The organism is Micromonospora sp. CNZ296, assembly GCF_007827635.1.
This window is the reverse complement of the sequence record NZ_VISW01000015.1, coordinates 111,650-167,461: the sequence shown is the minus strand read 5'-3', so window position 1 is coordinate 167,461 and position 55,812 is coordinate 111,650. Positions and strand designations below refer to the sequence as shown.

General features: G+C 73.1%; 56 protein-coding genes (2 of these 56 only partly in view). 33 read left to right on the top strand and 23 right to left on the bottom strand.

What is annotated here, in order from left to right; translation table 11 throughout:
- On the top strand, positions 1-99 hold the 3' end of the coding sequence (locus tag FB455_RS24235) for a DUF6458 family protein (RefSeq protein WP_013283345.1). Its footprint begins 171 nt before the window's first position; only the last 99 of its 270 coding nucleotides appear in the window; the start codon falls outside the window, past its left edge; the stop codon is at positions 97-99.
- Positions 100-108: 9 nt separating this feature from the next.
- Here FB455_RS24235 and FB455_RS24230 read toward each other — a convergent pair whose 3' ends face one another.
- A complete protein-coding gene (locus FB455_RS24230; protein WP_145755018.1) occupies positions 109-975 on the bottom strand; it encodes an aldo/keto reductase family oxidoreductase in 867 nt (288 codons plus the stop codon).
- 150 nt (positions 976-1,125) lie between these two features.
- Between FB455_RS24230 and FB455_RS24225 the strand changes: the two genes are divergently transcribed.
- Positions 1,126-1,533, top strand: a complete 408-nt coding sequence (locus tag FB455_RS24225) for a winged helix-turn-helix transcriptional regulator (protein WP_071097260.1) — start codon at positions 1,126-1,128, stop codon at positions 1,531-1,533.
- 10 nt (positions 1,534-1,543) lie between these two features.
- Here FB455_RS24225 and FB455_RS24220 read toward each other — a convergent pair whose 3' ends face one another.
- On the bottom strand, positions 1,544-2,080 hold the full coding sequence (locus FB455_RS24220; protein ID WP_071097258.1) for a SixA phosphatase family protein: 537 nt from the start codon (positions 2,078-2,080) through the stop codon (positions 1,544-1,546).
- A gap of 117 nt (positions 2,081-2,197) precedes the next feature.
- Between FB455_RS24220 and FB455_RS24215 the strand changes: the two genes are divergently transcribed.
- Positions 2,198-2,488 (top strand): DUF6458 family protein, encoded by a 291-nt coding sequence (locus FB455_RS24215; protein ID WP_013283349.1) that lies wholly within the window; start codon positions 2,198-2,200, stop codon positions 2,486-2,488.
- 64 nt (positions 2,489-2,552) lie between these two features.
- On the opposite strand, the gene trhA is transcribed toward FB455_RS24215, so the two are convergent.
- Positions 2,553-3,230, bottom strand: coding sequence for a PAQR family membrane homeostasis protein TrhA (gene trhA, locus FB455_RS24210; protein WP_013283350.1), 678 nt, complete (start codon positions 3,228-3,230; stop codon positions 2,553-2,555).
- Positions 3,231-3,305: 75 nt separating this feature from the next.
- Between trhA and FB455_RS24205 the strand changes: the two genes are divergently transcribed.
- Genes FB455_RS24205 through FB455_RS24195 form a run of 3 tightly spaced genes read left to right on the top strand, consistent with a single transcriptional unit; the run spans position 3,306 to position 5,519 of the window.
- Positions 3,306-3,920 carry a 5-oxoprolinase subunit B family protein gene (locus FB455_RS24205; protein WP_071097256.1) on the top strand — a complete coding sequence of 205 codons (615 nt, stop codon included), beginning with the start codon at positions 3,306-3,308 and terminating at the stop codon, positions 3,918-3,920.
- The gene (locus tag FB455_RS24200) at positions 3,917-4,786 is read left to right on the top strand and encodes a 5-oxoprolinase subunit C family protein (protein ID WP_145755017.1); all 870 of its coding nucleotides are present in this window, start codon (positions 3,917-3,919) and stop codon (positions 4,784-4,786) included. The genes FB455_RS24205 and FB455_RS24200 overlap by 4 nt, the downstream gene beginning before the upstream one ends.
- Positions 4,770-5,519, top strand: a complete 750-nt coding sequence (locus FB455_RS24195; protein WP_013473395.1) for a LamB/YcsF family protein — start codon at positions 4,770-4,772, stop codon at positions 5,517-5,519. The genes FB455_RS24200 and FB455_RS24195 overlap by 17 nt, the downstream gene beginning before the upstream one ends.
- 60 nt (positions 5,520-5,579) lie before the next feature.
- Here FB455_RS24195 and FB455_RS24190 read toward each other — a convergent pair whose 3' ends face one another.
- The 6 genes from FB455_RS24190 to pdhA form a co-directional block, all read right to left on the bottom strand.
- A complete protein-coding gene (locus FB455_RS24190; RefSeq protein ID WP_145755016.1) occupies positions 5,580-7,415 on the bottom strand; it encodes an NHL domain-containing thioredoxin family protein in 1,836 nt (611 codons plus the stop codon).
- A gap of 119 nt (positions 7,416-7,534) precedes the next feature.
- Complete coding sequence (locus FB455_RS24185; RefSeq protein ID WP_145755015.1) at positions 7,535-10,312, bottom strand: LppU/SCO3897 family protein; 2,778 nt, start codon at positions 10,310-10,312, stop codon at positions 7,535-7,537.
- A 348-nt stretch (positions 10,313-10,660) separates the two neighbouring features.
- Positions 10,661-10,798, bottom strand: coding sequence for a hypothetical protein (locus FB455_RS34380; RefSeq protein ID WP_013283356.1), 138 nt, complete (start codon positions 10,796-10,798; stop codon positions 10,661-10,663).
- A gap of 224 nt (positions 10,799-11,022) precedes the next feature.
- Positions 11,023-12,492: a dihydrolipoamide acetyltransferase family protein gene (locus FB455_RS24180; protein ID WP_071098930.1), complete on the bottom strand. Its 1,470-nt coding sequence runs from the start codon at positions 12,490-12,492 to the stop codon at positions 11,023-11,025.
- Positions 12,493-12,497: 5 nt separating this feature from the next.
- Positions 12,498-13,487, bottom strand: coding sequence for an alpha-ketoacid dehydrogenase subunit beta (locus FB455_RS24175; RefSeq protein ID WP_030269708.1), 990 nt, complete (start codon positions 13,485-13,487; stop codon positions 12,498-12,500).
- Positions 13,487-14,665, bottom strand: a complete 1,179-nt coding sequence (gene pdhA, locus FB455_RS24170; protein ID WP_013473399.1) for a pyruvate dehydrogenase (acetyl-transferring) E1 component subunit alpha — start codon at positions 14,663-14,665, stop codon at positions 13,487-13,489. Before pdhA ends, FB455_RS24175 begins: the two co-directional genes overlap by 1 nt.
- A 485-nt stretch (positions 14,666-15,150) precedes the next feature.
- Here pdhA and FB455_RS34575 point away from each other — a divergent pair, with 485 nt between their 5' ends.
- A complete protein-coding gene (locus FB455_RS34575; protein WP_222434144.1) occupies positions 15,151-15,954 on the top strand; it encodes a hypothetical protein in 804 nt (267 codons plus the stop codon).
- Between the two features lie 616 nt (positions 15,955-16,570).
- Here FB455_RS34575 and FB455_RS24160 read toward each other — a convergent pair.
- The 3 genes from FB455_RS24160 to FB455_RS24150 all read right to left on the bottom strand — a co-directional run bounded on the left by FB455_RS24160 (position 16,571) and on the right by FB455_RS24150 (position 21,462).
- On the bottom strand, positions 16,571-17,797 hold the full coding sequence (locus tag FB455_RS24160) for a hypothetical protein (protein ID WP_013283361.1): 1,227 nt from the start codon (positions 17,795-17,797) through the stop codon (positions 16,571-16,573).
- A 52-nt stretch (positions 17,798-17,849) separates the two neighbouring features.
- Positions 17,850-19,508, bottom strand: coding sequence for a GTPase (locus FB455_RS24155; RefSeq protein ID WP_145755028.1), 1,659 nt, complete (start codon positions 19,506-19,508; stop codon positions 17,850-17,852).
- A 136-nt stretch (positions 19,509-19,644) separates the two neighbouring features.
- Positions 19,645-21,462: a GTPase family protein gene (locus tag FB455_RS24150; RefSeq protein WP_145755014.1), complete on the bottom strand. Its 1,818-nt coding sequence runs from the start codon at positions 21,460-21,462 to the stop codon at positions 19,645-19,647.
- A 210-nt stretch (positions 21,463-21,672) separates the two neighbouring features.
- Here FB455_RS24150 and dnaK point away from each other — a divergent pair, with 210 nt between their 5' ends.
- The 5 genes from dnaK (at position 21,673) to FB455_RS24125 (ending at position 26,436) form a co-directional block, all read left to right on the top strand.
- Positions 21,673-23,535, top strand: coding sequence for a molecular chaperone DnaK (dnaK, locus tag FB455_RS24145; protein WP_013473404.1), 1,863 nt, complete (start codon positions 21,673-21,675; stop codon positions 23,533-23,535).
- A 48-nt stretch (positions 23,536-23,583) separates the two neighbouring features.
- Positions 23,584-24,321 (top strand): nucleotide exchange factor GrpE, encoded by a 738-nt coding sequence (gene grpE / locus FB455_RS24140; RefSeq protein WP_013473405.1) that lies wholly within the window; start codon positions 23,584-23,586, stop codon positions 24,319-24,321.
- A 79-nt stretch (positions 24,322-24,400) separates the two neighbouring features.
- Positions 24,401-25,588, top strand: a complete 1,188-nt coding sequence (gene dnaJ / locus FB455_RS24135; RefSeq protein WP_013473406.1) for a molecular chaperone DnaJ — start codon at positions 24,401-24,403, stop codon at positions 25,586-25,588.
- A gap of 24 nt (positions 25,589-25,612) precedes the next feature.
- A complete protein-coding gene (locus FB455_RS24130; RefSeq protein ID WP_013283367.1) occupies positions 25,613-26,053 on the top strand; it encodes a heat shock protein transcriptional repressor HspR in 441 nt (146 codons plus the stop codon).
- 176 nt (positions 26,054-26,229) lie between these two features.
- Positions 26,230-26,436, top strand: coding sequence for a hypothetical protein (locus tag FB455_RS24125; RefSeq protein ID WP_013283368.1), 207 nt, complete (start codon positions 26,230-26,232; stop codon positions 26,434-26,436).
- Positions 26,437-26,664: 228 nt separating this feature from the next.
- On the opposite strand, the gene FB455_RS24120 is transcribed toward FB455_RS24125, so the two are convergent.
- The 4 genes from FB455_RS24120 to FB455_RS24105 form a co-directional block, all read right to left on the bottom strand.
- Positions 26,665-27,093, bottom strand: coding sequence for a hypothetical protein (locus FB455_RS24120; RefSeq protein ID WP_013473407.1), 429 nt, complete (start codon positions 27,091-27,093; stop codon positions 26,665-26,667).
- Positions 27,094-27,257: 164 nt separating this feature from the next.
- Positions 27,258-28,475 (bottom strand): cation:proton antiporter, encoded by a 1,218-nt coding sequence (locus tag FB455_RS24115; RefSeq protein ID WP_013283370.1) that lies wholly within the window; start codon positions 28,473-28,475, stop codon positions 27,258-27,260.
- 5 nt (positions 28,476-28,480) lie between these two features.
- On the bottom strand, positions 28,481-28,981 hold the full coding sequence (locus FB455_RS24110; RefSeq protein WP_013283371.1) for a cation:proton antiporter regulatory subunit: 501 nt from the start codon (positions 28,979-28,981) through the stop codon (positions 28,481-28,483).
- A gap of 68 nt (positions 28,982-29,049) precedes the next feature.
- Positions 29,050-29,280: a winged helix-turn-helix domain-containing protein gene (locus tag FB455_RS24105; protein ID WP_091330473.1), complete on the bottom strand. Its 231-nt coding sequence runs from the start codon at positions 29,278-29,280 to the stop codon at positions 29,050-29,052.
- A 252-nt stretch (positions 29,281-29,532) separates the two neighbouring features.
- On the opposite strand from FB455_RS24105, the gene FB455_RS24100 reads away from it, so the two are divergent.
- From FB455_RS24100 to FB455_RS24020, 16 genes are all read left to right on the top strand, one after another.
- Complete coding sequence (locus tag FB455_RS24100) at positions 29,533-29,850, top strand: DivIVA domain-containing protein (protein ID WP_091330472.1); 318 nt, start codon at positions 29,533-29,535, stop codon at positions 29,848-29,850.
- Positions 29,847-30,101, top strand: a complete 255-nt coding sequence (locus FB455_RS24095; protein ID WP_030500546.1) for a hypothetical protein — start codon at positions 29,847-29,849, stop codon at positions 30,099-30,101. The genes FB455_RS24100 and FB455_RS24095 overlap by 4 nt, the downstream gene beginning before the upstream one ends.
- A gap of 159 nt (positions 30,102-30,260) precedes the next feature.
- A complete protein-coding gene (clpB, locus tag FB455_RS24090; RefSeq protein WP_013283375.1) occupies positions 30,261-32,852 on the top strand; it encodes an ATP-dependent chaperone ClpB in 2,592 nt (863 codons plus the stop codon).
- A gap of 200 nt (positions 32,853-33,052) precedes the next feature.
- Positions 33,053-33,433 (top strand): hypothetical protein, encoded by a 381-nt coding sequence (locus FB455_RS24080; RefSeq protein ID WP_145755013.1) that lies wholly within the window; start codon positions 33,053-33,055, stop codon positions 33,431-33,433.
- 81 nt (positions 33,434-33,514) lie between these two features.
- Positions 33,515-34,153, top strand: coding sequence for a DUF4178 domain-containing protein (locus FB455_RS24075; RefSeq protein WP_030269724.1), 639 nt, complete (start codon positions 33,515-33,517; stop codon positions 34,151-34,153).
- 1 nt (position 34,154) lies between these two features.
- Entirely contained in the window at positions 34,155-34,649 is a 495-nt protein-coding gene (locus FB455_RS24070; RefSeq protein ID WP_013283378.1) for a DUF2617 family protein, read from the top strand.
- Positions 34,646-35,071, top strand: a complete 426-nt coding sequence (locus FB455_RS24065; RefSeq protein WP_145755012.1) for a DUF4247 domain-containing protein — start codon at positions 34,646-34,648, stop codon at positions 35,069-35,071. Before FB455_RS24070 ends, FB455_RS24065 begins: the two co-directional genes overlap by 4 nt.
- A gap of 31 nt (positions 35,072-35,102) precedes the next feature.
- Positions 35,103-35,525 carry a DUF350 domain-containing protein gene (locus FB455_RS24060; RefSeq protein WP_030269725.1) on the top strand — a complete coding sequence of 141 codons (423 nt, stop codon included), beginning with the start codon at positions 35,103-35,105 and terminating at the stop codon, positions 35,523-35,525.
- Positions 35,525-36,298, top strand: coding sequence for a hypothetical protein (locus FB455_RS24055; RefSeq protein WP_145755011.1), 774 nt, complete (start codon positions 35,525-35,527; stop codon positions 36,296-36,298). Before FB455_RS24060 ends, FB455_RS24055 begins: the two co-directional genes overlap by 1 nt.
- The gene (locus FB455_RS24050; RefSeq protein WP_123110248.1) at positions 36,295-37,863 is read left to right on the top strand and encodes a polyamine aminopropyltransferase; all 1,569 of its coding nucleotides are present in this window, start codon (positions 36,295-36,297) and stop codon (positions 37,861-37,863) included. Before FB455_RS24055 ends, FB455_RS24050 begins: the two co-directional genes overlap by 4 nt.
- A gap of 67 nt (positions 37,864-37,930) precedes the next feature.
- Complete coding sequence (locus FB455_RS24045; RefSeq protein WP_041784385.1) at positions 37,931-38,929, top strand: hypothetical protein; 999 nt, start codon at positions 37,931-37,933, stop codon at positions 38,927-38,929.
- Positions 38,930-38,998: 69 nt separating this feature from the next.
- Positions 38,999-39,778, top strand: coding sequence for a hypothetical protein (locus FB455_RS24040; protein ID WP_013283384.1), 780 nt, complete (start codon positions 38,999-39,001; stop codon positions 39,776-39,778).
- Between the two features lie 72 nt (positions 39,779-39,850).
- Complete coding sequence (locus FB455_RS24035) at positions 39,851-40,579, top strand: hypothetical protein (protein WP_145755010.1); 729 nt, start codon at positions 39,851-39,853, stop codon at positions 40,577-40,579.
- A complete protein-coding gene (locus FB455_RS24030; RefSeq protein ID WP_145755009.1) occupies positions 40,576-41,385 on the top strand; it encodes an SDR family NAD(P)-dependent oxidoreductase in 810 nt (269 codons plus the stop codon). The genes FB455_RS24035 and FB455_RS24030 overlap by 4 nt, the downstream gene beginning before the upstream one ends.
- 154 nt (positions 41,386-41,539) lie before the next feature.
- The gene (gene pyrE, locus FB455_RS24025) at positions 41,540-42,079 is read left to right on the top strand and encodes an orotate phosphoribosyltransferase (RefSeq protein ID WP_013283387.1); all 540 of its coding nucleotides are present in this window, start codon (positions 41,540-41,542) and stop codon (positions 42,077-42,079) included.
- 57 nt (positions 42,080-42,136) lie between these two features.
- The gene (locus FB455_RS24020) at positions 42,137-42,514 is read left to right on the top strand and encodes an ArsR/SmtB family transcription factor (protein WP_007454255.1); all 378 of its coding nucleotides are present in this window, start codon (positions 42,137-42,139) and stop codon (positions 42,512-42,514) included.
- A gap of 172 nt (positions 42,515-42,686) precedes the next feature.
- On the opposite strand, the gene FB455_RS24015 is transcribed toward FB455_RS24020, so the two are convergent.
- The 3 genes from FB455_RS24015 to FB455_RS24005 are packed head-to-tail and all read right to left on the bottom strand — an operon-like array spanning position 42,687 to position 47,559.
- Positions 42,687-43,532, bottom strand: a complete 846-nt coding sequence (locus tag FB455_RS24015; protein WP_030269737.1) for a DedA family protein — start codon at positions 43,530-43,532, stop codon at positions 42,687-42,689.
- A 23-nt stretch (positions 43,533-43,555) separates the two neighbouring features.
- Positions 43,556-46,072, bottom strand: coding sequence for a polynucleotide kinase-phosphatase (locus tag FB455_RS24010; protein ID WP_145755008.1), 2,517 nt, complete (start codon positions 46,070-46,072; stop codon positions 43,556-43,558).
- Entirely contained in the window at positions 46,069-47,559 is a 1,491-nt protein-coding gene (locus tag FB455_RS24005) for a 3' terminal RNA ribose 2'-O-methyltransferase Hen1 (RefSeq protein ID WP_071097231.1), read from the bottom strand. Before FB455_RS24005 ends, FB455_RS24010 begins: the two co-directional genes overlap by 4 nt.
- A 118-nt stretch (positions 47,560-47,677) precedes the next feature.
- Here FB455_RS24005 and FB455_RS24000 point away from each other — a divergent pair, with 118 nt between their 5' ends.
- Together FB455_RS24000 and FB455_RS23995 are read left to right on the top strand one after the other, a co-directional pair.
- Positions 47,678-48,160 carry a SigE family RNA polymerase sigma factor gene (locus FB455_RS24000; protein ID WP_145755007.1) on the top strand — a complete coding sequence of 161 codons (483 nt, stop codon included), beginning with the start codon at positions 47,678-47,680 and terminating at the stop codon, positions 48,158-48,160.
- Positions 48,160-49,212 carry an LCP family glycopolymer transferase gene (locus tag FB455_RS23995; protein WP_145755006.1) on the top strand — a complete coding sequence of 351 codons (1,053 nt, stop codon included), beginning with the start codon at positions 48,160-48,162 and terminating at the stop codon, positions 49,210-49,212. Before FB455_RS24000 ends, FB455_RS23995 begins: the two co-directional genes overlap by 1 nt.
- Before the next feature lie 12 nt (positions 49,213-49,224).
- Here the strand turns inward: FB455_RS23995 and FB455_RS23990 are convergent, their stop codons facing one another.
- The gene (locus FB455_RS23990; protein ID WP_013283392.1) at positions 49,225-49,434 is read right to left on the bottom strand and encodes a hypothetical protein; all 210 of its coding nucleotides are present in this window, start codon (positions 49,432-49,434) and stop codon (positions 49,225-49,227) included.
- Positions 49,435-49,572: 138 nt separating this feature from the next.
- Between FB455_RS23990 and FB455_RS23985 the strand changes: the two genes are divergently transcribed.
- Both FB455_RS23985 and fbaA read left to right on the top strand, forming a co-directional pair.
- Positions 49,573-49,956 (top strand): phage holin family protein, encoded by a 384-nt coding sequence (locus tag FB455_RS23985; RefSeq protein ID WP_013283393.1) that lies wholly within the window; start codon positions 49,573-49,575, stop codon positions 49,954-49,956.
- Between the two features lie 195 nt (positions 49,957-50,151).
- On the top strand, positions 50,152-51,174 hold the full coding sequence (gene fbaA, locus FB455_RS23980) for a class II fructose-bisphosphate aldolase (RefSeq protein ID WP_145755005.1): 1,023 nt from the start codon (positions 50,152-50,154) through the stop codon (positions 51,172-51,174).
- 92 nt (positions 51,175-51,266) lie between these two features.
- Here the strand turns inward: fbaA and FB455_RS23975 are convergent, their stop codons facing one another.
- On the bottom strand, positions 51,267-52,478 hold the full coding sequence (locus tag FB455_RS23975; RefSeq protein WP_186466433.1) for an LOG family protein: 1,212 nt from the start codon (positions 52,476-52,478) through the stop codon (positions 51,267-51,269).
- A 262-nt stretch (positions 52,479-52,740) separates the two neighbouring features.
- Between FB455_RS23975 and FB455_RS23970 the strand changes: the two genes are divergently transcribed.
- Positions 52,741-53,169: a DUF3151 domain-containing protein gene (locus tag FB455_RS23970; RefSeq protein ID WP_013283396.1), complete on the top strand. Its 429-nt coding sequence runs from the start codon at positions 52,741-52,743 to the stop codon at positions 53,167-53,169.
- Positions 53,170-53,220: 51 nt separating this feature from the next.
- Here FB455_RS23970 and FB455_RS23965 read toward each other — a convergent pair whose 3' ends face one another.
- Complete coding sequence (locus tag FB455_RS23965) at positions 53,221-55,191, bottom strand: chromosome partitioning protein (protein WP_145755003.1); 1,971 nt, start codon at positions 55,189-55,191, stop codon at positions 53,221-53,223.
- 74 nt (positions 55,192-55,265) lie between these two features.
- Positions 55,266-55,812, bottom strand: the 3' portion of a protein-coding gene (locus FB455_RS23960; protein WP_013283398.1) for a diacylglycerol kinase family protein. The gene runs 452 nt beyond the window's last position; the window shows 547 of its 999 coding nt (coding positions 453-999); its start codon lies off the right edge, out of view — the gene reads right to left on this strand; its stop codon occupies positions 55,266-55,268.

Here is a 55,812-nt window from a genome sequence, read left to right as displayed (position 1 = left end):
GCCCGCACGCTCATCGTGGAGGAGAACCGGCTCTCGCATCCGACAGCGATGATGCCGCCGCCGCCCGACCCGCCGCCGCCGACCGCGCCGCCGTCCTGACGCCGCGTCTCAGCGGCCGATCCGGTCCAGTTCGGCGAGGTCGTCGCCGGAGAGGGCCAGCCCGGCACCGGCGACGTTCTCGCGCAGGTGCGCGACGGACTTGGTGCCGGGGATCAGCAGGATGTTCGGCGAGCGCCGCAGCAGCCAGGCCAGGGCGACGCCCATCGGCGTCGCCCCCAGGCGTTCCGCCACCGCCGACAACGCCGAGGACTGCAACGGCGTGAACCCGCCGAGCGGGAAGAACGGCACGTAGGCGACGCCCTGCCGGGCCAACTCGTCGATCAGGTCGTCGTCGCCGCGGTGGGCCAGGTTGTACCGGTTCTGCACGCAGACGATCGGCGCGATCGTCTGCGCCTCGGCCACCTGCTCGGGCGTCACGTTGCTCAGGCCGAGGTGGCGGATCAGGCCCTCCTGCCGGAGCGCGACGAGCGTCTCCAGCGCCTCGGCGAGAGACCCGGGCTGCGGCCCCGTGGCGTCGCCGAGCCGCAGGTTGACCAGGCCGAGCGCGTCCACGCCTAGCGTCTCCAGGTTCTCCCGGACCTGCCGGCGCAGGCTCTGCGGATCCCGGGCCGTGGGCCAGCCGCCCTGCTCGTCCCGGTCCGCGCCGACCTTCGTGACGACGTGCAGCGACTCCGGGTACGGGTGCAGCGCCTCCCGGATCAGCCGGTTGGTGACGTACGGCCCGTACGCCGCGCTGGTGTCGATGTGGGTGATGCCGAGTGCGACCGCCTCGCGCAGCACCGCCAGGGCGCCGTCACGGTCGGCCGGTGGTCCCATGACCCAGGGGCCGGCGAGTTGCATCGCGCCGTAGCCGAACCGGGTGACGGTCAGGTCGCCCAGCGTCCAGGTGCCGCCGGGAAGGGTGGTGCGGGCCATGCGTGTACCTCTTGGCTCTCGTCGTCCGTTACGCGACGCCGCCGGGTCGCGGCGCCGACCTCCACTATCGGGGTGTAACTTTCTGCTGGGAAGTAGGCACCTGAAAGTGCGTAGCTCACCGGACGGCAGGAGAGGGCGGCAGGAGCAGAGATGAGCAAGGCGGAGTACGACGCGTTCCTGGCCCAGTGCCCCAGCCGGCAACTACTGGACCGGATCGCCGACAAGTGGGTCACGCTGGTGCTGGCAGCGCTGCGCAGCGACGGCTCGCACCGGTTCGGTGCCGACTGCGCAGGTGTCCCGCGCCCGATGCGCTACTCGGAGCTGTCCCGCACGCTCGTCGGCGTCAGCCAGAAGATGCTCACCCAGACGCTGCGCGCCCTGGAACGCGACGGCCTGGTCACCCGCACCGTGGAGCCCACGGTGCCGGTCACAGTCACCTACGAGCTGACAGCGCTCGGGCTCTCGCTGCTCAAGACGATCCAGGGCCTGAAGGTCTGGGCGGAGGCGCACATGGACGACGTGTTCGCCAACCGGGAGGCCTACGACAGCCGGGTCTGAGTCGTACCGGTCAGGCGCGGGCGGTGTGGCGGGCGGTGAGCGGCGCGCCGCCGGGGGCCAGCTCGGCCCACCGGGTCGTCGGCCGGTGCACCACGAGATCGGTGGTACGCAGCCCGTCCGGGTCGGCCCGCTGCGGGTCGAGCAGCGCCGAGAGCAGCGAGACACCAGGGTTGTGCGCCACGAGCAGCACCGTGCCGGCCGTCGGCTCGACCGTCCGGACGAGGTCCAGCAACTGGTCCGGGTGCGCGTCGTACGCGGCCGCCTCGTACCGCACCGCCGGGCGCGAACCCGCCGGGCCGCCCTCCGGTGGTGAACCGGTCATGCCCATCGCCACGTCGTGCCAGGTCTGCCGGGTGCGCCGCGCGGGCGAGCAGAGCACCACGTCGGGAAGCAGCCCTTGCCGGGCCAGCCAGGCGCCGGCCGCCGCCGCGTCGGCGTGGCCCCGCGCGGTGAGCGACCGCTCCGCGTCCGGGCCGTCCGCGGACTGCTCGGCCTTGGCGTGCCGCAGCAGAACCAGCGTCCGCTGCCCGTTCCTGCCGTCCGTCATACCGCCCAGCTTGCCTGATTGACGATCGAAGCGCCTGGGTATGTCGATGTGTGCCGCTACCTCATCCATGGCCGCGGCGGGCAGGAAACGCCAGCAGGACGCCAAGGAGGCGACGTCATGGGCATCGGTGCCAGCATCTTCCTCATCGCGCTCGGCGCGATCTTCGCGTTCGCCATCGACGCCGATCTGGGATGGCTGAACCTCAACGTGGTGGGCTGGGTGCTCATGCTCGCCGGCGTCGCCGGCCTGCTCACCACGCTCTACTTCTGGAACAGCCGCCGCCGGGTCGTGGCCGCCCCGGTCCGCGAGCAGGTGGTCGCCGAGCCGGTGGTGCCGGTGCGCGACGACCGCGTGGTGCGCGAGGAGTACCGCGAGGTGCGCCGCCCGGGCTCGGGCTACCCGGCCTGACCCCCGAGAACCCGAGGGCCCCGCAACGGTGCGGGGCCCTCGCGCATGTCCGGGGTCCGCTCGGTCAGGCGAACAGTGCGAAGTAGATCGCGATGTGGTGGCAGATCGCCGCGACGAGCGTGCAGGCGTGGAAGAACTCGTGGTGCCCGAAGACTGTGGGCCACGGATTCGGCCGACGCAGCGCGTAGAACACCGCGCCCACGCTGTAGATCGCGCCGCCCACGCTCAGCAGCACCAGCGCGGTGACGCCACCGGAGTGCAGGATCTGCGGCAGCATGGCCACCGCGACCCAGCCGAGCGCCAGGTAGAGCGGGGCGGAGACCCAGCGCGGCGCGTGCGGCCAGATCAGCTTCACCGCCACGCCCGCGATCGCGCCGCCCCAGACCAGGCTCAGCATGATCGTGGCCTGCCGGTTGTCCAGCAGCAGGGCGCAGAACGGTGTGTAGGTGCCGGCGATGAACACGAAGATCATCGAGTGGTCCATCCGGCGCATGATCTGGTAGCCGCGTTCGGTCCAGACCCGCCGGTGGTAGAGCGCGCTGGTGCCGAACAGCCCGCACACGGTGAAGCTGTAGATCAGGCAGCTCACCAGCGGCGCCCAGCCGGGACGGCCGGCGGCGATCGAACACAGCACGATGCCGCAGACGAGAGCGGCGAAGAACGCGTACGCGTGCAGCCAGCCGCGCATACGCGGCTTCCCGATGTCGGCCGGCCGGAGCCGGAACGGTGCGGAGGTCGTCACAGCAATAGGTTACGACGGCGTAGGTTACTTGCAAGTAGTGTGGACCGTCACCTCACTCGACGGGAGGATGACCGGATGCGGATCCGGCCGGTCGGGGCGTACGCCCTGCTCCTCGACTGTGACGACGCGGAGCAGGCGCAGGCGTGGCGGGCCGAACTGTGGCACCGGCGTGAAGCGGGCGAGCTGACCGCCACCGAGATCGTCCCCGGCGCGGTCACCGTGCTGCTCGACGGCGTACCGGACCCGCAGGCAGCCGCCGCGCGGATCGCCGCCTGGCACCCCCGCACCGCCGCCTCCGGCGCGGCCACCACAGAGGTCCGGGTACCGGTCGTGTACGACGGCGAGGACATTCCGCTCGTCGCGGGCCACTGGAACGTCGACGTGCCCGCAGTCGTCGACCGGCTGCGGCGTACCGAGTTCCGGGTCGCGTTCTGCGGGTTCGCACCCGGGTTCGCGTACCTGACCGGGCTGCCGCCCGAGCTGGCGGTGCCCCGGCTCGCCACGCCGCGTACCCGGGTACCGGCCGGCTCGGTCGCGCTGGCCGGCCCGTACGCGGGCATCTACCCCGCCGCGTCACCCGGTGGCTGGCTGCTCGTCGGCCGCACCGATCTGCCGCTGTTCGACGTGCACGCCGACCCACCGGCCCGGCTCACTCCCGGCACCCGCGTCCGCCTGGTCGACGCGTCGTGATCGAGGTGCTGCGGGCCGGGGCGCTCACCACGGTCCAGGACCAGGGCCGAGCCGGCTGGGCGCACCTCGGCGTACCCCGCTCCGGCGCGCTCGACCCGGCCGCCCTGCGCCTGGCCAACCGGCTCGTCGGCAACGACGAGCATGCGGCCGGGCTGGAGATCACCGTGACCGGCTGCACGCTGCGCTTCACCCGGGCCGTGGCGGTCGCCCTCACCGGCGCCCCGGCCGACGTGGTCGTCGAGTGGCGGGCCGGATCCGCACAGCGGCGCCCGGGGGACGTCGGACGGCCGCTCGCGCTGCCCGCCGGTGCGGTGCTGCGCGTCGGACCGGCCCGCGCCGGGGTGCGGACCTGGCTCGCGGTCAGCGGCGGGATCGCTGTCGAACCGGTGCTCGGCAGCCGCGCCACCGACACGCTCTCCGGCCTCGGACCGCCGCCGCTGCGCGACGGGGACCGGCTGCCGGTCGGCACCCCGGCCGGCCCACCCGCACCGGTCGACCTCGCCGTCACCCGGCCGGTCCCGGACGAGCTGCGGCTCACAGTGCGCCCCGGCCCCCGGCAGGACTGGTTCACCCCGGAGGCGCTGGACGTGCTGTGCCGCACCGCGTACACGGTGAGCCCGGACAGCAACCGGGTCGGCGCGCGGCTGGCCGGCGCGGCAGTGACCCGCGCGGTCGCCGGCGAACTGCTCAGCGAGGGCCTGGTGCTCGGCGCGGTGCAGGTGCCGCCGGACGGCCGGCCGCTCGTCTTCCTTGCCGACCACCCCACCACCGGCGGGTACCCCGTCATCGGGGTGGTGGACGACGTGACCCCACTCGCCCAGGCCCGGCCAGGCACTACGGTGACGTTCCATGGACCTCAACGCTGACCTGGGCGAGGGATTCGGAAGCTGGCGGCTGGGCGACGACCACGCGCTCCTCGACCTGATCAGCTCCGCGAACGTCGCCTGCGGCTTCCACGCCGGCGACGCGGCCACCATGCACCGGGTCTGCGCCGGCGCCGCCGAACGCGGCGTCGCGGTGGGCGCGCAGGTCGGCTACCGGGACCTCGCCGGCTTCGGCCGGCGGCACATCGCGTACGACTTCGCCGAGCTGCGCGACGAGACGATCTACCAGCTCGGGGCGCTCGACGCGTTCTGCCGCCTGTACCGCACCCGGGTCCGCTACCTCAAACCGCACGGCGCGCTCTACCACGCGGCCGCCCGCGACGAGGGCCAGGCCGCCGCGCTGGTGGCGGCGATCAGCGGGTACGACCACGAGCTGCCGGTGCTCTGCCAGCCCGGCACCGTGCTGGCCCAGCTCGCTGCGGGTGCCGGGCTGCGGGTGGTGGCCGAGGGCTTCGCCGACCGCAACTACCTCCCGAACGGCACGCTGGTGCCGCGCAGCTCACCGGACGCGCTGGTGACCGACCCGGAGCAGGTGGCCGTCCGGGCGGTACGGATGGCCGTCGAGCGCACGCTGGTCGCCGTGGACGGGACTGTCATCCCGGCCCCGGTCGAGTCGATCTGCCTGCACGGGGACACGCCGGGCGCGGTGCGGTGCACGGAGCTGGTACGGGCCGCGCTCATCGACGCGGGGGTCACGCTCACTCCGTTCGCGTGAAAGGAAGGGCCCCCTCTTAACGCCTCCGGTAGAGGAAGGGGCCCTTCTTAACACGCACCGTCAGGACTCGTCCATGCCCCGCAGGACCAGCGGCACGCGGGTCGCGCCACCGGTGACCACCCGGATCGGCACGCCCCAGTCCTGCCGGGTCAGGTGGCAGGCCGCGTGCTCGACGTCGGCGTCGCAGGTCGCCGCCTGGGCGGTCACCTGGAGCACGCCCTGCGCCACGTCGCCGCTGACCATCAGCTTGCGGGACAGGTCGGTGGTCGTGCCGGCACCCTCGACCAGCAGCTCCGGCGGGGACGCCGAGACCACGAGCCGGGTGGACGGCCCGTACGTCTCGTCGAGCTTCTGTCCCGGCGCCGGCGTGAAGATCACGTCCAGGGTCAGCTCCCCGGCCGCCACGTCGGTCGGCTTGCGTTCCAGCCGGTGCCGGGGGCCGTCCACCGTGTTCGCCCCGGCCGAGGTCAGCGCGCCCGGCGCCAGCCGGGTCAGCCGGTGCGCGGCCGACTCGACCACGAGCACGTCGCCCTCGCCGGTGAGCACCAGGTCGCTCGGCTCGGCCAGCCCGTCCGCCACGGTGCCCACCTGGCCGGTCTCCGGGTCGAAGCGGCGAACCGCCCCGTTGTACGTGTCCGCGATCAGCACCGAGCCGTCGGGCAGCGCGCACACGCCCAGCGGGTGCTGGAGCAACGCCTGGTCGGCCGGGCCGTCGACGTGCCCGAAGTCGAACAGGCCCTGACCGACGGCGGTGTGCATCTCGCCGTCGGAGACCCACCGGATCGCGCTGGTCTCGCTGTCGGCCACCCAGAGGCGGGAGCCGTCGGCCGAGACCGACAACCCGGACGGCTGGGCCATCCACACGTCCGGCAGCGGGCCGTCGCGCAGCGCCTCGACAGTGGTCCCGGCGTACATGCCGGCGGTCCGCTTGATCGGGTCGAACCACCAGAGCTGGTGGATACCGGCCATCGCCACGACCACCCGGTCGTCGTACCAGGCCACGTCCCAGGGGGAGGAGAGGTCGACCGCGCGGGCGTCGTGCGCGTGGTCGTCGACAGTCGAGCGCCACTGCCGTCCGGTGCCGGCCACCGTGACCACCTCGCCGGAGGACAGCCGTACGCCGCGCAGCAGGTGGTTGACCGTGTCCGCGACGACCACGTCGTAGCCGGCCACCTCTGCGACGTGCGGCGGCAGCAGGCAGAGCCCTTGCGGCTCGGCGAACGTGGCGGCGGAGGCCGGGCCGTCGGTGCGGCCCCGGGAGCCGGCGCCGATGCGGCGGACCACCGTCTCGCCGTCGGCGGCCAGCTCGACCAGGGAGTGCCGGGCCGAGTCGCTGACCAGCAGGTTCCCGCCGTCGAGCGGCAGCGCCTTGCCGGGGAACCGCAGGACGGTGTCCGGCTCGGCCGGCGGCACGTACGGGCCCTCGCCCCGGTGCAGGGTGCCCTTCGCCTCGTGGCCGGCGATCAGTTCGTCGATCAGCCGGGCCAGCCCTTCGGCATGCCCCTCGCCGGCCATGGTGGCGACCACGTACCCCTCGGGGTCGACCACGGCGAGCGTCGGCCACGCCTTGGCCGCGTACTGCTGCCACATGTCCATCTCGGCGTCGTCGAGCACCGGATGGTGCACGCCGTAGCGCTCGACGGCCGCGGCCAGCGCCGCCGGGTCCTTCTCGTGCTCGAACTTCGGCGAGTGCACGCCGATCACGACCAGGACGTCGCCGTACTTGTCTTCGAGCGGACGCAGCTCGTCGAGCACGTGCAGGCAGTTGATGCAGCAGAACGTCCAGAAATCGAGCAGGACGATCTTGCCGCGCAGGTCGGCCAGCGTGACGGCCTTGCCGCCGGTGTTCAGCCAGGCCCGACCCCGCAGTTCCGGTGCCCGTACGCGTGCGCTCATGCCCCCATCGTGCCGCACCGGCCGGGCCCGCTCCCGGCGATCCCGGGGTGAACAGACGCACACCGGAACGACGCGGAGCGCCCACCCCGGTGAGGGATGGACGCTCCGCGTACGTGCGGTTACTGGCCGGCGGGCTTCAGGCAGAGCACCCGGGTGGTCCCGCCGCTCTCGACCGAGACCGAGGGCTGCGCCAGATCGGCGCACTTGTCCTTGTTGTCCACCTTCGACACCACGCTGAACGCTCCGGGCTCACCGCAGTCGGCGGCCACGGCGCTCGTGCCGGACTGCTTCACGCAGGAGCCGACCGCCGGGTCGAAGCCGGCCGACTTGTCGTCGCCGACCTTGCCGAGCAGCGTGAGCAGACCCAGCGGTACGGCGAGGATGAGTACCGCCGCGATCAGCACGGCGGCGAGCACCCGGCCGTTGCGCACCTTCGGCGGGGGCGCCTCGGTCTGCGGCTCGGCGGCGTCCGGCTTGAACGCGTCGAAGCGGCCCTGCTCCGGCTCGGTGCCGGGCCCGTCCTGCGACCAGGCCGGCGGGGCCTGCTGGGGCGGCGGCGGGAAGGCGTTGCCGCCACCAGCCGGGCCCTGGCCGGGCACCGCGACCGAGGCGCGTCCCCCGGCCGACGGGCCGAACCGGTCCTGCTCGCCGAACGGCTCGGGTCGGCCGGCCGGGCTGCCGAACGGCGCCTGCTGGCCGCCCGGGGCGCCGAACGGGTCCTGCTGGCCGGGGCCACCGAACGCATCCTGCTGGCCGCCCGGGGCGCCGAACGGGTCCGGCCGCCCACCCGGGCCGCCGAACGCGTCCTGGCCGCCGGGAGCGCCGTACGGGCTCTGCGGGCCGCCGAACGGGTCACGGGCGGCGTCGGGCTGCTCGCCGCCCGGGTGTACGCCGTTGGCGGGACGGGTGTTGCCGGGGGTGTCCACGAAGGACGGCACGCCGACCGGGAACGACGGCGGCGCGGCGGGCGAGGAGGGCGCGCCCGCATACCCGTGCGGGCCGTCGGCGTCCTCGGACCGGGACTGCGGGCCGGGGAAGCCGTTGCCGTGCGGCCCGTCCTGGCCGGGGAACCCGGACTCGTCCTGCTCGGGAGCCTCGTCGGGCTCCGGGCGGGCGGGCCGCCCGTACACCCGGGGTTGCGGCGCCGGGCCACTGGTCGGCAGCGGCTGGTCGGACGGCGGGGTGACCCGGCTGGCCACCGGGACCGACGCGCTCGCCGAGACCGGGCCGCCCTCCGGGGAGGTACGCGGTCCGGGAACGGCTGGCGACTGCGGCTCGTTCCAGCCGCCGTCGCCGCGCTCCGGCTCGTACCCCTGGGGTTCGGGGCCCGGGTGGTCGGCGGGCGACGACGCGGCCAGCGCGGCGCCCGGCACCCGCTGCTGCTGTGCCGGCAGCGGCACCGCGTTGCCGGGGGAGATGCCCGGCGCGGGCGCGGGCTGGTAGGCCGGGGCGGAGTCCTCGGACCGGCCCCACGCCTCGGCCGGCGACCACGGCTCGGGCGACGGTGCGGCCGGACGCTCGTCCTGGTTGCCGCCCCAGCCGGCGGGCGCGTCGGGCGACGGCACGGACACGCTCGCGCGGGCCTCGGCCTGCGCGGCGGCGCCCCAGCCGGGCTGCGCGGGCTCGTCCGACGGCCGCGCGGGCTCGTGCTGCTGCGGTACGGAGGCCGCGCCGCTCCAGGCACCGGCCTGCTCACCGGAGTCACGCTGCTGCGGTACGGCGGTGCCGTCACCCCAGCCGCCGGCCTGCCGGCTCTGGTTCGGCTCCCAGCCGCCCGGCTGTGCCGCCTCGGCGGGGCTCGCGGCGCGTCCGGCGGCCCAGCCGCCGGAGCGGTCCGGGTCCTCGGTGCGGGCCGGCTCGTCCCAGCCGCCGGACCGGTTCTCGGCCTGCGGGGCGGGCCAGCCGCCGGAACGCTGTCCCTCGTCGTGCTGCGGCCCACCGGTCGCCCGCCAGCCGCCGCTGTCCTCGACGGAGCGGTTGTCCTGATCGGACTGCTCCGGAGTGGACCAGGCGTTGTCCGGCCGGGCGGCGCCCGGCACGGAGACCGCGGCGGCGGCACGGGCGGGCGGGTCGGCCGGCGGCCAGGTGGCACCGGTCTGCTGACCCGGCGCCCAGGCCGGCTGGCTCTCCCGCGGGTTCCAGCCGCCCGAGCGGTTCGGGTCGTCGGACGCGGCGGGCTGCTCGTCGCGCGGGTTCCAGCCGCCGGAGCGGTTCGGGTCGTCCTGCTGCTGTGCGGCGGCCCAGCCACCGGCGCGACCGGAGGCGTCCTCGTGCTGCCCGCCGGTGGGCGCGAAGCCGCCGGAGCGGTGCGGGTCGTCAGCGGGGGCGGGCGTGACCCAGGTCTCGTTCGGCACGGTGGCCGGGGCGGGCACGTAACCGGTGCCGCGGGCGGCCGGGTCACCGGACGGCGACCAGCCCGGCTGCTCGCCGGAGCCCCACCCGGGTCGGTTCTGCTCGGCGGCCCAGGGGGCCTGCGACGGCTCGGCCGGGCTGCCCGGCGGCGTGGCGGCCCAGGCGGGCGGCGCCTGCTCGGCGCCGCGATCAGGGCCGGACTGCTCCTGGTTGCCCCAGGAGGGGCCACCGGAACCGGCCCAGGCGGGGTTGCCCTGGTCGTTGCCGCCCCAGGCGGGCTGCGGGACCTGGGCGGTCGCCCGCCCGGTCACCGGCTGCCCGGCGGGCGGGGCCCACGCGGGTGGCTGGTCGTCGTTCGCGGCCCAGGCCGGGGCCGGCTGCGCGGGCCGACCGGCCGGCGGGGGCGGTGCCCAGCCGAGGTCGGGTGCGCCGTTGTACCCGTTGTCCTGCTGCGCCGGCTGATCGCCGTACGGCACCGGTCCGCCGGTGCCCGGCGACACCTCGCCCGGCTCCTGGCCGGGGCGGTGCGGAGCCTCGGACGTCATGGGTGCGCCTCCTCCATCACAGGTCGGCCGCCGATGCCGGTCGGGGGAACCGTCGGCACGGCTGCCGGCGTCGCCGGCGGGTACCGGCCGTGCGGGCTCCCCGCACCGTATCCGGTGGTCGCCCGAGGCCGCCCGGGGGAGCATCAGCGGTCACCGAAAGTCACCGGACGACGTCGATGGGTTTCGTTGTCCCGCGTCCGTCCGGAGTCAGCCGGTTGGCGACCGTGCCAACCGTACCGGGCGGTGGAGCGAGGTGGAATCCCGGTGCCGACCGACACCGATACGCCGAAGACCCGCCCGGTGCCGGGCGGGTCTTCGGACTGGAGGAGGTGAGAAAGGTCGATGGCGTCAGCTCATGTGACGCTGGGCGATGGCGAGAAGCTCCTCGCGGACCGCGGGCGAGTTGGCGGAGCGCAGCGCGTGCTCGATGGCGCGGGCGCGGCGGTTGGCGTCGCGGCGGGTGCGGATTCGCTCGATCATGCTCATCTCGGGTCTCTCCTCCTGGCTATTCGGTTGTCAGCCCCTTGATGTCTCTATTTAAGCGCACCGGAACGGCCACCGCCATCGATTATTAGGTGAGCTGAACCACGTACCTACGGATCGTAGGTGTTCACACCCTCAGATCCGACGAATCCGTTCCCAAAAAAGTCACGGCCGGTGTGCCGGGCGTTCACCCGTGGCACACCGGCCGTGACCGGAGCGGTGGTGCGTCAGGTCCAGGCGAGCAGCGCCGCCTCCGGGTCGGCCAGGAAGTCCCCGATGTCGCGGAGGAACTTCGAACCCAGCTCACCGTCGATGATCCGGTGGTCGAAGGACAGGCCCAGCGTGGTCACCAGGCGCGGCTTCACCTTGCCCTTGTGCACCCACGGCTGCTCCCGTACCGCGCCGAAGGCGAGGATCGCCGACTCACCCGGGGGCAGGATGGGCGTACCGGTGTCGACGCCGAAGACGCCGACGTTGGTGATGGTGAGCGTGCCGCCGGACATGTCCGCCGGGGACGTCTTGCCCGACTTCGCGGTCTGCACCAGTTCCGTCATCGCGTCCGCCAGCTCGCGCAGCGAGAGCCGCCCGGCGTCCTTGATGTTCGGCACGATCAGGCCGCGCTCGGTGGCCGCCGCGATGCCGAGGTTGACGTACTCCTTCACCACGATCTCGTCGCCGGCCCAGGTCGAGTTGACCATCGGGTGCCGCTTGACGGCCAGGAGCACCGCCTTGGCGACCAGCAGCAGCGGCGAGACCCGCACGTCCCGCCACTCGCGCCGTTCACGCAGCCGGTCCAGCGCCTTCATCGCCCGGGTCACGTCGACGGTCAGGAACTCCGTCACGTGCGGGGCGGTGAACGCCGAGCGGGCCATGTTCTCCGCGGTGAGCTTGCGTACCCCCTTGACCGGGATGCGCTGCTCGCGGTCCGCGCCGAAGCTCGCGGCCGACGCGGCAGGCGCCGCGACCGTCAGCGGCTCGGCCGCCGCCGGGGTCGCGCTCGCCGCCCGCTGTACGTCCTCACGGGTGATCGAGCCGAGCGGACCCGAGCCGGTGAGCGTGGCCAGGTCGATGCCGAGATCCTTCGCCAGCTTGCGGACCGGCGGCTTGGCCAGAACCGGGCCGGAGACCCGGCCGTTGCCGTTGACCGCCGGCGCCGGAGCGGGCGCCACCGGCGCGGGAGCGACAGGCGCGGGTGCCACCGGGGCGGCGGCCTGAACCGGTGCCGCGGCCGGCGCGTCGCCCTTGCGGGGGCGGCGCTTGGCCGGGGCGTTGCGCGGGCCGTAGCCGACCAGCACGGCGGTACGCCCACCCGGGGCCACACCACCGATCAGGCCCGGCTCGACCATGCCCTCGGCCGGCGCGACCTGGACCGCTGCAAGCGACGCGGCCGACGGGGCGGGCAGGTCCGACGCCGGGGTCGCGGTCGTCGACTCCTCGATCGGCCCGGCGTTCGGATCGGTGTCGATCGCGATGATCGGTACGCCGACCTCGACCGTCGACCCCTCCGGGTGGAAGATCGCCTGCACCCGGCCGGCCCACTTCGCCGGGATCTCGACCGCCGCCTTGGCGGTCTCCACCTCGACGATCGGCTGGTTCAGCTCGATGTCGTCGCCGACCTTGACCAGCCAGGCGAGGATCTCGCCCTCGGTCAGGCCCTCGCCCAGGTCGGGAAGGTTGAACTCCTTGATCCGGGACATGCCGCTCACCAGCCGAACGTGCGGTCGACGGCGTCGAGCACCCGGTCCAGGTCGGGCAGGTACTCCTCCTCCACCCGGGCGGCCGGGTAGGGGGTGTCGAAGCCGGTCACCCGCAGCACCGGGGACTCCAGGGAGTAGAAGCACTCCTCGGTGATCCGGGCCGCGATCTCCGACCCGAGACCCAGGTTGCCCGGGGCCTCGTGCACGACCACGCAGCGGCCGGTGCGCCGCACCGACTCGTACGCGGCGGTCAGGTCCAGCGGCGAGATCGTCCGCAGGTCGATGACCTCCAGTTCGCGGCCGTCCTCGGCGGCGGCGGTGGCCGCGTCGAGCGCGGTGCGGACCATCGGGCCGTACGCCAGGACCGTCGCGTCGGTGCCGGGCCGCGCGACCCGGGCCGAGTGCAGCGGGTACGCGTCGGCGATCGGCGCGTCCAGGTCCACCGGACCCTTCTCCCAGTAGCGCCGCTTCGGCTCCAGGAACACGATCGGGTCGTCCGACGCGATCGCCTGCTGGATCATCACGTACGCGTCCTGCGGGTTCGCGCAGCTCACCACCTTGAGACCGGCGGTGTGCGCGAAGTACGCCTCGGGCGACTCGGAGTGGTGCTCGACAGCGCCGATGCCGCCGCCGAACGGGATGCGGATGACCATCGGGATCCGCACCTTGCCCTGCGAGCGGTAGTGCATCTTCGCCACCTGCGACACGATCTGGTCGTACGCGGGGTAGACGAAGCCGTCGAACTGGATCTCGCAGACCGGCCGGAAGCCGCGGATGGCCAGGCCGACGGCGGTGCCGATGATGCCGGACTCGGCCAGCGGGGTGTCGATCACGCGCTGGTCGCCGAAGTCCTTCTGGAGGCCGTCGGTGATCCGGAACACGCCGCCGAGCTTGCCGACGTCCTCGCCCATGATGACGACCTTGGGGTCGTTCTCCAGGGCCCGCCGCAGGCCGGTGTTGAGCGCCTTGCCGAGGGTGAGCGTCTCCGTGGCCATCAGTGCGCGCTCCCCTCGAAGGACTCCATGTACTGCGTGAACCGGGCCCGCTGCTCGTCCAGTTCGGGAGAGCCGTTGGGGTAGACGTGGTCGAACATGGTCACCGGCTGCGGGTCGGGCATGGCGAGCACGCGCTCGCGCAGGTGCACCGACTCGGTGCGGGCCTGCTCGTCGACAGCGGTGAAGAACGACTCGTCGGCGATCTTCTGCTTCGTCAGGAACGCCTTCATCCGGGCGATCGGGTCCTTCGCCTGCCACGCCTCGACCTCGCTGGCGATGCGGTAGCGGGTCGGGTCGTCGGAGGTGGTGTGCGCGCCCATCCGGTAGGTGTACGCCTCGATCAGGCTCGGGCCCTGGCCGTTGCGCGCGTTGTCCAGCGCGTGCCGGGTCACCGCGTACGACGCGAGCACGTCGTTACCGTCCACCCGGACGCCGGGGAAGCCGAACCCGCCGGCCCGCCGGTACAGCGGCACGCGGGTCTGCCGCTCCAGCGGCTCGGAGATGGCGTACTGGTTGTTCTGGCAGAAGAACACCAGCGGGGCGTTGAAGACGCTGGCCCAGACGAACGACTCGTTGACGTCGCCCTGGCTGGTGGCACCGTCGCCGAAGTAGGCGATGACCGCCTCGCCGTCCTCGCCGCCGGTCTTGCCGTCCATGGCGACACCCATGGCGTACCCGGTCGCGTGCAGGGTCTGCGCCCCGATCACGATCGTGTACATGTTGAACTTGAACTCGTTCGGATCCCAGCCGCCCTGGTCGACGCCGCGGAACAGGCCCAGCGGCATGATCGGGTCGATGCCGCGGCAGTAGAGCACGCCGTGCTCGCGGTAGGTCGGGAAGGCCATGTCCTGCGTACGCAGCGCCCGGCCGGAGCCGACCTGCGCGGCCTCCTGGCCCAGCAGACTGGCCCACAGTCCCAGCTCGCCCTGGCGCTGCAGAGCGGTGGCCTCGGCGTCCAGCTTGCGAACCAGCACGAGGTCGCGGTACAGCCCGCGGTACTCCTCGTCGGTGAAGTCGACGCGGTACTCGGTCCCGTCCGGGCCGAGCGCGCTCTCGATCCGCTCACCCTCGGGGGTGAGCAGTTGTACGAGTTCCGGTTCACCGGTCGCGGCGGCGCGCCTGGTGCGGGGTGCGGCCCGCTTGCTGCGGGTGGCGGCCCCGGGGTCGCCCTTTGCCATCCGTCTCTCCCTGTCTGTCTGCGCCGGCGCCGGGGGTTACCCGAGCCGAGCACCTCGTGCGCCCGCCCGGCTGGTGCCGGGTCGGTCCCTGGCGACCGCGCCTGACCCCGGTAGGGGTTGCCGCGCGGCGTGAGCCGGAGTCGGTCGGGGACAGACCCAGGCCCGGGAGCGCCGGCGCCGTTCCGCACCAGCCGCGGGGTACGCGGAGGTGGCGGCTGCGTTGCCGTCGTGTCTGAATGATTGCAGAGGAGGTGAGCGGGCCCACAGTATGGCCTCCCTCGCCGGTGAGGTTCGATCGGGTTCACGACGGATAGGCGCTTTTGTCCGCAGTGGCGGGTGCGGCCGACGTACAAATTGTGTGTCGACACGCGGTTGCGGCTGGTGAACTGAGCGTCACTGGGTCAAGCTTGCGGTGAGCTGTTGCGCGGCATTTGTCCGAATATCCGCGCGTGCTCTTCGTCCGTCCGTGCGTGAGGAGTGTGCCGGTGTCCGAACCAGAGGGTCCGCCCGGTACGCCCTTCCTCGGCCGACACCGGGCGCTGCCCGCCTCCCCGTACCGCCGGGTCGTGGGCGCGCACCGCGCCCCCGGAACGGGCGGTCCCAGCCGCGGCTACCTGCTCACCGTGGCGTTGCTCGCCGGCACCGCGTCGATGCCGATCCTCGCCGCGATCAGCACCGGGTCGGCCACCGTCGGCAACAGCGCCCTCCCCGACACCAGCACCCCGTTCCTGCCGACCCCCTCGGTCGGCCCGGTGGTCATCCCGATACCCCAGGGCACGCAGGCCCCGGCGCCGTCCACGCCCACGCCCGCCGTCGACGTGACATCGGTGCCCCCGGCGCGGCCGGTGCTCCCGGCGGCACCGGCCCTGCCCGACGACAGCGACCTCGGCTCCCGGCACCGGTCCCGCCCGGTCGCCGCGCCCCCGCCGCCGGCTGCGCCGGTCCGGCCCACCCCGGTCCGCCCGCCGCGCCCGTCGCCGGTGCCCTCACCGTCGCCGTCGCACTCGCCGTCGGACCCGGCCACGCCGACGCCCGAGCCGAGCCCGAGCCCCGAGCCGTCGGTCACGACCGCCGAGCCGACACCCTCGGCAGGTTCGTCCGACCCGTCCAGCCCATCGGATCCGTCCGGTCCCGCCGACCCGTCCGGTCCCGCCGACCCGTCCGGTCCCGCCGACCCGTCCGGTCCCGCCGACCCGTCCGGTCCCGCCGATCCGTCGGGTTCCGCCGGGCCGTCCGCCACGTCTGTTCCGTCCGACCCGGCCAGCCCGTCGGTCTCCCACACCTCATGATCCACACCACTCCGGCGTGGTGGTGCGGTCCCGACCGGCCCGATGCAGCCACCTCGCCGAGATGGTGTGGATCAACGGTGTCCGGGTTCGTGCCCCTCGTGTCGAGCGGTGCGGTCAGGGGACGGCAGGCCACATGATCGACACCATCACGGCGTGGTGGTGTGGTTCCGGCCGGCCCAATGCCGCCACTTCGCCGAGGTGGTGTGGATCAAGGAGGTCCGGGCCATGCCCCACTCGTGTCGGGCCGGGGTGGTCAGGGCATGGCAGGCGCATGATCGATACCACTACGGCGTGGTGGTGTGGTTCCGGCCAGCCCAATGCCGCCACTTCGCCGAGGTGGTGTGGATCAACGAGATCCCGGGTTCATTTCCCTGGTGTTGGGCGGGGTGGTCTGGAGGGTGCAGGCCACATGATCGACACCATTACGGCGTGGTGGTGTGGTTTCGGTCGGCGCGATGCAGCCACCTCGCCGAGATGGTGTGGATCACCGAGGGGGCGAGGTGATCGGGGTCGGTCTTGCATGATCGGCACCAGCTCGGCGTGGTGGTGTGGTTCTGGCCGGTCGGATGCCGCCACCTCGACGAGGTGGTGCCGAATCAATGCGGGGCGCGAGTGCCTAGGCCGGGTCGTCGGTGAGGCGGTGGCGGTTCGCCTCGATCCAGGCGTTCAGCGCCTCCGGGTCGTCCGGGTCCACCCCGTCCGCCATGAGCTGGGCCACCGCCGCGGTGGCCGGGCTGCGCCGCTCGCCGGTGCTGTAGAGCCGCGCGAACTCCGGGACCATCTCGGTGATCGCCTCATCCGTCCGGGCGGCGGCCGACTGTGACAGTCCACGCTGCCGGGCCGCGTACGCCGCCCAGGCGCGCAGCACCCGGGGCAGCATCGCCGCGTCGTCCATGTCCAGCACGGCCCGGCGGTGCACCCAGTCGAGCAGGAACAGCTCCGCGACCATCGGGCTCCACCGCATCGGGTCGGCATCCGGGAAGCTGGCCGCGTGGTCGAGTAGCAGGCCGAGGCAGAAGTGCAGCGAGGCCAGCTCGCCGTCGGCCACCTCGGGCAGCCCGAACCGGGCCGCCTCGGGTGAGTCGAGGAAGGCGCGCACCAGGCGGGTGCGCTCCTCGTCGGTGGGCGGCGGCACGACCGCCGGACCGGCCGGCGGGGTCGGCCCCGGGAGTACGGCCAGCCGGGCGCCCACGAGCGCCCGGTCGGTGGCGAGCGAGCCCTGTGCGGGCAGCTCGGTGAGGTCGTCGGTGACCGCCAGGTGGCGGCTCACCTCGGCGTGCATCCGGGCCGGGTCCTCGGTGCGGAACCAGGTGAACTCGTCCTCGGTGCAGATCTCCCGGGCCTGCTCCACGATCCGTCCGGCCGGGCCGCCGACGAAGACGTCCTTGGTGATGCCGATGTTGTGGTCGACGAGCGCCACCAGGGCGTGCTCCGGGCCGCCTTCCTCCTCGTCGTCGTACGCGAACGTGGCGAGGTAGGAGGTCTGGTCGCCGTACACGTCGCCGTAGGCCCAGGCGCCGGTGACGCGCACCCGGCCGAGCTGGCCGGCCCACGACGGGGCGTACGCGCCGGGCCGGACCCGGGCGGCGCCCTCGGCGTCGGGCACCAGGGCGGCGAAGACGGCCCGCAGGGTGGTCGCGGCGGCGCTGCGGCGCCGGGACGTGGCGGCGAGGAAGCCGCTGACGAACTCGCGGACGGCCCGCTCCCGGTCGTGCTCCGCGACGGCGTAGACGCTGCCCAGCAACGCCGCGCCGAGCATCTCCGCGTCCAGGGCCGAGTCGAGCCTCGTCACGTCGCGCGCGGCGTGCAGCACCGCGTCGTAGGGGGTCTGTGGCGTGGCCATGCATCGACCCTACGCCGCACCGGCCGCCCCCACACCGGTCAGCACGCCGGGTTCAGCGCCGTCCCGCCTCGCGCAGCGCGTCCCGGGCCGTGCCGTAGCGCGCCAGCACCGCCCAGACCGGGTCCAGCACGTACTTCTCCCCGACGCTGCCCACCGAGGTGAGCAGGCGCTCCTCCGCCCGCCGCCGGGCCCGCCGGGCGGCCCACCCCACCACCGGCCGGGTGACCGCCGCGACGAGCAGCCCGGCCAGCAGGCCGCCGAGCAGCAGGACCGTGGGCCAGGGCACCACACCGAGCGTCGGGTGTTCGAGCGGCGGCAGGCCGAGCAGGCGCACCGCGTACCCGAGGAGCAGCCAGACCAGGCCGGCCAGCGCGGCGAGGGTGACCACCCACTGGAGCACGCCCACCACCCGCCACCAGCCGGGCCGCCGGTCCATGCCCAGGTCGGTCGCGGCGACCGCGTGGTCGAGCGCGCCCGGCAGGTCGGCCTGCCGGGCCCGGGCCGCGGCGGTCACCGCGGTCGGCCACGGCGCCGGCAGACCGCTACCGGACCGCTCGGCCACCGCGCGGATCGCCAGCGTCAGCGCCGAGCGCTGCGCGGCTGTCGGATCGGGTACGGAGGTGGCCGCGACCAGGCTCTCCGCGGGCGCGTCCGGATCCCGCCCGGGCAGGTGCAGCCGGCGCAGCGGATCCGGCCGCAGCTTGCGCCAGCTCCGCAGCAGCGGCCAGCCGGTGTTGCTCACCGCCCGATGCCGGTACGCGCCCTCGACCGCCGCCGCCACGGTCGGCACCCCGGCCGCCCCGGCCAGTGCCCGGGTCAGCTCCTGCGCCGAGGCGTCACCGGGCCGGGTGCGCGGCGGCTCCGGCCCCACGAGCGGTTCGAGATCGGCCACCACGGCGTCCACGTCGCCGGAGAGCCGGCGCAAGGCGGCCTGCCGTTCGGCGACCGTACGCTCCAGCTCGGTCCGCAGCCCTTCCAGCCCGTTCGGGTCCACCGCGACGGTGGGCAGCAGCGGCACCCCGCCGAGCCCGTCGGCGTCGAGCAGCCGGCGCAGGTCGTCGAGGACCTTCGGCAGCTCGGTCGGGTGCAGCCGGTCGGCCTGGTTGAGCACCACGACCGTGACGTCCTTGTGCCTGTGGAACTCGCGCAGATAGCTGGTGTGGATCACGCGGTCGGCGTACTTCTGCGGGTCGACCACCCACACCACGAGGTCGACGAGGCCGAGCAGGCGGTCGACCTCCAGCCGGTGGCCGTGCTGCACCGAGTCGAAGTCGGGCAGGTCGAGCAGGACGAGGCCGTGCAGGTTCGACTCGTCGTCGGCGTCCAGCGGGCTCTCCCGGACGAACCGGTGCCGGGGCAGCACCCCGACCCAGTCGAGCAGCCGGACCGCACCGTCGAGCGGGCCCCACACGCAGGCGTGCGCGACACCCGTCGTCGGCCGGCGTACGCCCACCGGCGAGAGGTCGAGCCGCGCCAGCGAGTTGAACAGGCTCGACTTGCCGCTGCCGGTCGCACCGGCCAGCGCTACCACCGTGTGCCGGCCGGAGAGCGCGAGCCGGTCACCGGCGCGCTCGACCACCGTGTGCGCGGCGACGAGCTGGGCGTCGGGCACGTCGCCGTCCACCGCCGCGAGGAACCGCTGGATCGCGGTCAGCCGTTCGATCAGGGTGTCCGGGTCGACCCGCTGCTCACCCCGCATCGCCTCGCGCATCCGTCCCACGATGTTGCTCACGGTGCCTTCCTTGCTCGCGACTGCGGGGCTCGCAAAACCGGCTCACTCCTCGCGCTCACGGGGCCGGTCTCTGTTCGCGACTGCGGGGCTCGCAAAACCGGCTCACTCCTCGCGCTCACGGGCGACCGTCCTGCTCGGGGGCCGGGAACAGACCGCTGCGGTGCCGGGCCCGCTCGACCTCTACGGCGGCCCAGCGCAGCGCCGCACCGGCGTTGGCGGCCGGGCGCTCGGCCTCGGTGCGGCTCAGGTAGCGCGCGGCCTCCTCGGCCAGCAGCTTGCCGACCCGGTCGAGCAGGTCGACGCGGGCCTTGCGGGACAGGTTGCGGACCGCCTGGTCGCCGAAGATCGCCTGGAGCACGGTCTGCCCGGCCACCGCCGTGCCGGTGCCCGCGGCGACCTCCAGCCCGGTCGGGATGAACGCGGTGGAGGCGAACACGCCGATCATGACGGCGAGGCCGGTGGCGTTGACCGCGTACGCGGCCGTGCGGGCCACGAACCGCCGGTCGCCGCCCTCGACCCGGACCAGCTCCAGCACGCCGCGCTGCCAGTCGCGGACCAGCTGCTCGGCCCGCTGCGGCAGGTCGGCCGAGGGATGGGCCAGGTCGGGCTCCAGCAGCGCCGCGCCCGCCGGGTGCGCCTTCCAGCCGGTGTACGCGTTCTCCGCCGCCTCGGCGGCCACCCCGCGCAGCAGCGTGACGAGCTGGGACTCGATCGCGGTACGCAGTTCCGAGGCGGGAGCGGGCCGCCCGGTGACCGCCGCGACCACCCGGTCGCGCAGCCGCCCGATGCGGGCCTCCAGCCCACGGAAGAAGTCGCCGGTGCCGATGAACTCCTGCCACCGGGCCAGTACCTCGCCGCGCAGCAGCCGGCCGTCCTTGAGCCCCTGGTCGACGCTCCGCTCCGCGCTCCGGTACGCGGCCTGGACCCGCTCGTCCAGCGCGTCGGCGGCGGTGACCTGCTCGTCGGCGGCCTCGGCCAACGCCTCCACCACCGGGTGCAGCGCGGCCAGCGCGCCGTCGAGCGTCTGCCGGACCACCACGGCGCGGGCCTCGGCGTCGCCGGCGAGCCGGGCGAACCAGTCGCTCAGCGGCGCGGTGATCCGGTCCGGCAGCAGCCCCTGCCCGTCCACCCAGGTCTCCGGGAGCACGAACAGCGGCGAGGCGCCCAGCTCCTGCTCGGCGAGCATCTCGGACAGGTGGGTGGCGACCTCGTCGGCGGCCTCCGGGGGAACCCGGTCCAGCACCATCGCCACGGCGGTGCCCCGGGCGCGGGCGCTGCGGAGCAGCTCCCAGGGGACGGCGTCGGCGTACCGGGCGGCGGTGGTGACGAACAGCCAGAGGTCGGCGGCGGCGAGCAGCTGACCGGCGAGCGCCCGGTTGGCGTCGACCACCGAGTCGATGTCGGGCGCGTCGAGGAACGCCAGGCCGGGCGGCAGCGCCGGTGCGGTGACCAGGTGCAGGGTGCCCGGCTGCTCGCTGGGCTCGGTGGTCCGGGTCAGGCCGGGCAGCAGCTCGCCCTGCCGGAACCAGGCCGCGTCGGTCGGGCTGCACACCAGCACCGGCGAGCGGGTGGTGGGGCGGAGCACGCCCGCCGCGCTGACCCGCGCCTTGACCAGGCTGTTGACGAGCGTCGACTTGCCGGCGCCGGTGGAGCCGCCGACGACCACCAGGAGCGGCGCGTCGAGCCGGGCCAGCCGGGGCAGCAGGTAGTCGTCGAGCTGGTCGGTGAGGCTCGCGGCGGCGTGCCGGGCCGGCTCGGCCGAGGGCAGGGTCAGCGGGAAGCGGGCCGCACTGATCGCCGCGCGCAGGCCGGTGAGCGCGGCGGGCAGGCCGTCGGCGGCGTGAGCAGGCTGGTCGTCGCCCGTGGTGGCTCCGGTGCGGGCTGCGACGGCGGGCGCGCCGGCACGGGTGGCGGAATCGCCATGCGTCGTCACCGCTAAAGCGTGCCCGACCGACGCAAGGTAAGACAACCAGACAGTAGTAACGGTCGGGTTGCGCCGGGTCGGCTCAACCTCGACTTGCGGATTGGCGATCGCGTGGCACTATTGAGTCAAGTTCACTCAACTTGTGGTGCGGTCGCTTCCGGGCGACCCGCCGGGCAGGCCGTCTGACCTGCTCACCCGTTACGAAGCGAGGAAGCGAACATGGCACGTGCGGTCGGCATCGACCTCGGCACGACGAACTCCTGCGTCAGCGTTCTCGAGGGCGGTGAGCCCACCGTCATCGCCAACGCCGAGGGCTCGCGTACGACTCCCTCGATCGTCGCGTTCGCCCGCAACGGCGAGGTGCTCGTCGGTGAGGTCGCCAAGCGCCAGGCGGTGACCAACCCCGACCGGACCATCCGGTCGGTCAAGCGTGAGATCGGCACCAACTGGACCGTCGACATCGACGGCAAGAAGTACACCCCGCAGGAGATCTCGGCGCGCACGCTGATGAAGCTCAAGCGGGACGCCGAGGCGTACCTGGGCGAGCAGATCACCGACGCGGTGATCACTGTCCCGGCCTACTTCAACGACGGGCAGCGCCAGGCCACCAAGGAGGCCGGTGAGATCGCCGGCTTCAACGTGCTGCGGATCGTGAACGAGCCGACCGCGGCGGCCCTGGCTTACGGCCTGGACAAGGGCTCCAAGGAGCAGACCGTCCTGGTCTTCGACCTCGGTGGCGGCACCTTCGACGTGTCGCTGCTGGAGCTGGCCGAGGGCGTGGTGGAGGTCAAGTCCACCAGCGGTGACAACCAGCTCGGTGGTGACGACTGGGACCAGCGCATCATCGACCACCTGGTGAAGACGTTCCGCGGCGAGCACGGCATCGACCTCTCGCAGGACAAGATGGCCATGCAGCGGCTCAAGGAGGCGGCCGAGAAGGCCAAGATCGAGCTGTCCGCCGCCACCACCAGCAACATCAACCTGCCGTACATCACCGCCGGCTCGGCCGGCCCGCTGCACCTGGACGTGACGCTCAGCCGCGCCGAGTTCCAGCGCATGACGCAGGACCTGCTGGACCGCTGCAAGGGTCCGTTCGAGCAGGCCGTCAAGGACGCCGGCATCAAGATCTCGGACGTCGACCACGTCATCCTGGTCGGCGGCTCGACCCGTATGCCGGCCGTGACCGACCTGGTCAAGCAGCTCACCGGCCGCGACCCGAACAAGGGCGTCAACCCGGACGAGGTCGTCGCCGTCGGCGCCGCCCTCCAGGCCGGTGTGCTCAAGGGCGAGGTCAAGGACGTCCTGCTGCTCGACGTGACCCCGCTGAGCCTGGGCATCGAGACCAAGGGCGGCATCTTCACCAAGCTCATCGAGCGCAACACCACCATCCCGACCAAGCGCTCCGAAGTGTTCACCACCGCCGACGACAACCAGCCGTCGGTGCTGATCCAGGTGTTCCAGGGCGAGCGGGACATCGCCGCCTACAACAAGAAGCTCGGCACCTTCGAGCTGACCGGTCTCCCGCCGGCCCCGCGCGGCGTGCCGCAGATCGAGGTCACGTTCGACATCGACGCCAACGGCATCGTGAACGTGCACGCCAAGGACCTGGGCACCGGCAAGGAGCAGAAGATGACGATCACCGGCGGCTCCTCGCTGCCGAAGGACGACATCGAGCGGATGCGCCGGGATGCCGAGGAGCACGCCGACGAGGACAAGCGCCGCCGCGAGGAGGCCGAGACCCGCAACGTGGCCGAGGCGCTCCAGTGGCAGACCGAGAAGTTCCTCGCCGAGAGCGGCGACAAGCTGCCCGGCGAGAACCGTGACCAGCTCAACGAGGCGCTCGGCGAGCTGCGCAGCGCCCTCGGCGGGCAGGACATCGAGAAGATCAAGTCCGCGCACGAGAAGCTGGCGCAGGTCTCCCAGCAGGCGGGCTCGCTGCTCTACGCCCAGCAGCAGGAGGGCGAGCAGACCGCACCGGGCGCGGCCGGGCCGGGTGCCGGCGCGGGTGCGGCCGGTGGCCCGAAGGCCGGTGGCGACGACGACGTGGTCGACGCGGAGATCGTGGACGAGGACAAGAAGTGACATCCGGTCCCGGACACGATTCGCACGGCAGAGGGATGAGGTAACCGCATGACGGACAAGCCACGAGCGGCCGACCCGGGTGCCACCGGGTCGGCGCCGGGCGCCGGGAAGGACACCGGCGACGAACCCCGGGTCGTCATCCGCGACAAGCGCAAGCTCGGCAAGGTGACCGAGCAGCCGGCGAACGACGCCTCGGCGGCCGACGCGGCCGCCGACGCACCCGCCGAAGGGCTGGTCGAGGAGGCCGAGGTCGTGGTCGACGAGATCGGCGGCGAGGCCGAGGTCAGCGGTCCGACCGTGGTCGACTCGCCCGCCGAGCCGAACGGCGGGACCGGCACGGGCGCGCCGCTCGGCGCCGAGCTGGAGTCGCTCCGCACCGACCTGGAGGAGCGCACCCGCGACCTCCAGCGGGTGACCGCGGAGTACGCCAACTACCGCAAGCGGGTCGACCGGGACCGCAACCTGGTTCAGGAGCAGGCCACCGGGGCGGTGCTCACCGCGCTGCTGCCGATCCTCGACGACCTGGACCGGGCCCGTGAGCACGGCGACCTGGTGGGACCGTTCGGCAGCGTGGCCGAGCAGCTCACCGGCGCGCTCGCGAAGTTCGGCCTGACCGCGTTCGGTGAGACGGGTGACCCGTTCGACCCGACCCGGCACGAGGCGGTGGCGCACCAGACCTCCGCCGACGTGACGGAGCCGACCTGCGTCCAGGTCATGCGCCGTGGTTACCAGCTCGGCGAGCGGCTGCTGCGGCCCGCCATGGTCGCGGTCGCGGACCCGGAGTAGTGCCGACCCGTGACGTCCCGCCCGCCCGCACCGGGCGGGCGGGACGACCGGGGTTCGACCCGTGGAAGGGGGTGGACCGGTGAGTTCCAAGGACTGGATCGAGAAGGACTACTACGCCGCGTTGGGCGTGGACAAGTCCGCCTCCTCGGACGAGATCAAGAAGGCGTACCGCAAGTTGGCCCGGGAGTCGCACCCGGACCACAACCCCGGCGACACCGGCGCCGAGGAGCGGTTCAAGACCGTCTCCGAGGCGTACGCGGTGCTCGGTGACGAGAAGAAGCGCCGTGAGTACGACGAGATGCGCTCGCTGTTCGGCTCCGGCGCCTTCCGGCGCAACGCCCGCGGCGCGGGCCAGCCGGGCGGCATGCCGTTCGACGTCTCCGACCTGTTCGGCGGCGGCGCCGGGGGTGGGGACAGCCGGTTCAGCGGCGGCGGCTTCACCGACCTGTTCAGCTCGATCTTCTCCGGCGGTGCAGGTGGCGGCGGTCCGGCACGTCCGCGCGGCCCGGCCCGCGGCCGGGACGTCGAGACCGAGGTGGCGCTCGACTTCGAAGACGCGGTACGCGGCGTCACGCTGCCGCTGACGCTGCGCGCGCCCGGCGTCTGCGACACCTGCCACGGCAACGGCGCGAAGCCCGGCACCCAGCCGGTGGCCTGCCCGGTCTGCCACGGTGCCGGCGTGACCACCCGCAACCAGGGGTCGTTCAGTTTCTCCGAGCCGTGCCGCAACTGCCAGGGTGTCGGCACGATCGTCGAGGAGAAGTGCCCGGAGTGCCACGGCACCGGCGGGGTCACCAAGACCCGCACGCTGCACGTCCGCTTCCCCGCCGGGGTGTCGGACGGGCAGCGGATCCGCCTGGCCGGCCGAGGTGAGCCCGGCGAGCGGGGCGGTCCGGCGGGCGACCTGTTCGTGCAGGTCAAGGTCCGCCCGGACGAGCTGTTCGGGCGCACCGGGGACGACCTGACCCTGAACGTCCCGATCACGTACGCCGAGGCGGTTCTCGGCACGGACCTGCGCGTGCCGACCCTGGACGGGACGGTGACCCTGCGGGTGCCACCGGGTACGCCCAGCGGGCGGGTGCTGCGCGCCCGCGGCAAGGGCGTCGTACGCAAGGACGGCCGCGCCGGTGACCTGCTGGTCACGCTCGACGTGGTGGTTCCGGCGAAGGTCTCGGACGAGGCGCGGGCGGCGCTGGAGACCTTCGCGGCGCAGACTCCGCCCGCCGCGCGGGAACATCTCGACGCGCGGGTACGTCGATTCAGTTGACGGCGGCACCGGAGGTGAGCGGGCATGTCGGAGGAGTACGTCGGCTCGGGTGACCAGGCATACGAGGCCAAGGTCTTGATGATCTCGGTGGCCGCGCGGATGGCGGGGATGCACCCCCAGACGCTGCGCCAGTACGACCGGCTGGGCCTGGTGCAGGCCGGCCGGGCGTCCGGCGGCGGTCGCCGGTACAGCGTCCGGGACGTGGTGCTGCTCCGCGAGGTGCAGCGGCTCAGCCAGGACGACGGGATCAACCTGGCCGGGGTCAAGCGGATCATCGGGTTGGAGCGGCTGCTCGAAGAGGCGCAGCAGCGGGTGGCCCGGCTGGAGGCGGAACTGGACGCCGCGTACCGGCGGATCGCCGAGCTGGAGTCGCTCGGCGGCTTCCCCCGCGGCGACCTCGTGCCCACCAACCGCACGTCCACCGCGCTCGTCGTCTGGCGTCCGCGCCGCGCTCCCGACCGCTGATTCCGTACCTGAAGGCCGGCGCGCCCCGCTCCCCCGGGGCTGCGCCGGCCTTCGTCGTTCCCCGGTCGGTTCGCGGGCCGGGTCAGGGGAAAGCGGGGTACGGCAGAGCGGGGTCAACTAGGCTTTTCCGTAGGGGCAAAAGCCCCAAAGCGGATTCCGGGCTGGCGGGGGGAGTCATGACGGAACCGGCGAAGAAGGTGGCCGAGCGCGCGGAGGAACGGCTGGAGAAGGTGGCCGAGAACGTGCGCGAGCGGTTCGACCGGGTCACCGAGGGACGCTTCAGCGACAAGGTCAAGGAAGGGCGCTTCGCCGACCAGACGGACCACGGCGTGGACCGGGCGCGGGACGACGAGCGGCGCAAGAAGCAGGGCGGGTCGACCTAGACGATCCGCCGACGTGCGGGCCGGGATCCACGGGGGATCCCGGCCCGTTCGTGTTCTGCAGGGCCGGCCGGGACGTCAGGTTGCTCCCGGCGGGCACCACGCACCCGCCCTCGCGGTCGATCATGAAGTTGGCGGCGACAAACCGGACACCAAATACCGCCAAGTTCATGATCGACCAGGCCGGTCGGGTCGACGGCCAGTGAGGTCGACGTGGGCGGGTCGAGGTGGTCAGAGGCGGCGGTTCTCGCGGACCAGGCCGCCCTCGCACCAGTCCCGGTAGACGAAGAGATCCGGCCGGGCGAGCAGCACCCGGCTGTTGTGCGCCCAGTTGCGCATCAGGTCGTCGCCGGACTTCTCGGCCTGCTCGACCAGCTTGCGGAACCGGCGCTTGGGGTGGGCGCGGAAGTTCGTCCGGATGCCGTCGGCGGCGTAGATGTAGAGGCAGTGCAGCGTGAACCGCCGCGCCGGGCAGCCCTGATCCATGGCCAGATCGAACAGCGTCTGCACCAGATGGTCACCGGCTACCAGCAGATCCCAGTCGGGCGGCATCGAGGTCAGCGGCACCGAATCCGGCTGATAGGCCCACGCCCGAAGCTCGGCGGGCGAGGGATCGACCGGGTTGGCGAAGCCGCGGAACGTCTCTTCCTGCACGCTCACCGGCCGACCTTCCGCTTGCGCTGGCGGGGGCGCAGGCCACCCGCGGACCCTGGCTGCTGGGCCGAAACGTTAACGCGGTTGGACGGAGCAGGGGTAGACCTTCCCGGGATCAATTTGACAACGCCGGGCCGGATCTGCCCTGCGGCTGATCCGGCCCGGCCCGGTCAGTCGCCGGTGCCCAGGGGCAGCGGCGCGGGCGGCCGTGCGGCGGCGGCGCGGGTGCGCAGCCACTGCTTGAACCACGGGCTGTCCGGCAGGCGGGCGAGCAGCGGCCCGGTCACCACCGTGATCAACACGTACGCGGTGGCGAGCGCGGCGAGCTTCGGCTCCACCGGGTAGACGGCCGCGACGGCCAGCCCGGCGATGACGATGGAGAACTCGCCGCGCGGAGTCAGCGCCAGGCCGGCCCGCCAGCGTCCGGGCTCGGCGATTCCGGCCCGGCGGGCGGCCAGGTAGCCGGTGGCCACCTTCGTCGCCATGGTCACCACTGCGAGCAGCAGCGCGGGCAGCAGGACCGGCGGCATGTCCAACGGGTTGGTGACCAGCCCGAAGAACACGAAGAAGACCGCGGCGAACAGATCACGCAGCGGGGAGAGCAGCTCGGTGGCGTGGTGCGCCACCGGCCCGGACAGCGCGATGCCCACCAGGAACGCGCCGACCGCCGCCGACACCTGGAGCTTGGCCGCGACACCGGCAACCAGCAGGGTCAGGCCGAGCACCCCGAGCAGCAGCGCCTCCGGATCCTTGGCGGAGAGCGCGGCGGAGATCAGGTGGCCGTACCGGATCGCCACGGCCAGCACCACGACCACGGTGAACACCGCGACGGCGAGCGCGATGCCGCCCTTCATCAGGCCGACCCCGGCGAGCAGCGCGGTGACCAGCGGCAGGTAGAGGGCCATCGCCAGGTCCTCGATCACCAGGACGGAGAGGATCACCGGGGTCTCCCGGTTACCGACCCGGCCCAGGTCGCCGAGCACCTTCGCGATCACGCCGGACGACGACACCCAGGTCACGCCCGCGAGCACCACCGCCGCCACCCAGCCCCAGCCGAGCAGGAGCGCGAAGGCGAACCCGGGCAGCGCGTTGAACACCGCGTCGATCAGGCCGGCCGGCGCGGCGGACCGGAGGTTGCCCACCAGCTCGTTCGCGCTGTACTCCAGGCCGAGCATGACCAGCAGCAGGATCACGCCGATCTCGGCGCCGACCGCGAAGAACTCCTCGCTGGCGTTGAGCGGCAGCAGACCACCGTGCCCGAACGCCAGGCCGGCGAGCAGGTACAGGGGGATGGGCGAGACGCCGAAGCGACGGCTCAGCCGGCCGAGCAGGCCGAGCAGGAGCAGCAGCGCACCGACCTCGATGAGCAGGATTGTGGTTTCGTGCATACGCGTCAGCCGTCCGGATCGGTCTCGGCGAGGATCGCGGTCACGCCGTCGAGCCCCTGACGGGTACCGACCACGACGACCACATCGCCGGCTTCGAACCGGAAGGTGGGATCGGGCGAGACGTTCACGGCGCCCTGACGCAGCACGGCCACGATCGACGCGCTGGTCCGGGTGCGTGCTTTGGTGTCCGCGAGCCGCCTGCCGACGTACTTCGACCCCGCCGGCATGGCGATCTGCTCGGTCAGCAGCCCGGCGGCCTGCTCGCGCAGCCCGGAGAGCTGACCCAGCATCAGCGACGCGCCGAGGATGTCGGCGAGCGCCTCCGCCTCGTCGTCGGTCAGGGGTATGTCATGTTGGCAGGAGTCGGGATCGTCCGGGTCGTATAGGACCAGGTCGCGGCGGCCATTGCGGTGGGAGACCACGCCGAGCCGGCGGCCGGACTCCGTCATCAGATCATGACGTACGCCGATCCCGGGCAGGGCGGTCTGTTCGACACGTACTCGCACGTCGGTGAGGCTACCGCTGCCACGCACGCACCGCGTCCGGGGTGGAGCGGTCGCCCGGCGCTGCGTGATCAGGGGGCGTCGTCGCGAGCGGTGACGTAGGTGCCCTTGCCCTGGTGCCCCTCGACCAGACCTTCGGCCTGAAGGATCAACAGCGCCGAGCGGACCGGCTCCGCGGACACGTGGTAGTGCGCGATCAGTTCGCGCAGGGAAGGGAGTTTGTCGCCAGGGCCGTACTCGCCCGAAGCGATCTTGTCTCTGATGTCCTGCGCGATTCTCTGACGGTCCGAAACTCGGGGCATGGCGGCAACTCCTGGTAGGCCCCAAGATCTTCCCACGAGTCCGACCGGTCAGCCAACACTTCGCGTGCTAAGCATGCTCACTCCTTGTCATGCAATGCTTTGCATTGTATGTTCCTCGTGCGGATGCCTTCGGCGGAACGCCTGGTAGGCAACCGGCCCCCCGGTTGGCAGCCGTAGTCGGCGCGACTGGTCGTGCGCGGCCAGTCGTGTCGCCTCACCCGTCTCCTTTGGTCCGGAAGAAGGGACAATGTCGTGCGCAACCTCCTGCGAATACGTCCGAAGCGGCGGAACGCGCGCCCGCCCGACTCCGCGCCGGGCGGCCCCTACCGCTCCGCGTCGTACCTTCCGCTCCGGCCCTGGCAGGTGCGGGGCCACAGTTTCAGGACGTGCCGGCGAGGGCTGGACCCGGCCGAGGTCGCCGCGTTCCTCGACCGCGTCGCCGGGGACCTCGCCGCCGCGTACGCCGAAGTCGCACGTAGCCGGGACGAGACGGCGCGGATCAAGGGCGCGTTGCGCGAGTGGCAGTCCCGTCAGGCTCCCTCGATGCGCGACCTGGCCGGGCGGCCGTGACCGGGCGGTACGTGATCCATCTGCCGGTGCGCGCGGCGGACCTGGCCCGGGCGAAGATGCTCGGTCGCACGGCCGGCCGGTCGTTGGCGTTCCTCGCGGTGGTGGAGCTGGGCGGGATCACCGTGTCGACGGAGGACGACCAGTCCGTACGCCATTGGGTGTTCTGCGACCGCAAGCTGGACGGCGGCCGGCGTTGCGTGCTGCGCGCCGACCACGAGACTCCCTGCCTCGCGCGTCTCCCGCGTCGCTGAGATCTTGGTACGAAACGGCCCCTCCAAGGGCCTTTTCGTACCAAGATCTCTCCGGCCGGACCGGAGGACGGTGACTCAGGTCACAGGGGTGGAGTTGAGCGGAATAGACTCAACTCTGGTTGTGTCATGTCCAGTGGACACGCCGATCCGGGGGAGCCCATGAACACGGAACGTCTCACCACCAAGAGCCGCGAAGCCATCACCGGTGCCGTCGCGCTGGCGAACCAGCGCGGTCACGCCACCGTGGAGCCCTGGCACCTGCTGCTGTCACTGCTGGACACCGAAGGCTCGACCGCCGCGGGCCTGCTGCGCGCCGTCGGAGCCGACCCCGCCGAGCTGCGCCGCGTCGCCCAGCGCTCGGTCGACGCGCTGCCGGCCGCACGCGGGTCGAGCATCGCCGAGCCGACCCTGGCCCGCGAGTTCGTCAACGCCATCGGCGCCGCCGAGCAGATCGCGCGGCCGCTGGGCGACGAGTACACCTCCACCGAGCACCTGCTGGCCGGGCTGGCCCGGGTCGGCGGCGCGGTCTCGGTCGCGCTGAAGAACTCCGGCGCCACCGAGGAGAACCTGGTCGCCGCGTTCCCGACCGTCCGGGGCGGGGACCGCCGGGTGACTACCGCCGACCCGGAGCAGACCTACCAGGCCCTGGCCAAGTACGGCGTGGACCTCACCGCCAGCGCCCGCGACGGCAAGATCGACCCGGTGATCGGCCGGGACTCGGAGATCCGCCGGGTGATCCAGGTGCTGTCCCGGCGTACCAAGAACAACCCGGTGCTGATCGGCGAGCCGGGCGTCGGCAAGACCGCGATCGTGGAGGGCCTGGCCCAGCGGATCGTGGCCGGCGACGTGCCGGAGTCGCTGCGGGACAAGAAGCTCGTCTCGCTCGACCTCGGCGCGATGGTCGCCGGTGCGTCGTACCGCGGTCAGTTCGAGGAGCGGCTGAAGTCCGTGCTGGAGGAGATCAAGAACTCCGACGGCCAGGTCATCACGTTCCTGGACGAGCTGCACACCGTGGTCGGCGCCGGCAAGGGCGAGGGCTCGATGGACGCCGGCAACATGCTCAAGCCGATGCTGGCGCGCGGCGAGCTGCGGATGGTCGGCGCGACCACGCTCGACGAGTACCGCGAGCACATCGAGAAGGACCCGGCCCTGGAGCGCCGCTTCCAGCCGGTGCTGGTCGGCGAGCCGACCATCGAGGACACCATCGGCATCCTGCGCGGGCTCAAGGAGCGCTACGAGGTGCACCACGGCGTACGGATCACCGACGCCGCACTCGTGGCCGCCGCCTCGCTCTCCGACCGGTACATCACCGACCGGTTCCTGCCGGACAAGGCGATCGACCTGGTGGACGAGTCGGCGTCCCGGCTGCGCATGGAGATCGACTCGCGCCCGGTCGAGGTGGACGAGATCGAGCGGGCGGTACGCCGCCTGGAGATCGAGGAGATGGCGCTCGCGAAGGAGCCGGACGCCGCGTCCGCCGAGCGTCTGGAGCGGCTGCGCAAGGAGCTGGCCGACAAGCGCGAGCAGCTCACCGCGCTCTCCGAGCGCTGGCAGACCGAGAAGAGCCACATCACCAAGCTCTCCACCGCCAAGGAGGAGCTGGAGCGCCTCGGTGGCGAGGCCGAGCGGGCCGAGCGCGACGGCGAACTGGAACGCGCCGCCGAGCTGCGGTACGGCCGGATTCCCGCGCTGCGGACCGAGCTGAAGCAGGCCGAAGAGGAGCTGGCCCGGCTCCAGGCCGACGGCGCGATGCTCAAGGAGGAGGTCGGCGCGGACGACATCGCCGCCGTGGTCGCCTCCTGGACCGGCATCCCCGCCGGTCGGCTGCTCGAAGGCGAGACCGCCAAGCTGCTCCGGATGGAGGAAACGCTGCGCGGCCGCGTGGTCGGCCAGGCCGAGGCGGTGGGCGCGGTCTCCGACGCGGTACGCCGCGCCCGGGCCGGCGTCGCCGACCCGGACCGGCCGACCGGCAGCTTCCTGTTCCTCGGCCCGACCGGCGTCGGCAAGACCGAGCTGGCCAAGGCGCTCGCCGAGTTCCTCTTCGACGACGAGCGGGCCATGGTCCGCATCGACATGAGCGAGTACGGCGAGAAGCACTCGGTGGCCCGCCTGGTCGGCGCCCCGCCCGGGTACGTCGGCTACGAGGAGGGCGGCCAGCTCACCGAGGCGGTACGCCGCCGGCCGTACTCGGTGATCCTGCTGGACGAGGTGGAGAAGGCCCACCCGGACGTCTTCGACGTGCTGCTCCAGGTGCTCGACGACGGCCGGCTCACCGACGGTCAGGGCCGTACCGTGGACTTCCGCAACGCGATCCTGATCCTCACCTCGAACCTCGGTTCGTCGGTGATCAGCGACCTGACGCTCACCGAGAACGAGCGCCGGGAGGGTGTGCTCGCGGTGGTCCGGTCGCACTTCAAGCCGGAGTTCCTCAACCGGCTCGACGACATCGTGGTGTTCGCCGCGCTCCAGGGCGAGGACCTGCGGTCGATCGTGGACATCCAGCTCGACCGCATGCGCCGCCGGCTGGCCGACCGCCGGCTGGGCCTGGAGATCACCGACGCGGCCCGCACGTGGCTGGCCGAGCACGGGTACGACCCGATCTACGGTGCCCGCCCGCTGCGCCGGCTGGTGCAGTCGGCGATCGGCGACCAGCTCGCGAAGGCGCTGCTGGCCGGTGACATCCGCGACGGCGACACGGTCCGCGTCGACCTGTCCGACTCCAAGGAGTCCCTGGCGGTGACCGCCGCCTGACCCGCACCACCCCGCGAAGGCCCGGCCCTCCCGGCCGGGCCTTCGCCGTCCCCGGCCGTGCCGGCCCGCGTGCCGTGGGTGCTGCCCGCCGTGGTGTTAACAAGGGGCCCTTCTTCTACCGGAGGCGTTAAAAGGGGGCCCTTCCTTTCACGCGAACGGAGTGAGCGTGAGGGGTTGGTGGGGTGGGCACATAGTGGGGCATGAGCGGGAGCTGGGAACGGGAACTGGACGCGGCCGCGCGGGAACTCGACCGCGCGGACACCCTCGCCTTCGGCGGGGTGGGACTGGCGGGGCAGATCCTGCCCGCGACCGAGGCGTACCGGACGCTGGAACAGGGGCTGCAGGAGCACCCGGAGGAGGCCCGCAAGCGGGTCGACAGGTTGCTCCGCAAGGGTTCGCCGGCCGGCCGGGCGTACGCGGCGACGCTGCTGGAGGCGGTCGATCGGGCCGCCGGGCGGGACGCCTGGGCCCGGCTGCGCGGCGACGACGGCGAGTTCACCACGTTCTCCGGCTGCCTCATGGGCCGCGCCACGCTGGGCGAATACGCCGCCGACCGGCTCGCCGCCGCCGACAGTAGCTGAGCACACACTCAGCGAACAGGACTTCAGCAGGCGTGCGTGCGGTTGTTACCGTTCCCGCCGAGCACGTTGGGGGAGGCGGTCGTGAACGGTTCGTTGGCGTGGGTGCTGGCCACGCTGGGATGTCTGGTCGGGGTGGCCGGAGTGGTGATCGCGGTGATCGCGTGGCGGAAGTCCCAGTCCGCGTCCCGCCCGAAGACGAAGGCGGCGCCGGGTGACCCGTTCCGGGACCGGGACGCGGACGCGCTGCGCGGCGACCCGCGCGCGCTCAAGCCCGGCGACATCGTCGAGATCCGCGCGGTGCCGTACACGGTCCGTGGCTCGGTGCACCTGGTCGAGGGCGGCTGGAGCTGGGCGGAGCACCTGCTCGACGATGCGGGCGGCGTGAAGCGCTGGCTCTCCGTCGAGGCCGACCCGGACCTGGAGATGGTGCTCTGGACCAGCGAGCCGGGGGCCACCGTGACGCCCGGCGCCCCGACGCTGGAGATCGCCGGCCGTCGCTACAACTGGGACGAGTCGGGCCAGGCCCGGTACACGGCCACCGAGGGCACCGGCCTCGACCCGAACGGCACCATGCGCTACTACGACTACCAGGCGCCCGGCGGCGCACGGCTGTCGTTCGAGGCGTACGGCGAGGCCGGCTGGGAGGTCAACCTCGGCGAGGAGCTGCGCCGCGCCGAGGTGATGATCTACCCGCAGGGTGGCCCGGACACGGTGCGCTGACGTGCTCGTCTGTCTGGACGCGCCCTACGTCGACACCAGCGCCGCCGATCTGAGCCTGGCCCTGGGCGGCCCGGAGCTGCCGGCGCTCGCCGTACGCGACATCGACCTGCCCGGCCTGCCCCGGCTGCGGCTGCGCCTGCTGGGCGCCTCCCACCAGGTGGTGCTCGGCACGCTCACCGAGACGGTCGCCTGCCTGCCCGGCCGCCCGCCGCACCTGCCGGGCACGCTGCACGACGAGACGGCCGGCTACCGGTTCCTCGCCACAGTGCTCCGGCCGGAGGGCGACGGCCTGCGTACCCGGGTCGCGGCGCTGCGCGCCGAGCTGGCCGAGGACCCGTACGCGCTGATCGGCGTCTTCCCCGGCGACGAGGACGCGGTCACCGCGCTCTCCGTGCGGCCCGCCCCGCCGGACGGCGTGCTCGCCTGGCGCACCTGGCACGCCTACCCGCAGACCAACGAGCTGGTCCTGACCGAGACGGTGGTGGAGGAGCTGTGACGTACCGACGGTGGTTCGTGGTGGGCGTGGCGGTCGCCGTCATCGGCGCGCTCATCGCCGCCTTCACGATCTTCTACGGCAACTTCTCGCCGCGCGGCTACGTGGAGGACACCTTCTCCCGCGCCTCCGGGCGGGACATCGGCTCGAACGCGATCGCTTACACCTCGAACAAGGCGCCGAGCGACGTGTCCAAGCAGATCACCGACACCTGGAAGCCGGCCGACCAGTACGTCGACGGCAGCGGCGTGTACCTGCGCTACGACGACGACTCGGTGGTGATCCTCCCGCTCGCCGTCGGCTCGGTGATCCTGCTGGAGAAGATGACCACCGCCTACCCCCGGTACCACAGCGTCGTCGGCAACAGCTGGGGCTGGGGCCGAGGCAGCACGGTCCGGGGCGGCGGCCCCGGTTCCGGCAAGTAGCCCCTCCGACCCCCTCACCCTGGAGTCTCCTGTGCAGCATCTCGTCACCGACCTGCTGGTCACCCTCGCCTACGGCGCGGTCGGCGTCGTCCTGATGGCGATCGGCTACGTCCTGGTCGACCTGGCCACCCCCGGCAAGCTCCACGAGCTGATCTGGACCGAGCGCAACCGCAACGCGGCTCTGCTGCTCTCGTCCAACCTGCTCGGGGTCGGCACGATCGTGGTCGCCGCGATCGTGGCCAGCGACGACGACTTCACGCTGGGGCTGGTCGGGGCCGCCGCGTACGGCATCCTCGGTCTGGTGATCATGGCGGCGGCGTTCGTGCTGCTCGACGTGGCCACTCCGGGCAAGCTCGGTGAGCTGCTCGTCGACCCGGAGCCGCACCCGGCGGTGTGGGTCTCCGCCACCGTGCACCTCGCCACCGGTGCGATCATCGCGGCCGCGATCATCTGATGAGCGGAAAGCCCGCACAGCATTCGGCGGGGAAGGACAAGCGCACCCAGACGGTGATCTGGTCCGTGGTCGTGGGGATCGTGGTCGTCGTCTGCGCCATCGGCGCGTTCAGCGGCGACTCGGACACCTCCGTCCCCGCGCCGGCGGCCGACGAGCGGTCCGGCACCGTGCCGATCCTCCGGGCCGCCGCCGACAGCCAGGGCATCTGCTACGGCTGGGAACTGCTCGACGTGTACGACGAGGTGAGCGTCGGCTCCAACCTCGGCGACGGCACCACAGTCGTCGACGCTCCCGGCTGCACGCGCTGGATCGCTGTGTCCGCGAACGTCAGGTACACCTCGTCCAGCAGCGAGTCGGAGGACTCCGCCACGATCCGGATCAAGGGCTCGGACGACATCGAGTTCGCCGACCTCGCCGCGATCGAGACCCGCCTGGGCCGCTTCGGGCTGGACGAGGAGGCATTCGTCGACGACCCGGGCTGGGCCGTCACCCGGGCCGCCACGATCCTGCCGCTGCTCGCCGCCGAGCGCGGGCTCGCCGAGCCGGCCGCCACCCCCACCGCCGGGCCGTCGACCGCGGCCGCACCGCTGCCGGACGCCGGCAACGACTTCTGGCGGGACCGCTGGATCTACGTCCTCAGCTCGCTCGGTCTGTTCCTGCTCGCCGCGCTGTTCCTCGTCGTGGGCGTGCGCCAGCGCCGCAACCACCGGGGACGGGTGCCCGCGCAGCGCGCCGGGGCGGGAGCCGCCGGACGTACCCGGAGCAGACGGTGACAGCCGACGTGGCCGCACGGCCGCGGTGGCGCCTGGCCCGCGCGGCGGTCCTGCTCGCGGTCTTCGTGTGCGCGGCCTGCGGCCTGGTGTACGAGCTGGCGCTGGTCGCGCTCGGCAGCTACCTGATCGGCGACACGGTCGGCCAGGCGTCGATCGTGCTCGGCGTGATGGTCTTCGCGATGGGCGTCGGCGCGCTGGTGGCGAAGCCGTTGCAGTCCCGGGCGGTGGTCTCGTTCGCGGTGATCGAGCTGACGCTGGCGCTGCTCGGGGGCCTGTCCGTGCTCGGCCTCTACGCCGCGTTCGCCTGGCTCGACCTGTACGGTCCGGCGCTCGTCGGCACCGCGTTCGTGCTCGGACTGCTGATCGGCGCGGAGATCCCGCTGCTCATGGTGATGCTGCAACGCATCCGGGAGCAGTCGGCGGGCAGCGCGGTGGCCGACCTGTTCGCCGCCGACTACGTGGGCGCGCTGCTCGGCGGGCTGGCCTTCCCGTTCCTGCTGATCCCGGTCTTCGGCCAGCTCAAGGGCGCGCTCGTGGTGGGCGCGGTGAACGCGGTCGCCGGTGTGGTGCTCGTCTTCACCGTGTTCCGCGCCGAACTCGGCCGCCGGGCGCGGGCCGCGCTGGGCGCGGCCACCGTCGTGGTCGGCCTGCTTCTCGGGTACGCCTGGGTGACCGCCCACGACTTCGAGGTGACCACCCGCCAGCAGCTCTACCGCGACCCGGTGGTGCACGCCGAGCGCAGCCGGTACCAGGAGATCGTGCTCACCCGATCGGTGCGCGAGCCCGGCCACTCCGACACCGACCTGCGGCTGTTCCTCAACGGCGACCTCCAGTTCAGCTCGATCGACGAGTACCGCTACCACGAGGCGCTCGTGCATCCGGCGATGCGGGGGGCGCACGGTGACGTGCTGGTGCTCGGCGCCGGGGACGGGCTGGCCGCACGGGAGATCCTCAAGTACCCGGACGTGCGCTCGGTGACGCTCGTCGACCTCGACCCGGCAGTGGTCGAGCTGGCCCGCCGGGAGCCGCAGCTGCGCGAGCTGAACCGGGAGTCGCTCACCGACCCCCGGGTACGGGTGCTCAACCTGGACGCGTTCGCCTGGCTGCGTACCGCCACGGACCGCTTCGACGTGGTGATCGCCGACCTGCCCGATCCGGACGAGACGGCCACCGCGAAGCTCTACACGATCGAGTTCTACACGCTGATCCGGCCGGTGCTGGCCCCCGGCGGGCGGCTCGTCGTGCAGTCCGGGTCGCCCTACTTCGCACCCCGGTCGTACTGGTCGATCGAGCGGTCGGTGCGCGAGGCGGGCTTCGCCACAGTGCCGTACCACGTCGACGTGCCGAGCTTCGGCGACTGGGGGTTCGTGCTCGCCGCGCCGGGTGACGTCGCGCCGGAACTGGCGCTGCCGGACGATCCGCCGCCGCTGCGTTTCCTCACCCCGGCGGTGCTGGCCGCCGCCGGCACGTTCCCCGCCGACCGGGCCCGGATCGACGTACCGGCCTCCACCCTGTTGCGCCCGAGGGTGCTGGACTACGCCCGCGAGGAGTGGCGCGGCTACTAGGTTTCGGGACATGCCACCCGAATCGTCGTCGCGTCACCGACCGGGGATCGGCTGGCTGGTCCGCCGGCTGCCGACCCGGGCGGTCGAGGCGGCGTCCTACCTCCAGGCGTTCGTGCTCTCCGGCGTGGTCACCGTGCTGGCCGTGCGGGCGTACCTGAAGGCCACCGACTATCCACAGCTCGGCGGCGGCGGGCTGCACATCGCGCACGTCCTCTGGGGCGGCCTGCTGCTCGCCGTCGGCCTGGGCATCCCGCTCGTCTTCCTCGGCGGTGGCGCCCGCAGCGGCGGGGCGGTGATCGGCGGCATCGGGTTCGGGTTGTTCATCGACGAGGTGGGCAAGTTCGTCACCACCGGCACCGACTACTTCTACGCCCCCGCCGCCGCCATCATCTATGTCGCGTTCGCGCTGCTGGTCCTGCTCATCCAGGCGGTACGCGGGCGCACCGGCCGGTCCCGGCTGACCCCGGCCGAACGCACGGCGAACGCACTGGACATGGTGCTCAGCGGCCTGCCGGGCGGGCTGACCGACCGCCGCCGGATCGCCGTGCTGCGGCTCGTCCAGGGCACCGGACCGGCCACCGAGACGGCGGTGGCGCACCTGCTCGAAGCGGTGCCCCACCGGGAACCGCCGCCGGTGCCGCTCTGGCAGCGGGCGGCGGACCGGGCCCGGCGCCTCGCCGTCTGGGCGGCCGGACGCCGCTGGCTGGTCTGGCCGGTGGTGGTCTACCTGGTGGTGGAGCCGGTGCTCACGGTGGTGGCGGTGTTCCTCGACGGGGTGACCGGGAAACTGGACCAGGAACGGGAGTGGGGCGCGGTGCTCGGCGTCAGCGCCACCGCGTTGATCACCGCCGTGCTCGGTCTGTGGGCCGCCTGGCTGCTGCGCCGCAACCGGGCCGAGGCGTTCCGCCTGTTCAAGCTGGCGCTGCTCGTCGACCTGCTGTTCGGGCAGGTCTTCAACTTCACTGTGAACCAGTTCGGCGCGGTCTCCGCCGTCGCGCTCGATCTCGCGTTGCTCGGCGTGGTCACCGCCGAGCACCGCCGGTTGCGGCGCGCCGCCGAGAGGTAGAGCCGTTTCCGGCGTGCTGAGCTGGTGGAAGATCGCTACGGTGGGCATCTGATCCAGGAAGGGAGAATCATGGTCGATGCTCCGGGCACCCCGCCCCGCACGCGTCCCGGCGTGGTGACGCTCTCCAGTTGGCTGCTCATCCTCGTCGCCGCGATCCAGGTGCTGAACCTGATCGTGGCGCTGACCGTCGTCGGCAAGATCCGCGACGTTCTCACCGACGCGTACGCGGGCACCTCGGCCGAAGGGGCCGGCGACATCGCGTACGCGTTCAGCATCATCACGGCGGTCGTGTCGCTGCTGATCGCGGCCGGGCTCGTCGTCCTCGCGCTGCTGAACAACCGGGGCAAGAACGGCTCCCGGATCACCACCTGGGTGCTGGGCGGCATCCTGTTCTGCTGCACCGGCGGTGGGCTGCTGACCGGCCTCACCGGCGGCATGACGGGCGGCGGCAACACCACCGGTGACGTGCCCAGCTCGGAGGAGATCCAGCGCCGGCTGGAGGACGCGCTGCCGTCCTGGTACACCCCGGTCAACCTGCTGCTGGGTCTGGTCGCGCTGCTCGCCCTGCTGGCCGCGCTGATCCTGCTGGCGCTGCCGAAGGCGAACGAGTTCTTCCGCAAGCCCAAGGCCGGCTGGGAGCCGCCGGTGCCCGGTGGCGCCTACCCGGCGTACCCGTCGCACCCGGGCCAGTCCGGGGATCCGGCGTACCCGTCGTACCCGCCGGCTCCCGGCACCCCGCCGTCGACGCCCGGCGGTCAGCCGCCGTCCGCGCCCGGTGGTCAGCCGCCGTCCGCGCCCGGTGGTCAGCCGGGTGAGCGCCGCGACCCGGAGCCGCCATCCGGAAGTTGACGTCCGGATTGCAGCGACGCCGACGATCCCTCCGAGTAGGTTGCAAGCCGACGCCTACCGGAGGGATCAGTCGTGTCGTACCCCGAACGGGCCGCACCCCGCCGGCCGGGCACGGTCCTCGCCGCGGCGGCGCTGCTGCTGGTGATGGCGGTCGGCGCCGTGGCGTACGCGGTGGTCAACCTGGCCGTCGGCGGCGGCACGGTGGACCGGTTCCGGGACGCGGCAGCCGAGCGGACCGGCGCCAGCGGCGGCGACGTCGACCAGGTGGCCGGTCTGCTGCGCGGCTCCACAGTGCTGGCCGCCGTGCTCGGCGTGCTCGCCGCGCTGCTGCTCGTCGGGCTGGCGCTCGGTCTGCTCGCCGGCCGGTCCGGTGCCCGCACGGCGACCTGGGTGGTCGCCGGAACGGGCCTGCTCTGCGGTTGCTGCGGGCTGGCGGTGCTGGTCGGCCAACGGGCCGCCCCGCTGCGGCTCGGCGCGGACGACCGGATCACCGCCGACCTGCTGGGGCTCGTCGGCGACGCGTACCCGTCGTGGTGGATCCCGGTGAACGCGACGCTGTCGGTGGCGCAGATCCTCGGCTATCTGGTGGTCGCCGTGCTGCTCACGCTGCCGTCGTCCGGCGCGTTCCTGCGACGCCGTACCGCACCGCTGCGGCTGTCCGGCTACGGCTCGACAGTGTCCGGCGCGGTCGCCCCCGGGCCGACGCCCTGGGGGCCGCCACCCGGCCTGAACCCGCCCCCGTCCGTCCCGCCCGCGACGCCGCCGGGTGGGTTCCCGCCACCTCCCGAGGACAGCCGATGACCGGTGACACCCACCCCTCCCGGCGCCGCGCCCTGGTGACCGGCGCCAGCCTGGGCATCGGCGAGGCGTTCGCCCGCCGGCTCGCCGCCGACGGATGGGACGTCGTCCTGGTGGCCCGGGACGCCGTCCGGCTCGACGCGCTGGCGGCCGAGCTGACTGGCCGGCACGGCGGTGACGCCGAGACGATCGCGGCCGATCTGTCCACCGAGGACGGCTGCGCGGCGGTCGAGCAGCGGCTGACCGCCGGTACGCCGATCGAGCTGCTCGTCAACAACGCCGGCATCAGTCTGAGCACGTCGTTCGTCCGCTCGTCGGTGGCGGACGAGGCGCGGCTGGTCCGGCTCAACGTGCTCGCCGTGCTGCGTCTGACCCACGCCGCCCTCGGTCCGATGATCGAGAGAGGCCACGGGGCAGTGATAAATGTCTCTTCCGTTGCCGGCTTCGGTGTCCCCATGCCGGGATCCACGTACTCGGCCAGCAAGGCGTGGGTGACGAATTTCAGTGAATCGATCGGCCAATCCGTCGCGCCGCTGGGTGTGCGCGTGATGGCGCTCTGTCCCGGCTACACGCGAACCGGAGTTCACGAACGCGCGGGCATCGACATGTCGCGCCTGCCCGCCTGGGCCTGGCTGCGAGCCGACGATGTGGTCGCCGAAGGGCTCCGTGACCTGCGGAAAGGCAAGGCGGTGAGCGTTCCGGACTGGAAGTACAAGGTGGCGGTGGCCGGGCTGCGGCACGCGCCGAAGCGGCTGCTGCGCGGCTTCCGGCGGGACACCCGGGGTGCGGTCGGCCGGCAGCGCGGCTGACCGGCGGCAGCCCGTACGCGCACCGGCCCGGCGGCCGACCGGGATGGACGGTCGCACAGCGTAGCCGCTCATCGCCACCCGTCGGTCGCCCGCAGGGTTGACCAGGGCAGGCCCGAAACATGGCGCTCAGACTTGCGAAGTACGCTCTTGGGCCATGGGCGACCACGACGACCTGCGCAAATTCATCACTGACCTCGCTGTGGTGCACGGCCGGGTGGTGCTCTCGTCGGGCCGCGAGGCGGACTGGTACGTGGATCTGCGTCGCGTCACGCTCCATCACGAGGCGGCTCCGTTGATCGGCCGGGTCATGCGTGACCTCACCGCCGACTGGGCCTACGACGCGGTCGGCGGGCTGACCCTGGGCGCCGATCCGGTGGCCGCCGCCATGCTGCACGCCTCGGCGGGCACCGGCCACGCGGTCGACGCCTTCGTGGTCCGCAAGGAGGGCAAGGCCCACGGTCTCCAGCGCCGGATCGAGGGGCCGGACGTCTCCGGGCGACGGGTGCTCGCGGTCGAGGACACCTCCACCACCGGTGGAAGTGTGTTGACGGCTGTCGACGCATTGCGTGAGGCAGGGGCCGAGGTGGTGGGTGTGGCGGTTATTGTTGATCGAGGTGCCGGCGACACGGTGCGAGCCGCCGGATTGCCCTATCGGGCGGCCTATACGTTGGCTGACCTCGGCCTTGTGGCGTAAAAGTTTGCCGATTCGGATCTGCTGATATGCAGGCGGATCGATGCTGCTGGTGGAAGGATGGAATACGTGGGAACTGCGTTGGCTGAAATGACCATGCCTCAGATCTCGCCGCTTGCCGGCGAGCCGATCGAACGCGCCGACGCCGAGCGGCTTGCGGGGGTCCTCAAGGCCCTCGCTGACCCCGCCCGGCTGCGGCTGCTCAGCCTGATCCAGTCGGCTCCCGAGGGGGAGGCGTGCGTGTGTGACCTCACCGCGCCGCTCGGCCTCTCGCAGCCGACGGTCAGCCACCACCTGCGAATCCTCACCGAGGCCGGCTTGCTGGAGCGGGAGAAGCGCGGGGTCTGGGCGTACTACCGGCTGGTGCCGTCCGCGATCGCCACGATCGCGGATCTGCTCACCCCGCCGCGGAAGCGGGCCACCAAGAAGGCTCGCTGAAACCTTCGGGCCGACCCGACCGAGGGTCGTCCCGACCGGGTGACCGGTGGCGTGCGAGGGGTGGCGCCATCAGCGCACGGTGACGGCTGTCGTCGTCCGTGTGACCCGGCTGGAGCAGTGCTGTCGAAGGCCGGTCCTCGTCCGAGGGCCGGCCTTCGGCGTCCGTACGTGCTCAGCGGCGGTGCTGACCGCCGTGCCCGTCGCCGTGCCCGGGACGGTGCTCCTCGATGCCCTCCCGGGCCGCCTCCACAGTGCCGGCCACAGTCGCCGCGGTGATGACGGCGACCGCCTCGCCGCGCTTGCGTGCCCGCCGGTCGCGGAGGAACTCGAAGAAGATCGGCAGCACCGAGATCACGATGATCAGCGCGACCACCGGCAGGATGTACCTGTCGATCTTGTCGCCGATGGCGTCGTAGATCTGCCGGGCCAGCAGGTAGCCGATCAGCAGGATGCCGTCCACCCAGAGGACCGCGCCCACCACGTTCCACACGAAGAACTGGCGGGCCGGCATGCCGAGCACCCCGGCCACCGGGTTGAGGAACGTCCGCACGATCGGGATGAACCGGGCCAGCACCACGGCCTTCGCCGGGCCGAACTTCTGGAAGTAGTACTCCGCCTTCTCCACGTACTCCCGCTTGAACAGACGGGAGTTGGGCTTCTCGAACATGCGCCGGCCGTACCGGGCGCCGAGCCAGTGCCCGAGCTGGGCGCCGACGATGGCGCAGAGCGGACCGCCGATCATCAGCCCGGCCAGGGACAGGCGGGTGCCGTCGCCGAAGATGGCGTCGGCCACCGGAGAGGCGGCCACCCCGGCCAGGAACAGCAGCGAGTCGCCCGGGAAGAAGAAGCCGACGAGCAGCCCGGTCTCGGCGAAGAGGATCACCCAGACGCCGATCATGCCGAAGGTGTGGATGAGGTCCTTCGGATCGAGCGGGTTCAGCGCCACGCTCTCGGAGAACATCCGGGTCTTCTCTGCTGTGTCCACGGCCACACAGGGTACCCCGGCCCGGTCCGGCATTTCGGCCGGACCGGGCGTCCTCGTCAGAGGCGGGGGTCGACCGGCTCGGACTCGCAGGCGAGGATCGCGAACACCAGCTCGTGGCGGCGCCAGAGCGGGGCGTCCTCGGCCAGCGCGTCCAGGGCGGCCAGGCCCAGTCCGTGCTCGCGCAGGGCGAGCCCGCGCTTGCGACCCAGCGAACGGCGGCGCAACGCGGCGAGCTGCCCCGCCTCGGTGTACCCGGGACCGTAGATGATCCGCAGGTACTCCCGCCCCCGGCACTTGATCCCCGGCTGGAGCAACGAGCCCTTCGGCGAACGGGCGGCCAGGCCCGCGTACGGCTTGACCACCATGCCCTCGCCACCGGCCGCGGTGAGCGCCAGCCACCACTCGGTGGCGTCGGCCACCGCCGACTCGTCGGCCAGGTCCACCACCCGCCGCCGGGTCGGCGTGAAGAACTCCGGGTCGGCGGCGCAGAGCCGGTCGGCCAGCGCCAGGTGCCAGCCGTGGTCGCGGTCGGCGTAGCTCACCCCGGCCCCGGCCAGCACCGCGAACGGCGCCAGCGTCACCCCGCGCAGCCCGTCGGTCGGCCGGACGTACGCCCGGTAGGCAGCCGAGTAGGCGGTGATCTCGGCGGCCCGCCCGGCCATCCGGTCGCGCAGCCCCGCCACCGGCATCCCGCGCCCGGCGGCGGTGTCCAGCGCGGCGAGCACCGCCGGCAACGCGGCCCGCCCGGCCGCGCCGACCCCGGCGTACTGCTCGCGGATCAGCCCGCTCGCCTTCGCCGACCAGGGCAGCAGCTCGGCGTCGAGCAGCAGCCAGTCGGTGTCCAGCTCGGCCCAGAGACCGGCGCTGGTGACCGCGGCGCGCACCCGGGTCAGCAGCTCGCCGTCGAGCGGCGGATCGAAGAACGGCCTGCCGGTACGGGTGTGCACCACCCCGCCGCCGAAACGGCCCGGCTCCCGCTCCACGAGCACCACCGCTCGCGAGCCCATGTGCTTCTCCTCGCAGACCACCCGCTCGACGCCCGCCGCGCGGTAGTCGGCGAACGCCTCGGCCGGGTGCTCCAGGAACCCGTCCACTGCCGACGTGGAGCAGGGCGCCATGGTCGGCGGCAGCCACACCAGCCGGCCCGGGTCGACCGCGAACCGGCTCATCACCTCCAGCGCGGCGGCGGCGTTCTCGGCCGGCACGGTCAGCGACCCGTACGCGTGGGTGAGGTGCCGTCGCCCGGTCACGTCGGCCAGGTCCAGCACGGTGTCCGGCCGCGACGGCGTGACCGGGACCAGCGGACGTGCCGGGGCGTACCACTCCTTCACCGCCGGGACCGCCACCAGCTCCTTCTCCGGGTAGCGCAGCGCGGTGAGCTGCCCGCCGAACACGCAGCCGGTGTCCAGGCAGATGGTGTTGTTCACCCACTCCGGCTCGGGCGTCGGCGTGTGCCCGTACACGACCATCGCCGAGCCGCGGTAGTCCCGCGCCCACGGGTAGCGCACCGGCAGGCCGTACTCGTCGGTCTCGCCTGTGGTCTCGCCGTAGAGCGCGAACGACCGCACCCGGCCGGACGCCCGCCCGTGGTACGCCTCCTTCAGCCCGGCGTGCGCCACCACGAGCCGGCCGCCGTCGAGCACGTAGTGGCTGACCAGGCCGTCGATGAACGTCTCCACCCCGGCGACGAACTCCGGCGACTCGGCGGCGAGCTGCTCCATCGTCTCGGCCAGGCCGTGGGTCAGCCGGACGTCCCGGCCGCGCAGCTTGCGCAGCAGCTTCTGCTCGTGGTTGCCCGGCACGCAGATCGCGTGCCCGGCCGCCACCATGCCCATCACCAGGCGGAGCACGCCGGGCGAGTCCGGGCCGCGGTCCACCAGGTCACCGACGAACACCGCGGTACGCCCCGACGGGTGCGCCGCGTCCACCGGGCGGCCCGCGTCGTCGTGCCGCAGCACGTAGCCGAGCCGGGACAGCAGCGCCTCCAGCTCGGTCCGGCAGCCGTGCACGTCCCCGACCACGTCGAACGGGCCGGTCAGCTCCCGCCGGTCGTTGAACAGCTTCTCGTAGCGGACCTCCGCGGCGTCGATCTCGTCCACCCCGCGCAGCACGTGCACCTTGCGGAAGCCCTCGCGGGCCAGCCGCCCGTACGACTGCCGCAGGTCGCGGCGCATCCGGTTGAGCACCTGGCGGCCGTGCGTCCGGTCGGCGCGCGCCTCCGTACGCTCCCAGGCCACCGCCTCCGGCACGTCCAGCACGATCGCCACCGGCAGCACGTCGTGCTCCCGGGCCACCCGGATCAGCCCGGCGCGGGCGTGCGGCTGGAGGTTCGTCGCGTCGACCACAGTCAGCAGTCCCCGCCGCAGCCGGATGGCGGCGACGTGGTGCAGCGCGTCGAACGCGTCGGCGGACGCGGACTGGTCGTTCTCGTCGTCGGCCACCAGCCCGCGGAACGTGTCCGAGGAGAGCACCTGGCTGGGCGCGAAGTGCCGCCGGGCGAACGTCGACTTGCCGGAGCCGGAGACGCCGACGAGCGCCACCAGTGCCAGCTCGGGGATGTCCAGGACGGTCATCGGTTCGTCGCCTCCTTCCGGTCGTTGCTGGTGTTCTCATTGCGGTCATCCCGCGTCAGCACCGCGATCTGGGTCGGCGTGCCCACCTCCGGGTCCTCGTCGCCGACGCCGCCGAGCACCGCCGTGTAGCCGTGCGCCGCCACCACCCGGTCCACCCAGGCGGCGAACTCGGCCCGGGTCCACTCGAACCTGTGGTCGGCGTGCCGGAACCGGCCCGGCGCGAGCCCCTCGTAGCGCACGTTGTACTCGACGTTCGGGGTGGTCACCACCACCGTGCCCGGCCGGGCGTGACCGAACACCGCGTCCTCCAGCGCCGGCAGGCGCGGCGGGTCGAGGTGCTCGACGACCTCCATCAGCACCGCCGCGTCGTACCCCCGGAGCCGGTCGTCCCGGTAGGTGAGCGCGGACTGCCACAGCCGGATCCGGTCCCGCTGCCGCTCCGGAAGCCGGTCCAGGCGCAGCCGCCGGGCCGCCAGGCCGAGCGACCGGTCCGACACGTCGACGCCCACCACCTCGGTGAACCGCCGGTCGGCGACGAGCGCGGTGAGCAGCGCACCGCCACCGCAGCCCAGGTCCAGCACCCGGCTCGCGCCGCTGTCCCGCAGCGCGGCGAGCACCGCCTCCCGTCGCCGTACCGCCAGGGAGGCCCGGCGGACGTCCTCCGCCGTCCCGGCCCCGCCGCCCGACGACCCGGCCGGCTCTCCGGTCGACGGCTCGATGCTGTCGTCGGCGGGCGGCTCGTCGGCGAGCCGCAGCTCGGTCAGCCGGGCCATCGCCTCACCCGCGAGCGCCCGGCGGTGCGCCAGATAGCGGCGCGTGATCAGGCCCCGCTCCGGATGACCGGCCAGCCAGCCGGCGCCGGCCCGCAGCAGCTTGTCCACCTCGTCCGGCGCCACCCAGTAGTGCTTGGCGTCGTCGAGCACCGGCAGCAGCACGTACAGGTGGTTGAGGGCGTCCGCGAGCCGCAGCGTGCCGGTCAGCGTCAGGTCGACGTAGCGGCTGTCACCCCACTCCGGGTACGTCTCGTCGAGCGGGATCGGGGTGGCAGTCACGGTCCAGCCCAGCGGGGCGAAGATCCGTACCGCCAGCTCGGCGCCGCCGCGGCAGCGCAGCACCGGCACCCGTACGGTCAGCGGGATCGCGCTCGCCGCCAGCTCGGGACGGTCGCGCGACTCGCCCCGCAGGGCGGAGCGGAACACCTTCGACAGCGCCGACGAGAGCAGGCTGGAGGCGGCGTACGGGCGGTCGTTGACGTACTGCCCGAGCGCGAAGCCCTCCGGCGCCCGGTTCCGGCGGCCGCCGCCCAGCTTGAGCGGATCGACCTCGACCAGCAGCGCCGCGGTGCAGCGCGCCTCGTCCGCCTCCGGGTAGAACACATGCGCGGCACCGGCGGGCAGGTCGAAGCTCTGCACGCGGTCCGGATGCTTCACCAGGAGGTGTCCGAGGTCGGTCGCCGGGCGGTGGGTCGTGGTCAGGGTCAGCAGCACCCATCGATGATCTCGTGATCGCCCGGTTCCTGTCGTGGGGGTTTCCGGGGAGGCCGAATCCCGCCGCAATGTTCCGGCTGCCCGGGACCGTCCATGAAACGGGACACCGGGAGGTGCAGTGACGTACGAGGAGTTCGCCGACGCGCGGTTGGGCGCCCTGCTGCGGTACGCGGTCATGCTGACCGGGGATCCGCACCAGGCCCAGGACCTCGTGCAGGAGACCATGGTCCGGGTCCAGCTCAACTGGCGGCGGGTGGCCCGCACCGACGCCCCGGAGCGGTACGTGCGCCGGATGCTCACCAACCAGTTCATCGACTGGCGGCGCGGATCGTGGGCGCGGCGGGTGCTGCTGCGCGGCGAGGCGGACCAGTCGGTGCCCGCGCCGACCGACCACGCCCAGTCCGCCGTGGACCGGGACCAGGTCCGGTCCTGGCTGTCCCGGTTGCCCCGGCGGCAGCGGGCCGCGCTGGTGCTGCGCTACTACGAGGACCTGCCGGACGGGGAGATCGCCGAGATCCTCGGCTGCGCCGTCGGCACGGTTCGGTCCAGCATCTCGCGTGCGCTGGCCACCCTCCGAGCCGAACTCGTGGAGGTCTGCTGATGATCGAGGACGAGCTGCGGGCCGCGTTCGCCCGCCTCGAGGAGTCGACCCCGCCCGTCGGCCCGGTCCGGGCCGCCGTCGACCGGGCGGTGATCAGTCGCCGTCGGCGCCGTCGGCGCGTACGCCTGGCCGGGACCGCCCTGGCGGTCGCCGCCGTCGCGCTTGTCGGTTTCACAGCGATGGCGCCCCGGCCGCCGGCGCCGACGGCGGCGCCCGCGCCACCCACGCCGGTGCCGGAGCCCGGCGGAGCGCTGAACCTGCTGCTGCTCGGCGTCGACCAGTCGGTCGGCAGCCGGCGCGCCGACTCGGTGCTGCTGGTGCACCTGCCGGCCGACCGGAGCCGGCTCCACCTCGTGTCGTTCCCGCGTGACCTGCTGGTGCCGGTACCGCCGCAGGGCGGGACGGAGAAGCTCAATGCGACGTTCTCCCGCGCCGCCGGTTCGGGCACCGACCTGGCCGCCGGCTACCGGGCGACCCGCCAGGCGGTCGCCCGGCTGACCGGGGTACGCGTCGACGCCGGCGCGGTGCTCACGTACCCGGGGGCGCGTGAGCTGACCGACGCGGTCGGCGGCGTGCCGGTCTGCCTGCCGGCGCCGGTGCGTTCGGTGCACACCGAGCGGCGTTTCCCGGCCGGATGTCAGCGGCTCGACGGCGCGGCGGCGGTGGACCTGCTGCGGCAGCGGTACGGCCTGCGCGACGGCGGGCTGGACCGGGACCGCAACGCGGCCCGCTACGCCGCCGGTCTGCTCCGCCAGCTTCGGGAGCAGGGCACGGCGACCGATCCGGCGCAACTCGGCCGGCTGCTCCTGCGGATCGGACCGGCCGTCACGGCCGACACCGGCGACCTGTCGCTGCCGGCGCTGGTGGCCGCGAGCGGTCGAACCGCCGCGGCCGAGCCGGTCGCGCTCGCCTTCCCGGTACGCGACGAGTGGAACGGTCGCGGGTACGAGCCGGACCCGGAACTCGCCCCCGGGTTCCTGGACGCGTTGCGCGCGGACCGGCTGGCGCAGTGGGCCGCAGAACACCCGGGTCAGGTCACCGCCCTGCGGTGACCGGGCGCCGGGTCAGCGATAGTCGTCCTCGTCGGCGGCGACGACGCGGGCCTGCTCCATGGCGTCCCAGTCGTCGACCTCCATGCCCCGGTGCGGCTCGCCGTCTGTCTCGTCGGTCACAGTGGTGGCCTGCTCCACCGCGTCGGCCGGCTCGGCCTCCAGATCCCGCTCCTCCGGGGCGAGGTGGTCACTGGGGGCGAAGTCCTCGTCGGGCTGACCCATCGTCCCTCCCTGTTCTCCGTGCGGGCATCGTCCCCACCACCGTACGGGCTGCTCCGGGCCGCCGCTGGGTGGCGGGCGGAACGGCGGAGTCGGCGATTGTCCCGCTCCCGGCGCGCGGCCGGTGCCAGGATGGGAGGCATGGGCTTCCTGATCCGACTGGCGATCACCGCGGTCGCGTTGTGGATCGCGACGCTGATCGTGCCCGGAGTGGAGGTGAGCGGCCGTAACACCGGCAGCAACGTGCTCACCCTGATCGTGGTGGCACTGGTCTTCGGTGTGGTCAACGCGGTGCTCAAGCCGCTCATCAAGGTGTTCGGCTGCGTGTTCTACCTGCTCACGCTCGGCCTGTTCGCGCTCGTGGTGAACGCGCTGCTGTTCCTGCTCACCGACTGGATCGCCGGGGTGCTGAAGCTCCCGTTCCACGTGGACGGCTTCTGGGCCGCCTTCTGGGGCGCCATCGTGGTCGCGGTGGTGAGCTGGCTGATCAGCGTCATCGTGCCGGACCGGCTGGAGAATCGGTGAGCGGCGTCCGGGCCGGTTGTGCCCCGCTCACGCTCCTACGGGATACTGCCCGCGGTGGACAGCGCGGTCCGGCGCAGCCGTGGACGTCAGCGACCGGAACGGTCGGCTCCGGGGAAGACCCGGGGCCGGAACGGCCGCCCTCCATGGAAGACAGCGGCCTGCACGGCCGAGAGCGGTAAGTAAGGAGCGTTCGACATGCCCATCGCTTCCCCCGAGGCTTACGCGGAGATGCTGGACCGGGCCAAGGCCGGCCGGTACGCGTACCCCGCGATCAACGTGACCTCCTCGCAGACGCTGAACGCGGCGCTCAAGGGCTTCGCCGATGCGGAGAGCGACGGCATCATCCAGGTCTCCACCGGCGGCGCGGAATACCTGTCCGGCCCGTCCGTGAAGGACATGGTGACCGGCGCTGTGGCGTTCGCCGCGTACGCGCACGAGGTCGCCAAGAAGTACCCGGTGAACATCGCGCTGCACACCGACCACTGCCCGAAGGACAAGCTGGACAAGTTCGTCCGGCCGCTGATGGCCATCTCGCAGGAGCGCGTCAAGGACGGCCAGGAGCCGCTGTTCCAGTCGCACATGTGGGACGGCTCGGCCGTGCCGGTGGCGGAGAACCTGGAGATCGCCGAGCAGCTCCTCGCCGAGGCCGCCAAGGGCAAGATCGTCCTGGAGATCGAGGTGGGCGTCGTCGGCGGCGAGGAGGACGGCGTCGAGAACGCCATCAACGACAAGCTCTACACCACCGTCGACGACGGCCTGGCCATGGTCGACGCGCTCGGCCTGGGCGAGAAGGGCCGCTACATGGCGGCGCTGACCTTCGGCAACGTGCACGGCGTCTACAAGCCGGGCAACGTCAAGCTCCGTCCCGAGGTGCTCAAGCAGATCCAGGACGCGGTCGGCGCCAAGTACGGCAAGGACAAGCCGCTCAGCCTGGTCTTCCACGGCGGCTCCGGCTCGCTGCTGTCCGAGATCCGGGAGGCGCTGGACTACGGCGTGGTGAAGATGAACATCGACACCGACACCCAGTACACCTTCACCCGCCCGGTCGCGGACCACATGTTCCGCAACTACGACGGCGTGCTCAAGGTCGACGGCGAGGTCGGCAACAAGAAGATGTACGACCCGCGTGTCTGGGGCAAGGCCGCCGAGGCCGGCATGGCCGCCCGCGTGGTCGAGGCCTGCGAGCACCTGCGCTCCACCGGCACCACCATGAAGTGACACCCCGCGTGTAAGGAAGGGCCCCTTGTTAACGCTCGGCGTTAACAAGGGGCCCTTCCTCTACCGGAGGCGTTAAAAGGGGGCCCTTCCTTTCACTGCACCAGCACCCGGACGGCGTCGCGCACGTCGTCGGTCAGGTGGATCGTGTGCGACAGGTCGCCGAACGGGGACGCGGCGAACAGCGGTCGCAGCAGCGACTCCACCGGCAGCTCCGTGGTCCAGTACGTGCGGTCCAGGAAGACGTACGCCCCGCTCGCCCCGTCGGTGCCGTAGAACGTCTTGGTGGCCGCCTGGAACACCTCCTGCACGGTGCCGGCCTTGCCGGGCGCGAACACGATCCCGCCCCGGGCCAGCCGCAGGATCGTGTCCTCCCGGATGGCGTTGGAGAAGTACTTGGCGATCCGGCCCGCGAACAGGTTCGCCGGCTCGTGGCCGTACAGCCAGGTGGGGATGGCCAGCCCGCCGGAACGGGCCCACCCGGTTCCTGGCGCCGATGGGCGGGGCGAGGGCAGCGCCGGGCCGTCCGCGTACCGCTTGCGCACCGCCAGCGCCGCCGCCGTGTACCGGTCGTGGTCGGTGAAGTCCGGCGCGACGGCGAGCACGTCGATCGCGGCGGACAGCTCCTCGGCCGGCCAGGCCGCGAGGAACGCGCCGAGGTTCGCCGCCTCCATCACACCCGGACCGCCGCCGGTGACCACCAGGCGGTCGGCCCGTGCCAGCTCCCAGCCCAGCACGGCGGCCATCCGGTACGCGACGCTGCCGCGCGGCACCGCGTGCCCGCCCATCACACCCACCACCGACTGAGGCCCGTGCGCGGCCAGCCACGACCGGGTGGCGTCGGCCAGCGCGTTGTCCACGCCGTGGTCGTGCAGTCGCTGACCGAGCGCCTCGCGTACGTCCGGCAGCGCGCCGCCGTGCTCCCGGAAGTGCGCGTACACCCGGGTGTCGTACATCCCGGCGAACCCGCCCTCGGCGAACCCGGCGGCCAGCTCGTCGGCGGTGTAGAGGTGCGACGGCTGGGTCGGGTAGGGCAGCCCGGAGAACGGAGGGACGACGTTGGCGCCCCGGCGGACCAGGTCCGCGCCCACCTCGCGGCCGGCGAAGCGGCAGCCCACGAAGAGCGTGCCGGTGACGTCGACGTCGCGCAGGTCGGGAACCGGGTCGAGGTCGAGGCGCAGGCCCTGCACGGTCAGACCGGCCAGGGTTCCCCCGGCCAGCCGCTGCTCGAAAGCGGTGCGGGTCTCGATCTCGTTGACGTGGGGCGCGTGCGGCTCGATGACGTCCGCGGGTGGTGGGGTCGGCACCAGGCCATCCTGCCCCCGCGCGGCAAGTGCCGAAACCGGGGGCGAGAACGACAGGAGCCCGGCGGGCACGCCGCCGGGCTCCTGCGTAACCGGGTCCTGGGGAGGCTCCGGATCTGTATTTGTAGTGCAAGAACCACGGCGGCGGCATGGGCCGCGGGTACGTGTGCTCCCGCCGCAGGCGTGACGAAACCCTCAGCCGTTCAGCCAACCGTACGGGCGAGGCCCCTCGCGTACCCGAGGGCGAAGCGGGTTGAATGGGGCGATGCAGAACCTGTTGCCTGAGCCACCGGCCACCCTGCTCCCGGTCCACGAGGAGGCCGACGCCGCGCTGGCGGCGGCGGCCGAGCAGGGCACCGACGAGGCGTACGCCGAGGTCGCGGCCCGATTCCCGACCTACAGTGCGGCCTGGGCCGCGCTGGCCGGCCGCGCGCTCACCGCGGGTCAGGTCGTCACGGCGTACGCGTACGCCCGCACCGGCTACCACCGGGGCCTGGACCAGCTGCGCCGCAGCGGCTGGAAGGGCCACGGTCCGGTGCCCTGGTCGCACAAACCCAACCGCGGCTTCCTCCGCTGCCTCTACGTGCTGTCCCGCGCGGCGGGGGAGATCGGCGAGGCGGACGAGGCGGCCCGGTGCGCCCAGTTCCTCCGCGACTGCGACCCGGCCGCCGGAGACGCGCTCTCCGGCGACTGACCACTGCCGCGACGGCCGGTCCCGACCCGGGTGCCGGCCGTCGCGCCCGTCCTACAGCCCTTCCGCCACCGACGCGGCGATCTTCAGCCAGGCGTCCCGGGTGGCGGAGGAGAGCTGCCCGTACCGCAGCGGCTCGCCGGTGTCGATGAGCCGCTCGTACGGCGCCAGCAGCACCGCCCGGGTCCGCGCCGCGAAGTGGGCCTGGATCGCGGGCAGGTCGATCTCCTTGCGCGACGGCGGCATCGAGACCACGGTGACCGCCTGCCGGACCAGCCGCTGCCGGCCGCTCTGCTCCAGGTGGTCGAGCATCCGTGCGGCGGTCTCGGCCGAGTCGTTCCGGGCCGACATGGTCACCACGAGCTGGTCGGTGGCGTCCATCGCGGCCTGCCAGTTCTGCGCCCGGACGTTGTTCCCGGTGTCCACGAAGATCAGCTTGTAGAACCGGCTGACCACCTCACGGATCTCCGCGAACGCGGCGGCGGTGAGCATCTCGCCGCCGGTCGCGGACTCGTCCGAGGCCAGCACGTCGAACATGCCTTCGCCCTGCGAGCGGACGTACTGCGACAGGTCGCCCACCCGGCCGTGCGGGCCCTGGAACTGGGCCAGGTCGCGCAGCATGTCCCGCACCGTACGGGCGTGGAAGTCCTGCTGCGCCCGCATGCCGAGGGTGCCCTGGGTCTCGTTGTTGTCCCAGGCCAGCACGTATCCGCCGCGCTTCTGGCCGAACGTCATGGCGAGCAGCAGGATCGCCACCGTCTTGCCGGCGCCGCCCTTCGGGTTGACCACCGTCACTTGGCGCAGGCCGCCGAAGTTGCGGCGGACCATCTCGATGTCGCGCTTCATCTCCTGCTCGTGCCGCCCGGGCGCGAGCCGGACCAGCCCGATCTTGTTGACCACCGCGCGTACGCCCATGGTGGCCACCGGGTCGACCGGCCGGGCCTGGCGGCGGCGGGCGAAGTCCTCGGCGGTCGGGGGCACCGCCTGCTGCGGCGTCCAGCCCTGCTCCGGGTGGGGTGCTCCGGGCTGAGGTGGTGGCGGCACCACCGGGCCGGACACCGGCGCCTGCGGAGGCAGCGGGCCGCCCGGCTGCGGCACGCCGGTCTGGGGCGTCCAGCCGGGCGGCGGGTACCAGCCGGGCTGACCGGGTTGTGGCTGATACCCGGGCGACGGGTAGCCGTTGCCGTACGGGGACGGCTGCGCCGGTACGCCCGGCGACGGCGGGAACGGCCCGAGGCGGGGCGCCTGCTCGGGCGCGCCCGTCCCTGCCGGTCCCGTACCGGAGTCCGGCGACGGCTGCGTCCCGGCGACGGTGGCCCGGCCGGACACCGTGCCGTCCTCGGGGAGGGCGTCAGGCGGCGGGGGCGGTGCCACGGTGGCCCGGCCGGAGGCGGTGCCGTCGGTGGAGAGTGCCTCGGGCGGGGGCGGTGCCACGGTGGCGCGGCCGGACGCGATGCCGTCGGCCTCCACCGCCTCGGACGGCGGCGCCGTGGCGTCGGCGGGGTCCGGCGTGGTGGCGGAGTCCGACCCGGCCCGCTGTGGCGGCTGTGCCCACGGCGAGCCGGGCCGTCCGTTCCCGGCGCCCTCGCCGGTGGTACCCGGGCCGGTCGTCCCGGTGGCGGGCGTGGTCGCCGGGACGGGTGCCGCCGGCGTACCGGGCGCCGCCGGTGAGCCGGATGTCGCCGGCGAGCCGGGCGCCGCCGGTGAGCCGGATGCCGCCGGTTCCGGCTGGGCCGGTGACGGGGCGGAGGTCGCCCGGTCGAGCGTGAACGGCAGGTCCAGGTCGACAGCGGGTGCCTGGGGCGCCGGGACGTCCGCCGCCACCGGTGCCTGGGGCGCCGGGACGTCCGCGGCCACCGGCGTGGGAGCGTCGGCGGGCGGGAGCGGCCAGGGCACCGACGCCCACGGCGGGATCGTGGCCGCCGCCGCGTCGGTCTCCTCCGGCGGCCACAGCGGCTCGACGTCCCGCTGCGGCACCTGCGGTCGGCCCGGTACGTGGGCCCGGTCGTCGTTCTCGTGCACCACGGTTCCTCCCCATTCCTTCCGCCGAGGATAGGCGGTCCGGCCAGCGCCGCGAGCCGGGTGGGGATCGACCGAGGTCAGCCCGTCCAGACCGCCCAGGCGCCCGGCTCGGTCCACCAGGAGCGCTTGCGGCTCAGCTCGCCCTCGACGCCGTCGTCGAGGAAGGGCACCTTCTCGTCGCGGGGCACCACCGCCACCGCACGTCCCCGCGCCCGGCGTACCTCCAGCCGGACCTTCTTCCGGCCCAACGCCGACCGGGTCACCACTGGTACGGCGACGCCCACCGTCACCCGCCCGTCGGCCGGATCCGGGCCGCCCAGCAGGTCCACCTCGCCCAGGCGCGCGTACCCGCCCGCGTTGCCGATCGCGCACGCGGTGATCGGCTCCGAACCGTCGCTCAGCACCGTGCCGTCGACCTCGACCCGGGCCCGCCAGTGCAGCGGGCGGCCCGCGTCGTCGGCGGCGCCGAGCAGCGCGCCGTCCAGCGTCACCGAGCCGCCGTCGTTGCGCAGCAGGTCAAGCCGCCGGGCGGTGCCGTCCAGCACCGCGGCGGCCACACCCGCCGGATCCCGGGGCAGCCCGAGCTGCGCGGCCAGGTCCCGCGCCGTCCCGGACCGGGCCGGA

Bases quoted from the DNA above. Each gene is read 5' to 3' on its own strand.
- FB455_RS24230 (WP_145755018.1), bottom strand. From the start codon at position 975: ATGGCCCGCACCACCCTTCCCGGCGGCACCTGGACGCTGGGCGACCTG.
- FB455_RS24225 (WP_071097260.1), top strand. From the start codon at position 1,126: ATGAGCAAGGCGGAGTACGACGCGTTCCTGGCCCAGTGCCCCAGCCGG.
- FB455_RS24220 (WP_071097258.1), bottom strand. From the start codon at position 2,080: ATGACGGACGGCAGGAACGGGCAGCGGACGCTGGTTCTGCTGCGGCAC.
- FB455_RS24215 (WP_013283349.1), top strand. From the start codon at position 2,198: ATGGGCATCGGTGCCAGCATCTTCCTCATCGCGCTCGGCGCGATCTTC.
- FB455_RS24205 (WP_071097256.1), top strand. From the start codon at position 3,306: ATGCGGATCCGGCCGGTCGGGGCGTACGCCCTGCTCCTCGACTGTGAC.
- FB455_RS24195 (WP_013473395.1), top strand. From the start codon at position 4,770: ATGGACCTCAACGCTGACCTGGGCGAGGGATTCGGAAGCTGGCGGCTG.
- FB455_RS24190 (WP_145755016.1), bottom strand. From the start codon at position 7,415: ATGAGCGCACGCGTACGGGCACCGGAACTGCGGGGTCGGGCCTGGCTG.
- FB455_RS24185 (WP_145755015.1), bottom strand. From the start codon at position 10,312: ATGACGTCCGAGGCTCCGCACCGCCCCGGCCAGGAGCCGGGCGAGGTG.
- FB455_RS34380 (WP_013283356.1), bottom strand. From the start codon at position 10,798: ATGAGCATGATCGAGCGAATCCGCACCCGCCGCGACGCCAACCGCCGC.
- FB455_RS24180 (WP_071098930.1), bottom strand. From the start codon at position 12,492: ATGTCCCGGATCAAGGAGTTCAACCTTCCCGACCTGGGCGAGGGCCTG.
- FB455_RS24175 (WP_030269708.1), bottom strand. From the start codon at position 13,487: ATGGCCACGGAGACGCTCACCCTCGGCAAGGCGCTCAACACCGGCCTG.
- pdhA (WP_013473399.1), bottom strand. From the start codon at position 14,665: ATGGCAAAGGGCGACCCCGGGGCCGCCACCCGCAGCAAGCGGGCCGCA.
- FB455_RS24160 (WP_013283361.1), bottom strand. From the start codon at position 17,797: ATGGCCACGCCACAGACCCCCTACGACGCGGTGCTGCACGCCGCGCGC.
- FB455_RS24155 (WP_145755028.1), bottom strand. From the start codon at position 19,508: ATGCGCGAGGCGATGCGGGGTGAGCAGCGGGTCGACCCGGACACCCTG.
- dnaK (WP_013473404.1), top strand. From the start codon at position 21,673: ATGGCACGTGCGGTCGGCATCGACCTCGGCACGACGAACTCCTGCGTC.
- grpE (WP_013473405.1), top strand. From the start codon at position 23,584: ATGACGGACAAGCCACGAGCGGCCGACCCGGGTGCCACCGGGTCGGCG.
- FB455_RS24130 (WP_013283367.1), top strand. From the start codon at position 25,613: ATGTCGGAGGAGTACGTCGGCTCGGGTGACCAGGCATACGAGGCCAAG.
- FB455_RS24125 (WP_013283368.1), top strand. From the start codon at position 26,230: ATGACGGAACCGGCGAAGAAGGTGGCCGAGCGCGCGGAGGAACGGCTG.
- FB455_RS24115 (WP_013283370.1), bottom strand. From the start codon at position 28,475: ATGCACGAAACCACAATCCTGCTCATCGAGGTCGGTGCGCTGCTGCTC.
- FB455_RS24105 (WP_091330473.1), bottom strand. From the start codon at position 29,280: ATGCCCCGAGTTTCGGACCGTCAGAGAATCGCGCAGGACATCAGAGAC.
- clpB (WP_013283375.1), top strand. From the start codon at position 30,261: ATGAACACGGAACGTCTCACCACCAAGAGCCGCGAAGCCATCACCGGT.
- FB455_RS24080 (WP_145755013.1), top strand. From the start codon at position 33,053: ATGAGCGGGAGCTGGGAACGGGAACTGGACGCGGCCGCGCGGGAACTC.
- FB455_RS24055 (WP_145755011.1), top strand. From the start codon at position 35,525: ATGAGCGGAAAGCCCGCACAGCATTCGGCGGGGAAGGACAAGCGCACC.
- FB455_RS24040 (WP_013283384.1), top strand. From the start codon at position 38,999: ATGGTCGATGCTCCGGGCACCCCGCCCCGCACGCGTCCCGGCGTGGTG.
- FB455_RS24030 (WP_145755009.1), top strand. From the start codon at position 40,576: ATGACCGGTGACACCCACCCCTCCCGGCGCCGCGCCCTGGTGACCGGC.
- pyrE (WP_013283387.1), top strand. From the start codon at position 41,540: ATGGGCGACCACGACGACCTGCGCAAATTCATCACTGACCTCGCTGTG.
- FB455_RS24020 (WP_007454255.1), top strand. From the start codon at position 42,137: ATGGAATACGTGGGAACTGCGTTGGCTGAAATGACCATGCCTCAGATC.
- FB455_RS24015 (WP_030269737.1), bottom strand. From the start codon at position 43,532: ATGCCGGACCGGGCCGGGGTACCCTGTGTGGCCGTGGACACAGCAGAG.
- FB455_RS24010 (WP_145755008.1), bottom strand. From the start codon at position 46,072: ATGACCGTCCTGGACATCCCCGAGCTGGCACTGGTGGCGCTCGTCGGC.
- FB455_RS23995 (WP_145755006.1), top strand. From the start codon at position 48,160: ATGATCGAGGACGAGCTGCGGGCCGCGTTCGCCCGCCTCGAGGAGTCG.
- FB455_RS23990 (WP_013283392.1), bottom strand. From the start codon at position 49,434: ATGGGTCAGCCCGACGAGGACTTCGCCCCCAGTGACCACCTCGCCCCG.
- FB455_RS23985 (WP_013283393.1), top strand. From the start codon at position 49,573: ATGGGCTTCCTGATCCGACTGGCGATCACCGCGGTCGCGTTGTGGATC.
- fbaA (WP_145755005.1), top strand. From the start codon at position 50,152: ATGCCCATCGCTTCCCCCGAGGCTTACGCGGAGATGCTGGACCGGGCC.
- FB455_RS23970 (WP_013283396.1), top strand. From the start codon at position 52,741: ATGCAGAACCTGTTGCCTGAGCCACCGGCCACCCTGCTCCCGGTCCAC.